The 57671-nt window shown below is 33.7% G+C and carries 59 protein-coding genes and 2 tRNA genes (2 of these 61 only partly in view); 14 read left to right on the top strand and 47 right to left on the bottom strand.

Going from position 1 to position 57671, the window contains the following annotated elements; translation table 11 throughout:
- The 11 genes from ANASTE_RS02065 to ANASTE_RS02015 all read right to left on the bottom strand — a co-directional run.
- Positions 1 to 1171: the 5' portion of a BaiN/RdsA family NAD(P)/FAD-dependent oxidoreductase gene (locus ANASTE_RS02065; protein WP_007049239.1), read on the bottom strand. The gene continues 71 nt to the left of window position 1, outside the view; the window shows 1171 of its 1242 coding nt (coding positions 1–1171); the start codon lies at positions 1169 to 1171; its stop codon lies beyond the left edge, outside the window.
- Complete coding sequence (locus ANASTE_RS02060; RefSeq protein ID WP_007049238.1) at positions 1161 to 2333, bottom strand: phosphoglycerate dehydrogenase; 1173 nt, start codon at positions 2331 to 2333, stop codon at positions 1161 to 1163. The genes ANASTE_RS02065 and ANASTE_RS02060 overlap by 11 nt, the downstream gene beginning before the upstream one ends.
- Before the next feature lie 15 nt (positions 2334 to 2348).
- Complete coding sequence (gene serC / locus ANASTE_RS02055) at positions 2349 to 3422, bottom strand: 3-phosphoserine/phosphohydroxythreonine transaminase (protein ID WP_007049237.1); 1074 nt, start codon at positions 3420 to 3422, stop codon at positions 2349 to 2351.
- Positions 3406 to 3633 carry a hypothetical protein gene (locus ANASTE_RS02050; protein ID WP_007049236.1) on the bottom strand — a complete coding sequence of 76 codons (228 nt, stop codon included), beginning with the start codon at positions 3631 to 3633 and terminating at the stop codon, positions 3406 to 3408. The genes serC and ANASTE_RS02050 overlap by 17 nt, the downstream gene beginning before the upstream one ends.
- Positions 3634 to 3648: 15 nt before the next feature.
- Positions 3649 to 4209: a hypothetical protein gene (locus ANASTE_RS02045; RefSeq protein ID WP_007049235.1), complete on the bottom strand. Its 561-nt coding sequence runs from the start codon at positions 4207 to 4209 to the stop codon at positions 3649 to 3651.
- An 18-nt stretch (positions 4210 to 4227) separates the two neighbouring features.
- The gene (locus tag ANASTE_RS02040) at positions 4228 to 5673 is read right to left on the bottom strand and encodes a UDP-N-acetylmuramoyl-L-alanyl-D-glutamate--2,6-diaminopimelate ligase (RefSeq protein WP_007049234.1); all 1446 of its coding nucleotides are present in this window, start codon (positions 5671 to 5673) and stop codon (positions 4228 to 4230) included.
- 113 nt (positions 5674 to 5786) lie between these two features.
- A complete protein-coding gene (gene sigE / locus ANASTE_RS02035) occupies positions 5787 to 6488 on the bottom strand; it encodes an RNA polymerase sporulation sigma factor SigE (protein WP_007049233.1) in 702 nt (233 codons plus the stop codon).
- Positions 6489 to 6501: 13 nt separating this feature from the next.
- Complete coding sequence (locus ANASTE_RS02030; protein WP_039944612.1) at positions 6502 to 6987, bottom strand: sigma-E processing peptidase SpoIIGA; 486 nt, start codon at positions 6985 to 6987, stop codon at positions 6502 to 6504.
- A 303-nt stretch (positions 6988 to 7290) separates the two neighbouring features.
- Positions 7291 to 8268 carry a biotin--[acetyl-CoA-carboxylase] ligase gene (locus ANASTE_RS02025; protein ID WP_007049230.1) on the bottom strand — a complete coding sequence of 326 codons (978 nt, stop codon included), beginning with the start codon at positions 8266 to 8268 and terminating at the stop codon, positions 7291 to 7293.
- Between the two features lie 84 nt (positions 8269 to 8352).
- Positions 8353 to 11985: a PAS domain-containing hybrid sensor histidine kinase/response regulator gene (locus tag ANASTE_RS02020; protein WP_007049229.1), complete on the bottom strand. Its 3633-nt coding sequence runs from the start codon at positions 11983 to 11985 to the stop codon at positions 8353 to 8355.
- A gap of 24 nt (positions 11986 to 12009) precedes the next feature.
- Positions 12010 to 13098 (bottom strand): response regulator, encoded by a 1089-nt coding sequence (locus ANASTE_RS02015; RefSeq protein WP_007049228.1) that lies wholly within the window; start codon positions 13096 to 13098, stop codon positions 12010 to 12012.
- 303 nt (positions 13099 to 13401) lie between these two features.
- Here ANASTE_RS02015 and ANASTE_RS02010 point away from each other — a divergent pair.
- A tRNA-Trp gene (locus ANASTE_RS02010) sits at positions 13402 to 13477 on the top strand.
- A gap of 77 nt (positions 13478 to 13554) precedes the next feature.
- Here the strand turns inward: ANASTE_RS02010 and ANASTE_RS11210 are convergent.
- From ANASTE_RS11210 to lgt, 4 genes are all read right to left on the bottom strand, one after another.
- Complete coding sequence (locus ANASTE_RS11210) at positions 13555 to 14373, bottom strand: DUF6179 domain-containing protein (protein ID WP_007049227.1); 819 nt, start codon at positions 14371 to 14373, stop codon at positions 13555 to 13557.
- Positions 14364 to 14906, bottom strand: coding sequence for a DUF6323 family protein (locus tag ANASTE_RS02000; protein ID WP_007049226.1), 543 nt, complete (start codon positions 14904 to 14906; stop codon positions 14364 to 14366). Before ANASTE_RS02000 ends, ANASTE_RS11210 begins: the two co-directional genes overlap by 10 nt.
- A 187-nt stretch (positions 14907 to 15093) precedes the next feature.
- Positions 15094 to 15945, bottom strand: a complete 852-nt coding sequence (locus tag ANASTE_RS01995) for a class II fructose-bisphosphate aldolase (protein WP_007049225.1) — start codon at positions 15943 to 15945, stop codon at positions 15094 to 15096.
- A gap of 23 nt (positions 15946 to 15968) precedes the next feature.
- Entirely contained in the window at positions 15969 to 16844 is an 876-nt protein-coding gene (gene lgt / locus ANASTE_RS01990) for a prolipoprotein diacylglyceryl transferase (RefSeq protein ID WP_007049224.1), read from the bottom strand.
- A 135-nt stretch (positions 16845 to 16979) separates the two neighbouring features.
- Here lgt and ANASTE_RS01985 point away from each other — a divergent pair, with 135 nt between their 5' ends.
- Positions 16980 to 20627 carry a DNA polymerase III subunit alpha gene (locus tag ANASTE_RS01985; RefSeq protein WP_007049223.1) on the top strand — a complete coding sequence of 1216 codons (3648 nt, stop codon included), beginning with the start codon at positions 16980 to 16982 and terminating at the stop codon, positions 20625 to 20627.
- 298 nt (positions 20628 to 20925) lie between these two features.
- Here ANASTE_RS01985 and pduL read toward each other — a convergent pair whose 3' ends face one another.
- The 12 genes from pduL to ANASTE_RS12170 all read right to left on the bottom strand — a co-directional run bounded on the left by pduL (position 20926) and on the right by ANASTE_RS12170 (position 31852).
- Positions 20926 to 21498, bottom strand: a complete 573-nt coding sequence (gene pduL, locus ANASTE_RS01980; protein ID WP_007049222.1) for a phosphate propanoyltransferase — start codon at positions 21496 to 21498, stop codon at positions 20926 to 20928.
- A gap of 91 nt (positions 21499 to 21589) precedes the next feature.
- Positions 21590 to 22810 (bottom strand): peptidase U32 family protein, encoded by a 1221-nt coding sequence (locus tag ANASTE_RS01975; RefSeq protein WP_007049221.1) that lies wholly within the window; start codon positions 22808 to 22810, stop codon positions 21590 to 21592.
- 19 nt (positions 22811 to 22829) lie between these two features.
- Complete coding sequence (locus ANASTE_RS01970) at positions 22830 to 23897, bottom strand: branched-chain amino acid aminotransferase (RefSeq protein ID WP_039944609.1); 1068 nt, start codon at positions 23895 to 23897, stop codon at positions 22830 to 22832.
- Positions 23898 to 23913: 16 nt separating this feature from the next.
- On the bottom strand, positions 23914 to 24078 hold the full coding sequence (locus ANASTE_RS11870; protein WP_198004094.1) for a hypothetical protein: 165 nt from the start codon (positions 24076 to 24078) through the stop codon (positions 23914 to 23916).
- Positions 24079 to 24089: 11 nt separating this feature from the next.
- Positions 24090 to 24929: a BMP family ABC transporter substrate-binding protein gene (locus ANASTE_RS01960; protein ID WP_039944607.1), complete on the bottom strand. Its 840-nt coding sequence runs from the start codon at positions 24927 to 24929 to the stop codon at positions 24090 to 24092.
- Positions 24930 to 25068: 139 nt separating this feature from the next.
- On the bottom strand, positions 25069 to 25989 hold the full coding sequence (gene trxB, locus ANASTE_RS01955; protein ID WP_007049217.1) for a thioredoxin-disulfide reductase: 921 nt from the start codon (positions 25987 to 25989) through the stop codon (positions 25069 to 25071).
- A gap of 10 nt (positions 25990 to 25999) precedes the next feature.
- Positions 26000 to 27700: a Na/Pi cotransporter family protein gene (locus ANASTE_RS01950; RefSeq protein ID WP_007049216.1), complete on the bottom strand. Its 1701-nt coding sequence runs from the start codon at positions 27698 to 27700 to the stop codon at positions 26000 to 26002.
- 47 nt (positions 27701 to 27747) lie between these two features.
- Positions 27748 to 28215 carry a tRNA (uridine(34)/cytosine(34)/5-carboxymethylaminomethyluridine(34)-2'-O)-methyltransferase TrmL gene (trmL, locus tag ANASTE_RS01945; protein ID WP_007049215.1) on the bottom strand — a complete coding sequence of 156 codons (468 nt, stop codon included), beginning with the start codon at positions 28213 to 28215 and terminating at the stop codon, positions 27748 to 27750.
- Between the two features lie 166 nt (positions 28216 to 28381).
- On the bottom strand, positions 28382 to 29035 hold the full coding sequence (locus ANASTE_RS01940; RefSeq protein WP_007049214.1) for a tetratricopeptide repeat protein: 654 nt from the start codon (positions 29033 to 29035) through the stop codon (positions 28382 to 28384).
- A gap of 272 nt (positions 29036 to 29307) precedes the next feature.
- Positions 29308 to 30030 carry a deoxyribose-phosphate aldolase gene (deoC, locus tag ANASTE_RS01935; protein ID WP_007049213.1) on the bottom strand — a complete coding sequence of 241 codons (723 nt, stop codon included), beginning with the start codon at positions 30028 to 30030 and terminating at the stop codon, positions 29308 to 29310.
- Positions 30031 to 30042: 12 nt separating this feature from the next.
- Positions 30043 to 30993, bottom strand: a complete 951-nt coding sequence (locus ANASTE_RS12175; protein WP_007049212.1) for a PHP domain-containing protein — start codon at positions 30991 to 30993, stop codon at positions 30043 to 30045.
- Complete coding sequence (locus tag ANASTE_RS12170; protein ID WP_007049211.1) at positions 30986 to 31852, bottom strand: class II fructose-bisphosphate aldolase; 867 nt, start codon at positions 31850 to 31852, stop codon at positions 30986 to 30988. Before ANASTE_RS12170 ends, ANASTE_RS12175 begins: the two co-directional genes overlap by 8 nt.
- 267 nt (positions 31853 to 32119) lie before the next feature.
- Here ANASTE_RS12170 and ANASTE_RS01920 point away from each other — a divergent pair, with 267 nt between their 5' ends.
- Positions 32120 to 32545, top strand: coding sequence for a hypothetical protein (locus ANASTE_RS01920; protein WP_007049210.1), 426 nt, complete (start codon positions 32120 to 32122; stop codon positions 32543 to 32545).
- Between the two features lie 83 nt (positions 32546 to 32628).
- Here ANASTE_RS01920 and ANASTE_RS11205 read toward each other — a convergent pair whose 3' ends face one another.
- Both ANASTE_RS11205 and ANASTE_RS11200 read right to left on the bottom strand, forming a co-directional pair.
- Entirely contained in the window at positions 32629 to 33111 is a 483-nt protein-coding gene (locus ANASTE_RS11205) for a GntR family transcriptional regulator (RefSeq protein ID WP_083781732.1), read from the bottom strand.
- On the bottom strand, positions 33005 to 33364 hold the full coding sequence (locus ANASTE_RS11200; protein WP_052294577.1) for a GntR family transcriptional regulator: 360 nt from the start codon (positions 33362 to 33364) through the stop codon (positions 33005 to 33007). The genes ANASTE_RS11205 and ANASTE_RS11200 overlap by 107 nt, the downstream gene beginning before the upstream one ends.
- A 499-nt stretch (positions 33365 to 33863) precedes the next feature.
- Here ANASTE_RS11200 and ANASTE_RS01910 point away from each other — a divergent pair, with 499 nt between their 5' ends.
- Positions 33864 to 34601, top strand: a complete 738-nt coding sequence (locus ANASTE_RS01910) for an SDR family oxidoreductase (RefSeq protein WP_007049207.1) — start codon at positions 33864 to 33866, stop codon at positions 34599 to 34601.
- Positions 34602 to 34805: 204 nt separating this feature from the next.
- Here ANASTE_RS01910 and ANASTE_RS01905 read toward each other — a convergent pair whose 3' ends face one another.
- A complete protein-coding gene (locus ANASTE_RS01905; RefSeq protein WP_007049206.1) occupies positions 34806 to 35282 on the bottom strand; it encodes a VOC family protein in 477 nt (158 codons plus the stop codon).
- 100 nt (positions 35283 to 35382) lie between these two features.
- Positions 35383 to 36405: a bifunctional glycosyltransferase family 2/GtrA family protein gene (locus tag ANASTE_RS01900; protein WP_007049205.1), complete on the bottom strand. Its 1023-nt coding sequence runs from the start codon at positions 36403 to 36405 to the stop codon at positions 35383 to 35385.
- A gap of 136 nt (positions 36406 to 36541) precedes the next feature.
- Here ANASTE_RS01900 and ANASTE_RS01895 point away from each other — a divergent pair, with 136 nt between their 5' ends.
- Positions 36542 to 37402 carry a DMT family transporter gene (locus ANASTE_RS01895; protein WP_007049204.1) on the top strand — a complete coding sequence of 287 codons (861 nt, stop codon included), beginning with the start codon at positions 36542 to 36544 and terminating at the stop codon, positions 37400 to 37402.
- 24 nt (positions 37403 to 37426) lie between these two features.
- Positions 37427 to 37511, top strand: a tRNA-Leu gene (locus ANASTE_RS01890).
- 146 nt (positions 37512 to 37657) lie between these two features.
- Here ANASTE_RS01890 and ANASTE_RS01885 read toward each other — a convergent pair.
- The 4 genes from ANASTE_RS01885 to ANASTE_RS01870 all read right to left on the bottom strand — a co-directional run bounded on the left by ANASTE_RS01885 (position 37658) and on the right by ANASTE_RS01870 (position 40342).
- Positions 37658 to 37819 carry a hypothetical protein gene (locus ANASTE_RS01885; protein WP_198004093.1) on the bottom strand — a complete coding sequence of 54 codons (162 nt, stop codon included), beginning with the start codon at positions 37817 to 37819 and terminating at the stop codon, positions 37658 to 37660.
- Positions 37820 to 38092: 273 nt separating this feature from the next.
- On the bottom strand, positions 38093 to 38563 hold the full coding sequence (locus ANASTE_RS01880) for a hypothetical protein (protein WP_007049201.1): 471 nt from the start codon (positions 38561 to 38563) through the stop codon (positions 38093 to 38095).
- 3 nt (positions 38564 to 38566) lie between these two features.
- Positions 38567 to 39427: an AraC family transcriptional regulator gene (locus ANASTE_RS01875; protein WP_007049200.1), complete on the bottom strand. Its 861-nt coding sequence runs from the start codon at positions 39425 to 39427 to the stop codon at positions 38567 to 38569.
- 543 nt (positions 39428 to 39970) lie between these two features.
- A complete protein-coding gene (locus tag ANASTE_RS01870; RefSeq protein ID WP_007049199.1) occupies positions 39971 to 40342 on the bottom strand; it encodes a carboxymuconolactone decarboxylase family protein in 372 nt (123 codons plus the stop codon).
- Positions 40343 to 40429: 87 nt separating this feature from the next.
- On the opposite strand from ANASTE_RS01870, the gene ANASTE_RS01865 reads away from it, so the two are divergent.
- The 3 genes from ANASTE_RS01865 to ANASTE_RS01855 all read left to right on the top strand — a co-directional run bounded on the left by ANASTE_RS01865 (position 40430) and on the right by ANASTE_RS01855 (position 42007).
- The gene (locus ANASTE_RS01865) at positions 40430 to 40786 is read left to right on the top strand and encodes a MerR family transcriptional regulator (protein ID WP_052294576.1); all 357 of its coding nucleotides are present in this window, start codon (positions 40430 to 40432) and stop codon (positions 40784 to 40786) included.
- Positions 40787 to 40794: 8 nt separating this feature from the next.
- Positions 40795 to 41061 (top strand): glutaredoxin domain-containing protein, encoded by a 267-nt coding sequence (locus tag ANASTE_RS01860; protein WP_007049197.1) that lies wholly within the window; start codon positions 40795 to 40797, stop codon positions 41059 to 41061.
- A 154-nt stretch (positions 41062 to 41215) separates the two neighbouring features.
- Positions 41216 to 42007: a GGDEF domain-containing protein gene (locus tag ANASTE_RS01855; protein ID WP_007049196.1), complete on the top strand. Its 792-nt coding sequence runs from the start codon at positions 41216 to 41218 to the stop codon at positions 42005 to 42007.
- 256 nt (positions 42008 to 42263) lie between these two features.
- Here the strand turns inward: ANASTE_RS01855 and ANASTE_RS01850 are convergent, their stop codons facing one another.
- Positions 42264 to 42977, bottom strand: a complete 714-nt coding sequence (locus ANASTE_RS01850) for a potassium channel family protein (protein WP_007049195.1) — start codon at positions 42975 to 42977, stop codon at positions 42264 to 42266.
- Positions 42978 to 43245: 268 nt separating this feature from the next.
- Here ANASTE_RS01850 and ANASTE_RS01845 point away from each other — a divergent pair, with 268 nt between their 5' ends.
- On the top strand, positions 43246 to 43800 hold the full coding sequence (locus ANASTE_RS01845) for an NADPH-dependent FMN reductase (protein WP_007049193.1): 555 nt from the start codon (positions 43246 to 43248) through the stop codon (positions 43798 to 43800).
- Positions 43801 to 43842: 42 nt separating this feature from the next.
- On the opposite strand, the gene ANASTE_RS01840 is transcribed toward ANASTE_RS01845, so the two are convergent.
- From ANASTE_RS01840 to ANASTE_RS01830, 3 genes are all read right to left on the bottom strand, one after another.
- Complete coding sequence (locus tag ANASTE_RS01840; protein WP_007049192.1) at positions 43843 to 44205, bottom strand: hypothetical protein; 363 nt, start codon at positions 44203 to 44205, stop codon at positions 43843 to 43845.
- A 64-nt stretch (positions 44206 to 44269) separates the two neighbouring features.
- Positions 44270 to 44686, bottom strand: a complete 417-nt coding sequence (locus tag ANASTE_RS01835; RefSeq protein WP_007049191.1) for a hypothetical protein — start codon at positions 44684 to 44686, stop codon at positions 44270 to 44272.
- 289 nt (positions 44687 to 44975) lie between these two features.
- A complete protein-coding gene (locus ANASTE_RS01830; RefSeq protein WP_007049190.1) occupies positions 44976 to 46085 on the bottom strand; it encodes a D-alanyl-D-alanine carboxypeptidase family protein in 1110 nt (369 codons plus the stop codon).
- A gap of 691 nt (positions 46086 to 46776) precedes the next feature.
- On the opposite strand from ANASTE_RS01830, the gene ANASTE_RS01825 reads away from it, so the two are divergent.
- From ANASTE_RS01825 to ANASTE_RS01815, 3 genes are all read left to right on the top strand, one after another.
- On the top strand, positions 46777 to 47046 hold the full coding sequence (locus ANASTE_RS01825; RefSeq protein ID WP_039944603.1) for a sporulation transcriptional regulator SpoIIID: 270 nt from the start codon (positions 46777 to 46779) through the stop codon (positions 47044 to 47046).
- Positions 47027 to 48205: an extracellular solute-binding protein gene (locus tag ANASTE_RS01820; protein ID WP_007049188.1), complete on the top strand. Its 1179-nt coding sequence runs from the start codon at positions 47027 to 47029 to the stop codon at positions 48203 to 48205. The genes ANASTE_RS01825 and ANASTE_RS01820 overlap by 20 nt, the downstream gene beginning before the upstream one ends.
- A gap of 62 nt (positions 48206 to 48267) precedes the next feature.
- Entirely contained in the window at positions 48268 to 49425 is a 1158-nt protein-coding gene (locus ANASTE_RS01815; RefSeq protein WP_007049187.1) for an iron-containing alcohol dehydrogenase, read from the top strand.
- 116 nt (positions 49426 to 49541) lie between these two features.
- Here ANASTE_RS01815 and ANASTE_RS01810 read toward each other — a convergent pair whose 3' ends face one another.
- On the bottom strand, positions 49542 to 49892 hold the full coding sequence (locus ANASTE_RS01810) for a sigma factor-like helix-turn-helix DNA-binding protein (protein WP_007049186.1): 351 nt from the start codon (positions 49890 to 49892) through the stop codon (positions 49542 to 49544).
- A gap of 486 nt (positions 49893 to 50378) precedes the next feature.
- Here ANASTE_RS01810 and ANASTE_RS11865 point away from each other — a divergent pair, with 486 nt between their 5' ends.
- The gene (locus tag ANASTE_RS11865; protein WP_007049184.1) at positions 50379 to 50552 is read left to right on the top strand and encodes a hypothetical protein; all 174 of its coding nucleotides are present in this window, start codon (positions 50379 to 50381) and stop codon (positions 50550 to 50552) included.
- 34 nt (positions 50553 to 50586) lie between these two features.
- Here ANASTE_RS11865 and ANASTE_RS11665 read toward each other — a convergent pair whose 3' ends face one another.
- From ANASTE_RS11665 to ANASTE_RS01775, 7 genes are all read right to left on the bottom strand, one after another.
- Positions 50587 to 50952: a phage holin gene (locus tag ANASTE_RS11665; RefSeq protein WP_007049183.1), complete on the bottom strand. Its 366-nt coding sequence runs from the start codon at positions 50950 to 50952 to the stop codon at positions 50587 to 50589.
- 11 nt (positions 50953 to 50963) lie between these two features.
- Positions 50964 to 51866 carry an N-acetylmuramoyl-L-alanine amidase family protein gene (locus ANASTE_RS11195; protein WP_007049182.1) on the bottom strand — a complete coding sequence of 301 codons (903 nt, stop codon included), beginning with the start codon at positions 51864 to 51866 and terminating at the stop codon, positions 50964 to 50966.
- On the bottom strand, positions 51856 to 52203 hold the full coding sequence (locus ANASTE_RS01795; protein ID WP_007049181.1) for a hypothetical protein: 348 nt from the start codon (positions 52201 to 52203) through the stop codon (positions 51856 to 51858). The genes ANASTE_RS11195 and ANASTE_RS01795 overlap by 11 nt, the downstream gene beginning before the upstream one ends.
- Positions 52204 to 52350: 147 nt before the next feature.
- Positions 52351 to 52743: a DUF2977 domain-containing protein gene (locus ANASTE_RS01790; RefSeq protein WP_007049180.1), complete on the bottom strand. Its 393-nt coding sequence runs from the start codon at positions 52741 to 52743 to the stop codon at positions 52351 to 52353.
- A gap of 5 nt (positions 52744 to 52748) precedes the next feature.
- Positions 52749 to 53867, bottom strand: coding sequence for a hypothetical protein (locus tag ANASTE_RS01785; RefSeq protein ID WP_007049179.1), 1119 nt, complete (start codon positions 53865 to 53867; stop codon positions 52749 to 52751).
- Positions 53868 to 53882: 15 nt separating this feature from the next.
- Entirely contained in the window at positions 53883 to 54209 is a 327-nt protein-coding gene (locus tag ANASTE_RS01780) for a hypothetical protein (protein WP_007049178.1), read from the bottom strand.
- A gap of 16 nt (positions 54210 to 54225) precedes the next feature.
- Positions 54226 to 57671, bottom strand: the end of a protein-coding gene (locus ANASTE_RS01775; protein WP_007049177.1) for an LPD38 domain-containing protein. 4888 nt of this gene lie beyond the right edge of the window; the window shows 3446 of its 8334 coding nt (coding positions 4889–8334); its start codon lies beyond the right edge, outside the window — the gene reads right to left on this strand; the stop codon is at positions 54226 to 54228.

Below are 57671 nucleotides of genomic sequence, written 5' to 3'. Positions count from 1 at the left end.
CGTGAACATCTATAACTTCTCCCGCAAAGAAAAGATTTTTTATAATTCTCGATTCCATAGTGGAAGGATTGATTTCCTTTACGTTTATCCCTCCGTTTGTAATGATTGCTTCCTTAAAACTTCCAATTCCCGTTATATTCACTTCGAGGTTCTTGATTAGATTTAATAATAGCTTTCTTTCTTCTTTTGTTATCTGATTTATTTGTTTTTCTTTATCTATTTTACTGAGTTCTATGATTTTTATTGCAAGTGATTTCGGAAGGAGCAAATCAAGAGAGCTTTTGACCATTTTGTTATTATTCTTTTCAAAATCTTTGATCAATCTTTTTTCAAGTGTTTTAACGTCCAGAGCCGGCTTTAAATCGATTTTCACCTTGGTATCGTGTATTTTATTCATATCTATAAAATTACTTAAATAAAGTACTGTAGGTCCCGAAATGCCCTTATGCGTAAACAACAGTTCTCCGAACTGAGAATTTTTTACTTTACCGCCTATCGTTAAGCTGACATCCACGTTTTTAAGTGTAAGACCCATCAACTCATGCACCCAGTTATCATTTGATAACATCTGAACTAGTGCGGGAACTGGATTTATGACTTTATGACCCAGCTTTTTTGACAGTGTATATCCGTATCCGTCACTTCCCGTCAAAGGATAACTCTTTCCTCCCGTTGCAAGGATTACGTTATCGGCATATAACTTTTTACTGTCATCAAGTATGACGCCTTGTGCTTCATTGTTTTCGTTTACGATTATATCTTTTACAGTGGTATTATATAGTATCTCGCTGTTTTTATCGGTATTTATTATATTTAGTAAAGTCTTTGTTACATCACTGGCTTTGTCGCTTACGGGAAAGACCCTGTCTCCCCTTTCAACTTTTGTCTTAAGTCCATTAGAATGAAGAAGTTCAAGAAGCCTTGTATTGTCAAAGGTATACAGTGCACTGTAAAGGAATTCTTTGTTCTTCATGATATGGTCGAAAAACTCCGATATATCTTTATTATTGGTTACATTGCATCTGCCTTTTCCCGTTATGTAAATCTTCTTTCCTGCTTTTTCGTTCTTTTCTATAAGTGTTACTTTTTTGCCACATTCTAAAGAGGAGATAGCAGCCATTAAGCCGCTAGCTCCCCCGCCTATTATTATTACATCTTTCTTATTTGTCATTCTTTAAAATTCTTACAGAAGTAACTCCTTCTACCTCTTTCAATGTTTTTTCGATATAGTCATTTACATCATTATCTACATCTATCATAGTATAAGCATTTTCTCCTCTTGATTTGTTGATCATGTTTGCTATATTTACATCGTTGCTTGCTAAAAGAGAAGATATCTGACCTACCATATTAGGTACGTTTTTATGTATGATACAGATCCTTGCGTTTGAAACCATAGCACCCAAATCGCATTCAGGGAAGTTTACACTGTTTTTGATATTTCCGTTTTCAAGGAAATCTCTTATTTCTTTTCCTGCCATTACCGCACAGTTTGCTTCCGATTCAACCGTTGAAGCACCGAGATGAGGGATACAAATAACATTTTCTTTGCCTAAAACTTTTTCATTTGGGATATCCGTTACGTAGTAAGATACACTTCCGTCTTCTACCGCTTTTAATATTGCGTCTTCATCTACCAGACCGCCTCTTGCTAAGTTAAGTACTTTGATACCGTCTTTTGCATTTCTTAAAACTTGTTCGTTTACAAGGTTTTTGGTAGATTCAAGTAGCGGAACATGTATAGTAACGAAGTCACATCTTTGGAAAATTCTTTCTATATCATAACTTCTGTTGATGTTTTTGTTTATGCTCCAAGCGTGTTCTATTGATAAATATGGGTCATAACCGTAAACTTCCATACCGAGTTCATATAAAGCATTGGCAACCAAAACACCTATGGCTCCAAGCCCAATTACACCGACTCTCTTGCCTTGAAGTTCGTTGCCTTTAAAGTTTGATTTTTCTTTTTCAACTGTCTTTGCTACATCTACGTTTTTATCTTTTAAAGTTTGAACCCAGTCGGTTGCTTTATCAAGGTTTCTCGCAGTCATAATCAAACTTGCTATAACAAGCTCTTTAACTGCGTTTGCATTTGCACCCGGTGTATTCATTACTACTATGCCTTTTTCGGTGCAGCTGTCTACGGGTACGTTGTTTACACCCGCTCCGGCTCTTACTACTACTTTACAGTTGTCAGAAAGTTTTTCTTCATGTAAGTTATAGCTTCTTAAAATCACACCGTCGTAATCTTCACCTTTGTCAACTCTGATGTTTTCACCTAATTGAGTCAAACCTTCTTTTGCAATTTTGTTAAATGTTTTAATTTTGTACATTTCCCTTTACTCTCCTTAAATATTGTTTTTTTGATATTTATACATAAAATCGATTAAGTCAACTACATTGGATAAGCTTACACCATTGTATAAACCTACTCTTACTGCCCCATTCATAGAGGTACTGATATTTATTATATCATTTTCTTTGGCTTTTTGAATAAAGTCTTCATTGTTTTTTACATTAAATATTAAAGATGTGACAGATCTGTCTTCTTTTATAATATCGTTGGAGTAAAAATTACTTTCATCAATAAAGTCATATAATAAATTTGATTTTTTTATATTTACTTTTTCTATTTCTTCCACTCCCCCAAATTCATCTAGGTATTTAAGCATTTCATAAATTATATATACCGCGAATGTATTAGGAGTCGTAAAAGAGTTACCCGAGTAATAATAATCCCTGTAGGATAGGATCTTTGGAACACCCTTAGGTATTTCCTTTTCAATCATATTTTTATTTAATATTACAACGCTTATCCCGCTCGTTCCCATATTCTTTGCGGAGCTTGCAAAAGATAATGCGAATTTATTTATATCATATGTTTCACTGAGTAAATTAGACGTCATATCCGCTATTAACGGTATATTTCCTATTTCCGGGATTTTAACTTTACTGAATTTTGACCCCGAGGATGTGTTATTGGTACACATGAAAAGATATTTGGAAGCTTTATTTATATCATTTAAAGTTATCTTTGGAAGGGGCTTTTCATATCCTATAAGATTTATTTCGTCTATGTTTGTATGTTTTTTCCCCTCTGTCACTGCATTATTTGTCCATAAATCGCTGTTTATGACAGTTGCGGTTTCATCCTTGGAAGAAAAGTTAAGAGGTACCATAGCAAAATGCATACTTCCTCCGCCGTTGATGAATAAAACTTCCATATCATCATTCAAATGAAGAAGTTTTCTTATTAGCTTTGTCGTATCTTCCATGAGAGAAATAAAAAATTCATTCTTATAATTTAGTTCCAGAGCCGAAAATCCCTGAGAATGAAAATTTAATACATTTTTATTTATCCTTTTGATTACTTCTTTCGGCATTACCGGTGAAGACGCAGAAAAATTAATTTTGTTTCCCATATTTTCTTCTCCTGTCCTCTCTTATTTTCATTCTTATTACCTTTTCTTCTTCTTTTTCGCCGATTTTTTTAAGATGGTCATAATTTCTGTAACCGTAATGTTTTGCTACGTTGTCTATTCTTCTCTTATATTTATCCGTAAAAGCTTTAGCATATAAAAAAACTAAGAATATAAATATAAGTCCGGCAAAAACTGCTAAAACCAATTTCATTATTTGTTCCTCGAATTATAGTATGATTTGTTTGACTTCACTTTGTTCTTTATAATCGTTTATATATCCGTCGTAAATGAGCTTACTGTTTAAAAAACCGCTGAAGTCCATGGGTCTTCTTCTTGTATGAGCTTCGTTAAAGGAATAAAGTCCGCTTTCTTCGAATAAGTAAGACAAGAACTCCGCACAGTAATAATGTTTTTCTCTTTTGATGTCAAACCCTACCGCATTACCTATAAGCCCTATTATATTGAATTTATATTTTAAATGATCCATATAGAATTCATCGATTATTTCTTTTATATTATCATATATCTTTGCGTCTATCTCGCATTCGTATACGAGACATGGGATATTATTGAATGTTGCATGAAATCCCGTTTCCCAGTCTTCTTTGATAAAACCAGCTATAAAAGGGTTCCTGGGTCTTCGTCTTCCGAAGCAGTACATTTCATTCAGTTCTCTGTCAAGAGATATCGAAACGTGATTATAAGGCTTTTTTACCCACAATCTTATTATTCTTGCTAAAATCGTTCTTGTACTTGTAAGAACTATATAAATCTTTTTTGTCTCCATTGTCTTTCTCTTTTTAAATTATTTTAATGAATTTAAAATTTCTTCTCTATCGGAAAAATAAATCTTTTTATCTCCGAGTTCCTGATATGTCTCATGTCCTTTACCCAAGACCAAGACTATTTCATCATCTTTTTTATTTCTTACAGCCTTATTTATAGCTTCTTTTCTGTCATATATTATCTCGGTTTTATCTTTGTTTTTTATCCCGTTTAAAATATCCTTTATGATATCTTCGTTTTTTTCTTTTCTCGGGTTATCCATTGTAAGGATGATATTGTCGGCATACTTTTCGGAAACACTTCCCATAATAGGTCTTTTGCCATGGTCTCTGTTTCCCCCACAGCCAAAAACAAGAGTTATCTTTTTACTGCTGACTTCTCTTATAAGCTTCAGTATCTTTTCCATAGCGTCGGGAGTATGAGCATAATCAATAAAAATATCTTCTGCCACCCTCTCTATCCTTCCGTTGGTTCCGTGATACCTGAGTATAGCTTCTTTTATTTTTTCATATCCTATTCCCTCTTCAAGGGCTATTATTATAGCCGGGGTTACATTATATATATTGAATTTTCCTATGGAATTAATGACGAAATCATATTTATTGTTTCCTTTTGTAAGAGTAAAAGAAGATTTACTCAAGGAGAGTTCTTTTATGGTGATTTTATAATCACTTTGTTCCTTTTCTCCGAATGAGATGACATCTTTTTTATCTTCCTTAAGTTCATTATAGAGTCTGTGTCCGTAATCATCATCGATATTTATCACAGAAAATCTATCTACCATGTAATAAAGTTTCTTCTTTGCCTGATAGTATTCTTCCATCGTCTTATGAAAATCCAAATGGTCCATTGAAAGATTGGAAAAAACACCTATGTAAAAGTTAAGAAAACTTACTCTGTCAAGTACGAGACCGTGTGAAGAAACTTCGAGGAAGCAATAATCCACGTCATTCTTTACCATATCGCTGAAATCTTTTGTAAGTTCGGTTATTTCAGGAGTTGTTCTTATTATCTGTCCTTCCAGTTTTGTGTTCTTTCTTCCCAAAGTACCGATGTAGTCGGTTTTAAAACCAAGGTTTTCAAAAAGCGTATGTGCTATATCACAAAAAGAAGTCTTACCGTTGGTACCGCTTACTCCGATCAATTTGAGATTTTTGCTAGGGAATGAGTAAAATCTGTTAGCGAAATATGCAAGAGCATTTCTCGTGTTTTCGCATTTTATATATGTAATATCGTCTTTGTATCCTTCTAATTCTTCACTGTGACAAATCACCTTTACCCCAAGTTTAAGTGCGCTGTCTATATATTTATGTCCGTCTGTTTCATAACCTACGATACAAACGAACATAGAACCTTCTTCGCATTTTCTGGAATCAAAAACAATACTATTTATATCTATATTTTCTATATCTTTATTTCCGTTTAAAGAATGAGGATATCCCTCTAAAATATCTTTTAATTTCAAATCAAAACTCCTTAGAATTCATCCTTAAAATAATAACACTATTTTATAATAAAATAAATACCTTTAAATAAACTTAATTCAATATTAATAAAAAAAAGAAGGCATAAACCTTCTTATGTACACATTTTATTTACTTCTTTTTTCAAATTTGATATTATCCTCTTCTCTAACCTTGAAATGTAAGACTGCGAAATGTTTAACATGTTTGCAAGTTCTTTTTGAGTTTTCTTTTCTTTTCCGTTGAGTCCGAATCGGTAATTGATTATTTCCTTTTCGCTTTCCTTTAATCTGTCTACCGCAAGAAGCATTATCTCTTTGTTTACGTCTTTATCTATTTTATCTTTTACCGGGTCGCCATTCGTACCGAGGATATCCGACAGTAACAGTTCATTGCCGTCGTAGTCTACGTTCAAAGGTTCGTCAAGCGAAATCTCTCCTCTTATCCTGTTTACCTTTCTAAGGTGCATGAGTATCTCGTTTTCTATACATTTTGAAGCATATGTAGCCAGCTTTATGTTCTTTTCGACCTTAAAAGTCTTGACCGCTTTTATAAGTCCTATGGTACCTATGGATATAAGGTCTTCCACACTGGCGGAAGATGTATCGAACTTCTTTGCAATGTAGACCACAAGTCTTAGATTACGCTCGATCAATATGGTCTTTGTAGTGTTTGTCTCGTCCGATTCCAAATTTTTAAGAACTTCCTGCTCCTCTTCTTTTGTAAGCGGAGGCGGGAGCATATACGAGCCGGAAATATAAAATAATTTATTCTTTTTATGCTTCTTTCTTTTTAGAATATTAAATAAATTAATCATGTAAACCTCCGAATTATTTTAATGTGGATATAGGTATCAAGGCACCTGAAGAGTCTATCCCAAGGATACCTATATATGGGTTATAAACCGTCTTTTCTTTTCTTTTGTTCGTAATCACGATCTTATCAAATCTGAGTATGGGAAGGATCTGTTTTTCTTTTGTCGTATTATAAAAGGTATATGAAAGTGAATCTTTTATGGTTATGGGAATATTGTTATAGATATGTAAGTAGTCGTTATAATCTTCTATTTCATATGAAAGATTTGTATTTAAGATTTTATTTATTATGCTGTTATGAACTATTATTACCCCTTCTCCGTTTATACCTCTTACCAAATTCCCCGTATCGAGGTATCCTTTAAAAGAAATGCTCTTATCTTTTATATAGAGAGTGCAGATATATTCGAGTCCTAACTTTAAATCGTTGATTTTCCTAAGTAATTTATATGCTATAAACGCAGAAATAATGCTAACAAAAATATTCTTTTTCTTAATCATTTCCTTCACCTCTTAATGAGTATTTTATATATAAACTCATACTCAATTTGTCATAAAGAAATTATATGAATATGTTATAAAAGAATATAATTATTTCTCATTTCTAATTATTTACTTCCTATGTGTTACAATAAATTTTTGTTTTGTAATGACATATATTATTTATATTATCTTTTCATGAAAATATGACCAAACTTAAAATATTGAATGCAATTTATATTTTTAAAAATATATATGGATTACTATCAAATAAAGATAGTTTAAATGTAAAAAATAAGCCCGTAGGGGCTTATTTAAATCGAATCATATACTTCTGATACTTATTTCTCCGCTGTTAAAATTTTTTATCTCTCCGTCGCTTGTTTTTATTTTTATTGAAAAGTCTTTGTTTAAATCGAGAAGAGTCGCTTTTATTTTTTCATTTCCCTGAATATATGTTATATCCTCATTTATATATAACATCTTCTCTTTGTATTCTTTGTAAAGAGAATCCTTGTCAAAATTGAGATATTTATTTTCGAATACATTTAAGAATTCGCTTATTATTTTATTTCGGTTTTCCGCTTTTCCCGTAAAATCCTGAACAAACCCAATAATATCTTTAAACTCTTCGGGAACTTCTTCATTTTCGGACCTGTTTATATTTATACCCACGCCTAAAACTACATTTTCCATGCTCCCGCTTTCAAAGCTTATTATACCTTCCGTAAGTATCCCGCATAGTTTTAGTCCGTCTTTATAAATATCATTTACCCATTTTATATCGCTGTCAATCCCAAATGTATTTTTAAGGGCTTCAACGACGCTCAAACCGCAGATTATCGTTATAAGATTTACTTCTTCAATAGGAAGTTTGGGCTTTAACAATAAGCTTAAATACATACTGCTGTCCTTTGGAGAAAAGAAGGGTCTTCCTCTCCTGCCCTTACCTCTTGTCTGAGAATTTGCTATAATGACTCTGCCTTCAATTTTCTCTTCATCTTTTAAATTTTTAAGATAATTTATGGTTGAGTCAACTTCTTCGATTATTTCTATGATATTTCCTATAAATTTAGTGTTAAGTCCTTTTTCTATTTCTTTCTTATTTAAATAGCTGATATTACTGTCAAGCATATATCCTTTGTTTTTGACAGAAACGATATTATAACCTTCCTCTTTTAACAGGTTGATGTTCTTCCAAACGGCATTTCTGGATATATTCAGCCTAAGCGCTATATATCCCCCCGAAATCACTTTACCGCTGTTTACCTTCAATATTTCAAGTATATTATCTTTATTCATTTCAAACTCCTTAATACTGATAGTTTAAGATAAAAAAAAGAGGCTGTCAACCTTTTTGATGCTTATAGTTGACAGTCTTATTGCTTATTTTTTCAAATAAGTATTTAACACTTTATTTAATTTTTTTACGTCGATAGGCTTTGAGAGATGTTCGTTCATACCGCTGTCAAATGCTTTCTTTACATCGGTATCGAAAGCATTTGCGGTCATTGCAACAATAGGGATATTTTTGTAATATTCATTATCTGCTTTTCTTATTTGCTTAGTGGCTTCATATCCGTTTAATATAGGCATTTGTATATCCATGAGTATCAAATCGTAATATCCGTCTTCATGAACAGCAAGCTTATCGAGTACCTCTTTACCGTTTTCAACGGTATCAATATTCCCGGTTATCCCTTTTATAAGTTCTACCGCTATTTCCCTGTTTAATTCATTATCTTCAGCTATCAATATCCTTTTGCCGGTCAATGATGATTTATTATTTTTGTGTGTTTCGCTTTGTATGTTTTTATCAAATAAACCGTTAAACAATTTAATGATATCCGATTTGAATATAGGTCTGTTTGCCACTATATCAAATCCCGCTTTATCTGCATCTATATAGCCACGGGAACCGGCAACGGCGGATAAAATAAGAGTAGGAACATTTTTACTGCTTAGAGCATTCCTGATATTCTTACAAACTTCGAAACCATTCATGTCTTTCATGGTCAAATCGATTAAAACAACATCATAGGGCATGGAATGTTCGTATGCTTTTACTGACATTTCCAAGGCTTTGCCTCCCGACGTTGTAAAATCATTTTTGATACCAAGTGAATTTAGTATCAAATTGAGCCTTTTAGCGTTTTTTTGACTGCTGTCGGCTATAAGTACTCGAAGGTCTTTAACCGAATCATTGATTTTAGGTTCTTTTATATGATTTAATTTATAAGAAGCACACACCGTAAAACAAGTTCCTTTTCCCAGTTCACTTCTAACTAAGATTTTTCCTCCCATCATATCGAGTATACGTTTTGTTATAGTCATTCCCAGCCCCGTACCTTGGATTTTCCCCGACATTTCTTTATTTTCTCTTTCAAAAGGTTCAAATATATTATCAATGAATTCTTTTGATATTCCGATACCGTCATCAATAAATTCAAATTTATAATCTGCATATCCTTGTTTTGTCTGAGGAAGTTCGTATATATTTATATCGATATTCCCATTATACTCAGTGAATTTGATGGCATTTGACAATATATTTATAAATACCTGCTGAAGTCTCAGTGAATCGACTATTATATTTTCATGTTCCACATCTATATCAAATCTTATATTCTGATTCTTTTCCTTAGCCTGAGACAAGATGATCGTTAAAGTGTCATGGAACAAATCCGAAATATTGACGTTTTCTTCTTTTAAAATCAAATTCCCGCTTTCTATCCTTGACATATCCAATATATCGTTTATAAGACTTAATAAATGCTTTGAAGAAACATCTATTTTATCGAGACAGTCCTTTATCCTGTCTTCGTTTTTGATACTTTCTTTTGCAACTGTAGTCATCCCCACTATACCGTTCATAGGCGTTCTTATATCGTGCGACATACTCGATAAGAACAACGATTTTGCTTCGTTTGCGGCATTTGCTTTTTTAAGTGCTTTTTCAAGTGCTCTGTTTTGAGCTTCAATCAATTCTTCCTGTTTTATCTGGTCGGTTATATCTCTGATGATCAGATTTATCCTGTTTCTGTTTTGACCGGAGTTAAATATGGCAGTAGCTTCTATCCACTTGTTTTCATCTTCTCTGAGCCTGTATTTACATGATAATTTTCTCACGTCCTGTTTATTTTCTGCTATATGTCTTAAATTTTTTATCCCTAACGTATTCGCTATATATTTTGTATCTCTGTGATCTATATCATGCCTCAACATTTGTAAGAATGACCTTTTATAATTTCCGTAATTCTTTTTAAAATAACTCATTTCAGAAAAATCATTCTCAATATATTCCCCGGTCTTTAAATCTATATCAACCACAACATCGTAAGCGGTACGTATTATACCGCTGAGTCTTTCTTCTATTTCAAGTTTTTTTCTGTCGGTTATGTCCATCATTACCCTTTGATTAAGGATATTGCCCTTGGCGTCTTTTACCATTTCGCTTGTGGCATAGACCCAGCGTATTTCGCCGTTTGGTCTTTTTATCCTATATTCTTCGCTGAAATTCTCTCCGACGTCTCTTAAAGAGTTTATTTTGCTTAATATGTAATCTCTGTCTTCATAATAAACCCTGTTTAAAAACTCTTCCCTTCCGAGTTTCAAACATTCTTCTTCCGTCTCATATCCGAAAATTTTAAGCGCTTCATTATTCATCATGATAAAAGCAAATTCACCGCCTACATTATGATAACGAAGTATACCGCACATGACTGAGTTATATATACTGTCAAGAAAATCTTTCTGTTCCGTTACTTTTAAAGTAGACTGCTGAAGTTCGTCTATATCCAAAAACAAGCAGTTGATTATATCTTTTCCCTCATCGGATTTGGATTTATAGCCGCTGTCTAATATCCATTTTAGCGAACCGTCTTTACAAACGACCCTGTATTTGACCGCATAATTTTTTTCATTCTCCAAAAAAGATTTATGATAATCTTTAACGGCTTTTACTTTATCGATATAATAAATCAAATTCAGCACATTGCCCTTTGTTACACTTAGAAATTCCTCTTTTGAATATCCCAGCATTTTGCATAATTCATCGCTTACATAAAGAAAATCATATGTATCACACTCATAAGAAGCAAGACCTCCGTTGATTGAAGAGAGTATCAATTCTATCTGTTGATTTTTCTTTCTTAACTCTTCAAATGTTTTTCTTTTTGCTTCTTCAGATTTTATTAAAGCTTTCTCTGCTCTTCTTTGTTCCGTTACATCGGTCACAAGAGCAAAGATCACAGGGTTATTGGTACCGGGATAATCATCTATCCTGTGTGCTTTCGCATTTATCCAATGATACTTGCCTTTGATATCTATTACCCTGAGTTTAAACTCCATAAGTTTCCCTGACATCAAGCATTCTTTGATTGCTAATGAAAGAGCGTTCAAATCATCGGGATGAACCTTATCTTTTATGGATGAGTTCGTATCATAATTGTTTCTGTCATAGCCGATTATATTTAAATATCCGTCATTTACATATAAAGGAAATAACTCTCCGCTTTTTACTTCATAAAAACAAAGTCCGTCACTGATACTATCGGCAATATTTTTTATGTGATATTCTATTTGGTCTATAGACTTTTCCAAATGGTTAATGGTATTCATATTATAATAATATACTTGAATGAAAGTTGAACCGTCAGGATTTTCTATCAAGGAAGTCCTTCCGAGAAAGTGAACGATATTATTTCCGATATTAGTAAAAGTCCTATTCCAATTTATTATCTTCTTACCATTTTTTATTTTCTTTATATCATTTAATATATAGTCGTTTTCTTCCGGGCTTACCAAATCTTTTAAAGTCATATCAGTTATATTTTTATCATTTTCTATACAAAAAAAAGAAAGAGCTTCTTTACTTATAAATAAAACACGATATGGATAATGATCTTCTACGGCAAACAAATGCCCCGGCATTGAATCATATAATGTTTTTATCATATCATTTTGGCTATAAGCTCTTTCTTTTATTTTAAAGACTTCTTTAATCCCATAGTTTTTCATACTTAACTCCCTGTGAAACAGAATTTAAGCTATAGCATCGCTGTCTTTGGTTACAAAATTTATAAGAGTATCAGAAACTTTCTTAAAACAGTCAAGCAGTATAGGATTAAACTGTCCGCATTCTCCGTTTAAAATCATTTCGACCGCAACTACGGGTTCATAAGGCGGTTTATATACTCTCGGGGATATAAGTGCATCAAAGCAATCAGCTATGGATACTACCTGCGCCCAAATAGGTATATCATTTCCTTTTAAACCGTCGGGATATCCTCTTCCGTCCCATTTCTCATGATGCCATCTGCATATGCCGTAGTAATATTCGTAATTTTCATTGTCGAAAATATCTTTAAAGCTATCAAGCATTTCACATTCTTTGACCGTATGGGTCTTCATTATTTCAAATTCCTCATCGGTCAGTTTTCCCGGTTTATTAAGGATATTATCGGGGATAGCTATTTTACCTATGTCATGCATAACGGCGGCGATTGATATGGTTTCGATAAGTGCGGGAGTAAAGCCGTATTCCGGTTTTACTTTTGAGATCTCGGTCAAAAGCAGCTGAGTTATCTGACGAAGTCTTTTAACGTGCTCTCCGGATTCCAAATCCCTAAACTCTACCACAGTACTCAAAGAGTCGATTATAGATAAGCTTTGTTCTTTTAATTTTTCGTCTTGAAGTTTGATTTCTTCCGATTGTTTGAAAATCGTATCTTCCATTCTGAAACGACGGTTATAAAGCTCTATGGCATTCTTGACACGGCGTTTTATTATATTCGGATTGAATGGTTTTTGAACGATATCCTGAACTCCCATATCATAACCTTTATTTATCATGTCCGCAGCATCTGCGGCGGTTACCAAAAAGACAGGGATCTTATCCATCAATCCCGAAGAGTTAAGTTCTTCCAAAACTTCAAAACCATCTACCTTTGGCATGATTATATCAAGAAGTATTATATCAATACTTTCTTTTAACTTATTAATTAAACCTAAAGCTTCTTCACCGTCACAAGCTTCATAGACGATATATTCATCTTTAAATAATTCTTTTAAAATCACTCTGTTCATTTCAATATCATCTACAATTAAAATAACATTTTTATTATTTTTCATAATTTTTCCTCGATAATAAATTAAATACGATAAATTATATCACAATTAAAGAGTCATTACCAATAATAAAGTTACTTTTTATGTTTTTAATCAATATTTTTATGTTTTGATATAACATGTGATGCGTAAAATATTATCACCGATAATGTGATTTAATATGACGAAATTTGTCATATAGGTTATATTTTATCATTATTATATTCCTTTAATGTTACTTTTGTAACCTTTGAATAAATAAAAAGGATATATAAAATTATATTGACATTTTTCTAAAATTTGTTATAATGTAAAAGTGTCAAAAATAGGGGTATAGCTCAGTTGGTAGAGCAGTGGTCTCCAAAACCACGTGCCGAGGGTTCAAGTCCTTCTGCCCCTGCCATATGTGAATTCAAGCTGCCGATAAGGCAGCTTTTTTATATTTATTTATAGTGAATGGTTCAAGTGATATCGGTGGTATTAAAATCCATACCTTTTATTATAAAAACAGAACGCATAATCATCACTTAAAGGCATAAAATAATCCGACATTTCATTACTTAAAACAGTATTTATTATATTTCTTACTTTGTTTTTTATTTCCATTCTTGAATTATTTCTAAAAAAACTATTTACATTCATCATATCCTTCTCAGATAAAATAAGACTATTTATGTCGTTTCCTGAAATAAAGCGGCAAATCGTATTAAACAGGACGGGAAAACATATATTATCTAAGTATAAGTTCCTATAATCGTTAAATTGATATTCCATAAAGTCTATGATTACATCTCTGTTAAACAATCTTAAAAATTCATTTTCAGTCTTTATGGATTTTAAATAGTATAAAATCAGCTCTATACCGCATTTACTGCTTGGAATTCCTTTGATAAGCGGATAATCAAGAGTCAGGATATTATTTTGAGGAAAATACTTTGGTGTATATTTTATGAAGAACATAGGTATACCCTTAAGTATGGTGTCTTTATAATTCCTAACATCATAATCTTCAAAATCAATTATCAAATCTTCATATATCCCTTTTGCTTCGTACACTTTGTTATTTACTATATTAAGTCCATTCTCGTATAAAAATCCCACATTTACATTTCTATCTATGATAGCGTTATCTTTAAAATTTTCTTCAATGCAATATGATATGCCTTGAATCAGCATTTCAGCTGTTTCGTAAGGTACGGACGAACTATCCTTTGAAGTGTATTTCTCCATTAAATCGATCAATATAGGAAGGATTTTTTCATAATCATATCTTATGTTCAATTCTCCCTTTATTCCCAAAACAATTCTTTCATTATACTTTGATATAAATCTTTATCCCACCTTTGTTCTTCACTTAAATTTTCATAGATATTTTTTCCTTGGGTATAAATATAATCTAGACTCTCATCTCTTACCGCTTTTGAAAATCTTTCCAAACAAGTATCTCTAAGGTATCCCAAATCTCCGTAACATACATCGTCAAACTGCTCTCTCATAAAATTCAAAAGTTCGTCATCCGTTAGCTTATCTTCGGTCTCGTTTTTAAAGTTGTAAAATATATCCACGAGGTCTTTTATGGTGTCTATATAATTATTTCTGTCTATATATGCACTGTCCGAGAATATATAGATTATTTTTTCCGTCACACCGGATGAAAATTCTATCCTCTTATATTTCTTTAGCATTTCATTTTTGCTGATTATTATTTCTTTTGCTTCTTCTCTTGTAATAGTTAAACCAAACTTATTTATATTCACATTTGACTTTTCTATTAAATCAAGTTCTTTCCTTGTGATTTTACCGAGTATCAGACCTATATTTTCATTATCCATAAACTCCCCCCTTTTCCTTTAAGGAGGCTATTATACTCTTAGGTACACAACATAACAAGACTTGAATTTTTTACTGTTTTATGGTATTATAAGTACATAAAAAGGAGATAAATTTGATTATTTATCTCCTTTTTATATTTAAGTCAGTAAAATTTTATCGATTTAACTCAATATATTCAAATAAGTATTAAGCTTTGTTTTCAGAACCACATACGCCTATCAGACGTTTTACTTTGTCTTTCATTGTTTTTATCCCTTTAGTGTTATATTCTTTAGGGTCGTAAATATTTCTGTTTTCAAGTCTCATCCTTACTCCGTTCGTAAAAGACATCCTAAGGTCGGTTGCATAATTTACTTTGCATATCCCAAGGCTTATTGCCTTTTTAACGTCTTCGTCATTGATTCCGCTGGTTCCGTGAAGTACGAGAGGTACATCTACCAATTTCGCTATTTCTTTCAGTCTTTCAAAATCAAGCTTAGGCTCTTCTTTATATGGTCCGTGAGCGGTCCCTATTGCAACTGCAAGGGAGCTGCATCCCGTATTTTCAACGAACTCTTTGGCTTTTATAGGAGAAGTAAATACAGCGTCCTTATCAAATACTTCATTTTCGTCTTCTTTCCCACCTACTCTTCCAAGCTCACATTCGACAGGTATATCATACTCAAAAGCATAATCCACAACCTCTTTTGATACATTTATATTATTCTCAAAATCCATTTTTGAACCGTCTATCATTACCGATGTATATCCTGCTTTTATACATCTTTTACTTAGCTCAAAGCTTGCTCCGTGATCTAAATGAAGTACGATTGGTATACTTGTATCTTTTGCATAGTATTTAACTATGCTAGCCGCTATTTCCGGAGGGATATAATTAAGTGTGGAAGTCGTCGTCTGCATTATAACAGGAGATTTTGCTTCCTCGCATGCTTCTATTATCCCTTTTGCCATCTCCATATTTTCAAAATTGAATGCGGGAACGGCATAATTTTCCGATTTTGCTTTTAGCAGTATTTCTTTTGATGTAACCAGTGGCATGACTTTCTCCTTGAAATTTTATTTTAGTTTTTTATATCAATATTATCTTTTATTATATTTTCTTCGTTATTATCTATATCTTCTATTCTATTGTTTTCACTCTTTAAGTTCTCTAATATATCATTATCTTTATCTTTGATTTTATGTTTCTTTCTTATTACATATATACCTATAATTCCGGCAAGTATCAAACCGAGACTGACAAACTGGGCTATCCTAAGCCCTAAAAACATTAAAGAGTCCGTTCTGAGCCCCTCAATAAAAAATCTTCCTATGGAATAATATATAAAATATGAACAAATAAGCTCTCCATCGAACTTCTTAAATTTCTTATCTATTATGAAATAAAGAAGGAAAAATCCGATCAAGTCCCAAATGGACTCGTAGAGAAATGTAGGATGAACCATTATGGAGCCGAGTGTCGGATCTATTACATTTATAGCCCATGGCACATTCGTAATGCTTCCGTGAGCTTCCATGTTGAAGTAATTTCCCCATCTGCCCACAGCCTGTGCTAAAAGTATACAGGGAGCCGCGACATCAAGCATTTTTAAAAAATCGAGTTTGTGATGTCTGCATACCAAATATACCCCGAGGAATGCTCCTATAAGCCCACCGTGTATGGCAAGTCCTCCGTTCCAAGTCCTGTATATCATATTGAGATGTTCACTGTAGTATTCCCATTCGAACGCTACATAATAAAGTCTCGCACATATTATTCCCAGAGGCAGGCATACGATTATAAAATCATAGAGTATATCGGGATCTATCCCAAGCTTTTTAAGTCTTTTTGCTATAAAGAACAGTGCAAGAAGTATTCCCGTTAAAATACATATTGCATACCATCTTACTTCTATGGAGCCTATAGTAAAAGCTATAGGATTTGGTGTCATTAACATAATTTTCCTCCTCGGTAAATTAAAAGAATTATACCATATATTGTATTTAGAATAAATAATTTTATCAATATATTATTCCCTTTTTTGACCAAATATTATATAATAAAATTTAGTTTTAAGATAGGGAGATAAAAAATGTCTATACCATTTACACATTTACATGTACATACAGAATATTCATTACTGGACGGATTTTGTAAAATAAAAGAACTGCCTAAGCTCGTAAAAGATATGGGCATGGACAGCATTGCCATAACCGACCATGGAAATATGTTTGGTGTTATAGAATTTTACAGAGCATGCAGAAAGGAAGGTATAAAACCTGTCCTTGGATGTGAAATATATATGACCATGGGAGACAGAAAAGGCAGAGATCCGATGAATGACAAGCAAAGCTTCCACTTTATACTGTTTGCGGAAAATGAAATCGGATATAAAAACCTTATGAAAGTCGTATCCATAGCTTATACCGAAGGATTTTACTATAAACCCAGAGCCGACTTCGATTTACTTGAAAAATACTCGGAAGGGATCATTGCGACCAGTGCCTGTATCGGGGGTATAATCCCGAGAAAGATAAACAGCGGAGAAATAGAAGAAGCAAAGAAATATCTTGAAAGATTTATCAATATATACGGGAAAGATAACTTTTTCCTTGAGATACAAGACCATGGACTTGAAGAAGAAAAAACCGCAAACGAAGAATTGATAAAAATGGCAAAGGAATACGGAGTGGGACTCATTGCTACAAACGACTCCCATTATTTAAGGAAATCCGATTCCGAAGCTCATGACGTCCTTCTTTGCGTACAGACTGCAAGTAACTTAAGCGATGAAAACAGGATGCGTTTCCCCAACGATGAGTTTTATATAAAAACTCCCGAGGAAATGAGCGACCTTTTTAAATATTGTCCCGAAGCTATAGAAAATACACATAAGATTGCCGAAAGATGTAATGTGGAGATAGAATTCGGACATTATCATTTGCCTGTATTTCCTCTTCCTGAAGGAATGACTTCTCAGCAGTATCTTAAAAAGCTTTGTATGGACGGCTTATATAAGAAATATGATAATGTTACAAAAGAATTAACGGAAAGACTTGAATATGAACTCGGCGTAATAAACGATATGGGCTTTAATGATTATTTCCTTATCGTTTGGGATTTCATCAATTATTCAAGGACTCACGATATCCCCGTAGGTCCGGGAAGAGGAAGTGCTGCGGGAAGTATAGTAAGTTATACGCTGGATATAACTCAAATCGACCCGATCAAATATGCACTTATCTTTGAAAGGTTCCTAAATAACGAAAGAGTATCTATGCCCGATATCGATATCGACTTCTGCTACGAAAAAAGGCATGAAGCAATAGAATACGTTATCGAAAAATACGGATTTGACAACGTTAGTCAGATAGTTACATTCGGAACGCTAAAACCGAAAGCGGCGGTTAAAGATATAGCAAGAAGTATGGGCATAAGTTTCGACCAATCCAATAAAATTGCTAAGTTAATCCCCGACGAAGCAAAGATAACGATAGAAAAAGCCATTGCAATGAACCCGGAACTTCATCAGATGTACGACGAAGACCCTACGATAAAGAAACTTCTCGATACCGCTAAAGCGGTGGAAGGTATGCCAAGGCATTCATCTACTCATGCGGCGGGAGTTATCATCTCCGACAGAGCCGTTAGTGACTATGTACCGTTATACTTGAATAAAGACAGTATAGCCGCACAGTTCAACATGACCACGGTAGAAGAACTCGGGCTTCTTAAAATGGACTTTTTGGGTCTTAAGAACTTGACCGTAATCAAACATACTTTGGATAATATAAAACTCTCAAAGGGCATTGATGTAGATATAGATAATATAAGCCTTACTGATCAGAATGTTTTCGACACTATAAGCAGAGGCGATACCATAGGTGTATTCCAGCTTGCAAGCCCCGGAATGCAGAGTTTCATGCAGAGACTTAAACCGAATACATTTGAAGATATCATAGCGGGTATCTCACTTTATCGTCCGGGCCCTATGGACATGATACCTACCTATATAGATAACAAACATAACCCTGCTAATATAAGCTATCTTCACCCTTCACTGGAACCTATCCTTAACGTAACCTACGGTATCATCATTTACCAGGAACAGGTTATGCAGATAGTTAGGGACTTGGCAGGCTATTCAATGGGACGTAGTGACCTTATCAGAAGAGCCATGGGTAAGAAAAAACATGAAGTTATCGCAAAAGAAAGAGAAATCTTTCTCCACGGTAACGAAGAAGCCTTTAATAAAGGTGAAGACAAGGAAAAAGTTCACGGCTGTGTAGCGATAGGTATAGATGAAAAGACGGGTAATGAAATCTATGACTTGATGGAAAAATTTGCGTCATATGGTTTTAATAAATCTCATGCGGCGGCATACGGAGTTATCTCATATCAGACCGCATATTTAAAGACTTATTATCCCGCTGAATTCATGGCTGCCCTTATAACCGTTTATATAGGTTCAGACGACAGGATGTTATACATGAACCATTTAAAGGAAAAAGGTATCAAACTCCTTCCTCCCGATGTAAACAAGAGTTATTCTCGTTTTACCGTTGATAACGGGAGCGTAAGATTTGGTTTACTGGCATTAAAAGGACTCGGAGAATCAGCCATTGAAGAAATAATCCAGGCAAGAGAAGAAAAAGGAGATTTTACTTCATTCCCTGATTTTGTAAATAAAATAGAATTCAATTCCTTAAATAAAAAAGGAGTTGAAAGCTTGATTTTATCGGGAGCCTTTGACAGCCTAGGAAACAACAGAAGAGAGCTTTACTGTGTATATGAAGACTTCTTAAACGATACTTTAAGACAGCGTAAACAAAATATTGCGGGACAGACTACTCTTCTTGAAATGCTTTCACAGGAGGAAAACGAACAAATCGAAATGACTATACCTACTATGGCGGAATTCGAAACAAAAGAAAAGCTTAAATTCGAAAAAGAGGTAATGGGAATGTACATAAGCGGACATCCCCTTGCGGAACACGAAGAAGACCTCAATAAATATACGAGCATGCAGCTATATGAAGTATATGACAGGTATGGCAATAAAAATTCCGAAGAAGAGGAAGAAGCGGAACCTCAGCCCCCTGTAAACAATAAATATAATAAGTTCAATAAAAACAAGAGAGAACTTATCACGATTGGCGGACTTGTAACTTATGTAAAAGTGATTTATACAAAAAAAGACAATAAGCAAATGGCTTTTATGACAGTTGAAGATTTGACTTCGGATATGGAAATAGTCGTATTCCCGAGGACATTCGAGGAATATAAGGACATATTGAAAGAAGACAATAAGCTAATAATAAAAGGTCAGGTAAGCGTCAAAGAAGAAGACGAGGAAAAAAGCGTATCCATAATCGCAGATAAGATATGGGATATGGAAGACAAAAGGAGCAGACCGCCTGCAATAAGGAAAAAAGACGTTATTCAGCCAAGGATAAAAAAAGTACAGGAAAAAGCTGTATCTCCCGAAATAAAGAAAGCAAATTCAAAGAAAATAATCGGCAATTCTCTTACATTGGTACTAAACAGGATAAATGAAAGAACGATGAGCGATATCAGAAAACTTTTCGTCAAATACAAAGGAGATAAAAAAGTCGTACTTTTCTCCCCTGTTTCAAAGAAATCCTATGTTGCGGACAAGAGTATGTGGGTACAGCTTGAAATAGGGCTTATAGATGAGCTTGCGGAGCTTATAGGAAAGAATAATATTATTATTAAATAATTAACATAGCAGGGGCTCCGCCCCTTTAACCCTTTTGTAGGGCTCTGCCCTACTACCCGCCAATATTTTTCCAAAGATAAAAATATTGGATAAAAATCTTTCACTCAATTGCCGTGAAGGCTCTTAACGCGGTCGGATTTTCTAAAAATCTCTACCCGAGATTTTTGAAACGACCGCTACCCCAACCTAATAATAAATAAAAAAGCATTCATAAACTTACGAGTGCTTTTTTATTATTTATTTATATATCTATATAAAACAACAGACCGCATATGCGGTCTGTTTAATAAGTATTAAATTAGTCTTTAATTATTTCAAGCATGTCGCCGTTTTTACATCCTGCGGCATTTCCTTCTTCCAAGTCTATATGCATTTCAAGTCCGCATCTTTCGTTGGATCTTATAAGTACATTTTCAAATATAAGTCCTCTTTCTCCCGGAACTCTGACTTTAACGATATCACCGTCTTTAACTCCGTATTCTTTTGCCTGAGAAATAGTCATATGAATATGTCTGCTTGCTACTATAACACCTTTATCTATTTCTACTTCACCTTTAGGTCCTCTTAAGATACATCCGGGTGTTCCGTCCAAATCCCAAGAATCTCTGATAACTTTAGGTACACCAAGCTTAAAAGTATCACTTGCCAAAATTTCGATTTGAGCATGTGGTCTTGCCGGACCTAAAACCCTCATTTTTATTGTACCTTTTGGTCCTACTACATCGACAAATTCTTCCGCAGCAAATTGTCCCGGTTGTGAAATAGGTTTTTTGATCTTTAATTCGTAGCCTTCACCAAATAATGCATCAATATCTTTTCTGCTAAGATGCACGTGTTTATTTGAAAGCCCTACAGGTACTCTAGTTTTCATCTATTTAAATTCTCCTTCAATAATTAAATTAATATGTTTACCACGATTATTTTAACACAAATCATATAATTTGTATACAATTTTTAGAAAGTTATACTCTTTTTCTTATCAGCTCAAACTCGCTGAGTTCGGTGCCGTCGGTTTGAATAAATAACCTTTCTTTAGGGTGCGGAGTACTTTCGACTTCTTCTCCTTTTTCGTTAAACATTTTTTTGATTTTAAAGGTGATACTTTTTTCTCTCGGTCTAACAAGTTCCAATTCGTCGGATACAAAGAATTTATTTCTCTGCTCTATTTCGTACATACCTTTTTCTTTATTATATCCGATTACCTGAGCTACAAAATCGTAATTTCTGGTATAAGAACTTGTTCCATAGTTTTGAGTGGACGAATCGGCATTACCAAAGAAAAACCCTTCGGTATATTGTCTGTGACTTACTTTTGTAAGTTCTTCAAATAAGCTTTCATCTATTTTATAATTTTCCTTGTCTCTTTCATATGCATCAATAGCATTTCTGTATGCATTAACAACGGTAGAAACGTAGAATATGCTCTTCATCCTGCCTTCAATCTTAAAACTGTCTACTCCCGCTTCCATAAGCTCGTGAATATGATTTATAAGGCATAGGTCTTTTGAGTTAAAGATAAAACTGCCTTCTTTATGCTCTTCTATAGGGAAGTATTCTCCTTCTCTCGTACTCTCCATAAGAGAATATTTCCACCTGCAAGGCTGTGCACAGTCTCCCCTGTTTGCATCTCTGCCTGTAAGGTAATTACTTAGTAAACACCTTCCGGAATAAGAAATACACATAGCTCCGTGAACGAACGTTTCTATTTCCATTCCCTCGGGTTTATTTTCACATATCCCTTTGATATCCTCAAAAGAAAGTTCTCTGGCAAGGACTATCCTGTTTACTCCGTTACGTTTCCAAAATTCAACGCTTTTATAATTCGTTGTGCTGGACTGTGTGGAAAGAGATATCTTCATATCAGGAAGAGTATCTCTTACGGTCATGATAATACCGGGGTCGGCGGCTATTATCCCGTCAACTCCGGCATTATCTAAGTCTTTTACATACTTTGCAAGCTCGCTAAAATCATTATTCCTTCCGGAAATATTGATAGTAACATAAACTTTCCCATTTTTGCTGTGAGCAAAATCGGCTCCTTCTCGTATTTCATCTATAGTAAAGTTTCCCGCATTCGCTCTCATGGAAAACTTTTTACCTCCAAGGTAACAAGCGTCCGCACCGTAAGTAAACGCATATTTTAACTTTTCCAAATCTCCGGCAGGAGCAAGTAATTCACTCATTTTATATATTCCTTTTCTTTTATAAATCTATTTTTCTTGTCCATCCGAACTTATCTTCTATTTTACCCCATTGGATACCTGTTAAAGTGTCATATAGTTTTTGAGTAAGTTCGCCTGTTTTAAAACCATTGATTTCTACGGCTTCGCCTTTATAGCATAGCTCTCCGATAGGAGATATTACCGCTGCGGTACCGGTACCGAATGCTTCGGTCAATTTTCCGCTTCTTGCCGCATCCATAAGTTCGTCTATACTTAAATCTCTTTCTTCTACTTCCATTCCCCAGTCTTTTAGTATATGGATTATGGAATCTCTCGTAACTCCCGGAAGTACGGAACCGTCAAGAGCCGCCGTAACGACTTTTCCGTCGATAACGAACATTGCATTCATCGTACCTACTTCTTCAACGTATTTTCTGTGTACACCGTCTAACCAAAGTACTTGAGTATATCCGTTTTCTTCCGCTTTTACCTGAGCTGCGATACTTGCCGCATAATTACCGCCGCATTTTGTAAATCCCGTACCGCCTTTTACTGCTCTTACATATTCATCTTCAACCCAAATCTTAACAGGGTTTACTCCTTCGGGATAATAAGCTCCTACAGGAGATAAGATGATTATAAATTTATATGTCTTTGCTGGATGAACTCCTACACTGCTCTCTGAAGCAAATACAAAAGGTCTGATGTATAATGATGTTTCTTCTTTTGCAGGTACCCAGTCTTTTTCGCATTTAACGAGTTTTTCAACCGCTTCCACGAACATATCTTCAGGCACTCCCGGCATACATATACGCTTATTTGAGTTAATCATACGTTTTGCATTCATTTCAGGTCTGAATAATAAGATTTCACCTTTTTCGTTTCTGTAAGCTTTAAGTCCTTCAAAAGTTTCCTGTGCATAGTGAAGAACCATCATTGCGGGATCTATGGATAAAGGTCCGTAAGGAACTATTCTTGCGTCATGCCATCCTTTCCCTTCGGTATAATCCATTATAAACATATGGTCGGTAAAATAATTACCGAACCCTAAATTATTTTCATCCGGTTTTTCTTTTCTTTTTTCTACTAATTCATATTTTATATCCATTTTGGTCGTCTCCTTATTATTTTGTTTTATATTTGAAAGTCTCAAACGACTTATTGTCTTTTGGTACTTTTAGAGCACCTGTAGCAATATCTTTTTTACACTCTTCCAATTCTAATGTTACACTGTCGCCTTCTTTATAGAAATTTGGATTCAATTTCAAATTAACTACTGAATCACCCACACCTAAATTATTTACATTTTTATTGAATGATTCGAATATAACCGAATCACATATAGACATAGCGGCATTTTTATAATTTTATAAATTTCACCAAGCTTTATTTCATTATCGGATTTATTATAAAGGTCGGAATCTATTACTTTAAGACCTTTTTCTCTTATAACGTTATCGACCCCTATAGCTCCCGCACCGCAAACCGTAAAGAAAACATCAGCTTTCTTTGAAACGAGTTCCTCGGCTATCTTACTTCCTGCCTGTGCGTCGATATAGGAATTTGTAAATGCCTTTTCAACTTTTACATTTGCATTTGCAGCTTTTGCACCGCTCATAAATCCATATTCATAGTCTTGGTTTTTATTTTCATAAGCACCTATATATCCCAAAACATTGGTCTTTGTAGACTTAGCGGCCAAATAACCCGAGAGGAAAGCCCCTTCTTCATTTTTGAAGGTAATGCTCATTGAGTTGTTCGTTTCATCTCCGTACCCTATAAATCCAAGATTACTTGTCGGGTAATCGCTATGGACTGCGAGAAGGGATGAACATACCGCCGGCGAATTGGCAAGGACCAAATCATATTTTGTGGATGATAATAATCCGTTAGCAACTGTTTCATAATTCTCAGAAGATTTAGGTACTTTTATATCGAAAGAGAAATCATAATTTTTAAATGATTCATTTACACCATCGATGATTTCTTTATTCTTAACATCTTCTTCTCCGTATGTATCCGAAATATATGCTATTTTAAATTTTTTATTGTTGGGATCGGTACTATCTGCTTTACTCGTGCACCCGACGACTGTCAGGAGAAAAAAGAAAGCTATTAATATACTGAATATCTTCTTCATATCAAACCTCATAAATTTTATACCTCTATACTGTATAATATATTTATTTTATGCTTTTTTCATGTTTTTTTCAAGTTTTTTGTAAAGAAAAAAGCGCTAAAAGTAATTTAACGCTTTTAAGTATTCATATAACTATAATCTAAATCAATTCATCTATATATTCTTCGGCACCTGTTGCGCATATAGCGCCGTCAGAAGCCGCTGTAACGACTTGTCTTAAATTCTTCTGTCTTACATCTCCGGCAACGAAAAGTCCTTTTACCGACGTTTGAAGAGCGTTATCGGTTACTATATAACCTTTTTCATCAACTTCGACCAAGTTTTTAACAAGAGTACTGTTCGGATTATGACCTACGAACATGAAAACGCCGTCTGTCTTATAATCATATACTTCCCCTGTCTTCTTGTTTTTGACTTTTATTCCCGTCACCATACCGTTTTCACCGAGGATTTCCACCGGTTCATGACTTAGTAAGAAATGTACTTTATCATTGGCTCTGGCTTTCTTTTCCCAGCTCTTTCCGCCTCTGAACTGGTCACGCCTATGAATGATAGTTACTTTTTTTGCAAATTTGGTTAAGTATATCGCTTCTTTCAAAGCGGTATCACCGCCTCCTACCACACACACTTCAAAGCCCGTAAAGAAACCGGCGTCACAAGTGGCACAGTAAGATACTCCCATCCCCCTGAATTCTCTCTCTCCTTTTATACCAAGTTCTTTAGGTGTAGAACCTGAGGCGATAATACAAGTTTTTCCTATATATTCTTCTTTGCTGCCTTTAACATAAAACATCCCGTCGTCTTTTTTCTCAACACTTATTACTTCGTCACTTACTATATTCGCTCCGAAACTAAGGCATTGTTCTTTCATTTTTTCTACGAGTTCCGGTCCCGTAACTTCACTGGCTCCGGGATAATTTTCGATTTCGGTTGTAGTGGTAATCTGTCCGCCTACGACTGCCTTTTCGATGATCAAAGTATTTAGTGTAGACCTTGATGCATAAAGCCCTGCGCTTAAACCTGCGGGACCCGCACCGATAATAATTACATCATAATTCATTTTTTACCTCCTATGGAAGCATGTCAAATTGTCTGCGTGATAATAATTCCACGTATTCCTTTACAAAACCTCCGATATGTGCACTGTAATCGCCGATTCTTTCCAAATCGGCTACTATATCAAAGTATACAACACCGGCTTCGGGAGTGCAAGACTTTCTGTTAAGTCTGTCTATGTGTGCTTTTCTGAGTTCATCTTCTTTTTTATCTATTTCTTCTTCCATAAGGTCCGTTTTAACGGCCTTTGTTAAATCTTTTTCTTTAAATGCGTCTATAGCAAGTCTTAAATTCTTTCTTACCATTTCATACATTTCACTTAACTCTCTCGTTGCATTTTCACTGAAGACCACGCCGTCGTCTCTTTTATTCTGCGCAATTCTCACCATACTCATACAGTAATCACCTATCCTTTCGATATCGTGTATTACCTGATGAAGATGGACGGTAAAATCCGCACTTTGAATGCTTGCGTCCAAAGCGGAAATCTTTATAACGAATTCTGCGATTCCCGTTTCGTACTTATTGATTAGATTTTCCAAAAGCTCGACCTCTTCGATATTTTCAAATTCATTGTTTATGCATGCATTCGAGGCGAGATTTACCGATTTATAAGCGATTTCCGACATTGTTTCGACTTCGTTTAACGCTTCCGAAACAGCAAATGCGGGATTTTCCAACAAAATATCATTCAATTTGAGTGTAAAATCGCTTTCCTCGTCTTTTTTTTTCACCGGCAGAACTTTCTCTATAAACTTAATAATAGGTTTACTTAAGAATAATAACAACGATGCGTTGATTACGTTGAACATAGTATGGAAGTTTGCGATCTGCTGAGTAGGATCACTTCCCGATATTGATAATATAAAATTAAAAACAAAACTATGCCCGTCTTTAGCAAACGCTCCTGTTAAGAATAATAAAGACATCATCCATATTACCCCAACTGTTTTGGTAATAAGATGAAATACCGCCGCCTGTTTAGCCTCTCTTTCAACACCTATCATTGCTATCATAGCCGTTGCACATGTTCCGATATTCATACCTAAAACTATAGGAACGACCACACCAAGAGCTTCATATCCCTCAACTCCGGCAAAAGCACCGCCGATTGCGAGAGCCTGAAGCAAGCCGATAGATGCGGAAGAAGACTGTATCACTGCCGTTACAAAGACGCCTGCAAGAAGACCGAGGATCGGGTAATGTCCCAAACTTACAAGCATATTGGTAAAGAATGGATTGTCTGCAAGAGGTTTTAAAACCGTAGACATAACGCTTATGCCGAAAAATAAAATACCAAAACCCAAAATACATTCCGCAACGTGTTTTAGTTTATCCTTGTTCGCAAACATAAGTATGGCTGCACCTATACCTATGAATAAAGGTGCGTAGTCCGATAGGTTAAGAGCGATTATCTGTCCCGTTATGGTAGTACCGATATCCGCCCCCAAAATCACCCCTGCCGCCTGAGCAAGGGTCATAAGGTTTGCATTTACAAGACCTACCACAAGCACAGTCGTCGCAGAAGAACTTTGAATTATCATAGTTACTATCGTACCCAAAGCAAGTGCCTTTATAGGATTACTGGTAACCTTGTTTAGTATGTCCTTGAGTTTGTTCCCTGCAGCTTTCTTTAGCCCTTCACCCATAAGATCCATTCCGTAAAGGAATAAACCCAGGCCTCCGAAGAGCTGAATCAACATCATAATATCCATATTCTTTCCTCCCCTTTACACCAAAAAAAGGTCAGGCTTAATATAGTTTATTTCATAGATTCGAAATTATGCTGTCTAAGTGCCTCATATAATAGTACCGCTACGCTGTTCGATAAATTTAAACACCTTGCATTCTCTTTCGGTATCATGGGAATCCTAAGCCTTGTACTCGGATATTTTTGGTGAATATAATCCGGAAGCCCTTTCGTTTCGGCTCCGAACATAAAATAATCATTTTCTTCAAATTTAAAATCAGTGTAATTCTTATCTCCTTTTGTCGTGAGTAAATAAAGATTTTTTACATCATTTTTATCAAGGAAATCTTCAAAATTTTCATATACACTTATTGTTGCCTCATCCCAGTAATCTAAACCCGCTCTTTTTAAGTATTTATCCTTTATACTAAAGCCGAGTGGTTTTATAAGATGAAGTTTTGTATCTGTTACTGCACAAGTTCTTACAATGTTTCCGGTATTCTGCGGAATTTCAGGATTAAATAAAACAATATTAAACATTTTTCTGCTCCGTTTCTTATTTTTCCTAAATAAAATATAAGAACCGAGATAAATATAACACATATTACATTTGCTTTTCTTATATTTTACTTATTGTTTATTTTGATTTTACATAAATTTTACATTACTTTACAATATTATACAAATCGATATTGTAATAAATATACTATTCTTTATTTTTTATATCTCTTATGGCAGGTAGATTATTGTACCCGAGACTCTTTGCCTTCTTTAAGTAATAATTTGTCATTTCTTTATCATTTAACATATCATAGGCTATAGCCATATTCCCGTAGGCATTTGCATACTCAGGGTAAATATCTACGGCTTTTTTTAAATATGCAATAGCTTTTTTAGGTTGATTTTTCTTTATATATATTGAACCTAGACTTTCATATGCTTTTTCGTTTTTATCATTTACCTTAGTTACCTTTGAATAATATTCCTCCGCTTTATCAATATTATCGTTTATATTATATACTCTGGCTAAAGTTATCATGTATTCTTCATTCTCTGGCTCCAACTTATCGGCTTTTTCAAGCGGTTCGACTGCGGTATCAAATCTCTTTAACTGCCAGTATGAATATCCTATCATATAATACCTATTTGCTTCTTTTTCCTTTTTAAGCTTATTTTCTTCCACTTTATTTAAGGTTTCTATGGAATTATAAAAATCCTGTGCTTTGAAATATTTTTCGCCTGAAGCATATAACTCCTCGGCACTCTCTTCTCTTTGACAACCGAAAAAAGAAAATATAATAGCAATCAATGTAATAAGTAAAACTGTTTTTTTATAAAAATGTTGTTTCTTAAATGTCATCTTACTGCCTCTTTATACAAATTTTTTATATTATATCATAAAACAGGATATATAAATTTTTCGGTTACAATATTAATCATTTTTTAATTATAAAGAAGGATATATATTATATCTTTAATTTTAAATTCATAAATACTCCTATGACTAAAACCAAAATAAATAAGCATATATAATTATCATCTTACATAAATAAAATAAAAGAACGCAGTTTCCCGCGTCCTTTTGTTAAAGATAAGTTATATTGGAGGAATTATATTATATTCATTATCTGTTTATCCTTGATACTTGGGAACTATCCCGACTTCTCTCATTAAATCCAGAGAATCTATTATCATAGGTGCGTCCTGTGTTCCTATGAGTTCCGCACCTGCCATTAAGTATGCATAAGCATTTTGAGGTTTCGGAGCCTTTACTCCCGATACCTTAAGTTTCGTTTTTGTTCCTTTTAAGCAGTCCCTCATTAAAACTGTCTGTTCCATCGTAGGTCCCGCATAATGTCCCGTAGACGATTTTACATAATCAATCCCCGCTTCGACACATAGTTCACATGCGATTTTTATTTCTTCATCCGTAAGCATACAGCACTCGATTATCATCTTGGTAAGGACTCCGCCCGCAGCACTTACATAGTCTTTAAATTCCGCTTTTATGGCGTCGTATTTCTTTTCTTTCATATTCCCTACGTTCATACAGTTATCCAATACCGTAGCCCCCATTTTAACGGCTTCCTCTGCTTCGAAAGCCTTTACCGCACTCGTCTGCTGACCGAGAGGGAACCCTATCCCAGCACCGATAAGAAGATCCGTACCTTCAAGCTCTTCTTTAACTACAGGTGTCCAGTATGAAGAGGAATAACAAAAAGCTTTGCAATTATATTTTATAGCTTCCTTACATCCATTTCTTACTTGTTCTTCAGTCAAGTCCTTTGCAAGACTTGCGTAATCAAAAAGCTTTCCTACATCTTTTTTTGTCATTTTAGTGAAATCTACAGACATTTCATATCTCCTTTAAATAAGTTTTTTTAACAGCTCATTATTTATAAAGTAATCGTAGTCTATCCCGCATTCTCCGATAAATCTTGGATTATCGGGGTCTTTCTTATGATCCCCGTGAAAATCGGAACCTCCCGAAATTATCTTTACTCTGTCACTGTACTTTTCTTTTACTTCTCTTATTATATCTTCTTTTTTCATGTTTCCGTTATAACTTGTTTTATCGTAAGTATAACTTGCTTCTATACCGTCGAGTCCGTTTTCGATAAGATTATCTATGTATTCGCTTCTTGAAACAGTTTCTCCTTTTAAGCTTACTTCGTCCGCTATCAAATATGGATGAGCAAGAACGATTATACCTCCCGCTTCGTGTACTATTTTTATAATATCTGCGGGGTTCGGTTTTCGTCTTCTCACATTGAGCCTTTTATCTTTTTTTGACATTTTCTTTGCGTCCGACCAAGTCCTCGTATACCCTTTATCAGCCATAAGGTTGAATATGAGCTTCTTCTGCATTTCCTTTTCGCTTCTCTTCTGTCCGCCGTAATTAAGTACTTCTTCAAGAGTGATATCGTATCCGAGAGAATTAAGTCTGTTTAAAAACTCTTTATAGCTTTCTATCTTGCTGTCTGCGATATCTTCCATGACAGCTTTGATTTTTTCATTTTCAAAGTCACATCCGTAAGCTACCATATGTACATCATCGACATCGGTATCACATGAAAATTCACAGGCTTTAAGAAGATTGACACCTATTGATTTTGCATATTCCACACTGTCGACTTCTTTACCGTCAACCTCAACAGTATTCGGAGGTATCATATCATGGTCGGAAATGGTAAGTACGTTCATTCCTTCCCCTGCTGCAAGGTCTATAAGTTCTTTGGGAGTGCAAAGTCCGTCGGAACGAGTTGTATGACAGTGCATATCACATAAATAATTCGGTTTGAAATTATAATCACTCATCGTTTATGCTCCCCTTTCTTAGAGTAAAGAAATTTATATGCTTAAATGCAAGGGCATATATTCTCTTATATACGTAATCATCAAGTTTAAGAGGATCGTTTTCATCTCTGTTTGCCGATGAATAAGCGTACATTCCCTGACAGTAGGCTATTTTTATCGCCGTTGAAATATTTACTTTACTAGCCCTTAAATCAATAAGCTTTCCAAACATCTCATCACTCAGTCCCGTACCGCCGTGAAGAACCAGAGGGATCGGAGAAATATCATCTATTTCTTTAAACAAATCGTAATTGAGCTTAATCTCTCCTTTATATACTCCGTGAGCCGTTCCTATAGCAGGAGCGAGACAATCCACACCTGTTTCTTTTAAATACTTTTCGCAGTCTTCTCTGCTTGCATAAGCTGCGTCATCTTTATGTACCACGATATCATCTTCCACACCTACTATACTTCCGACTTCTCCTTCGAGAGATATATCTCTTCCGCTGATGTAATCCTTGACTTCAAGAGTATCTTTTATATTTTGTTCCAAAGGTGTCTTTGAACCGTCGAACATTATCGAACTCCAACCTGCGTCCATACATCTCTTCGCATATTCTTTATCCGTACAATGGTCTAAATGAACCGCCACATCTACGCTTGCATTCTCGCATATCGGTCTTAAGAATGACATAAATTCTTCTATACCAAACTGTTTTACGGTCTTTACCGAAGTTTGAAGTATTACCGGGACTTTTAAATCACAAGCCGCATCGACCACAGCCTTTGCAGTAAGATAATTTACAATATTAAATGCTCCTACGGCATAATGACCGGCTCTGGCATCTTTTAACATCTTCTTCATTGAAACATAAGCCATTTTATTAACGCCTCCTTTAAATATTATAACTGGATATATCTAGTTATAACCACTTAATACCAGTATATTTATATATACTGATTTTGTCAATAGAATATTTTAAATATAATAAATTTTTCCTCCTTTGATTTCTATAAATATACTCTCAGCCCTTTCAAAATCATATTAGACGTATAATTAATGAAAAATTAATCTAACATTAATATCCGATTTAGATATCTGATATAAGATAAAATATAATTAAACATATTATATAAGAGGGATATAATGAGAAAACTCATATACATAATATTGATATTGTTATGTTTATCGGCATTGACTGCATGTACAAACGATAAAAACACAAAAGACACTTTTAGCATTTCCATCAAAAATAAAAGCGTTAAAGAGATTTACGGACTGCACTATGAATATTTTATTGACGGAAATCAAATCGGCGGAGGTAATGTAGAAAATGCAGATAACAGCATATTGGATAAAAACGAAATTTTGACAAATGAATTTTATCCCGAGGACTTTCAAGAAAACACCGACCTATCGAAATTTTCCATAAAATATTATTTGAAATTAAAAGATAAAAGAGAAATACCATGTAACAACATTATCAAACTGAATGTAAAATACAATGAAACATATAAATTGATATTACTGGATAGCGGTAAGAATGGATTTAAAATGATAAAAAGACATTAATAAAGACTTAAAGACAATACCCTAAAGTATTGTCTTTTTATTATAAATTTAATTTTATTAAATCTGATATCACTAACCGACTTCTAATTATTGAATTCGTATTTAAGCTTTACCTTATCTCCCCTGAAAATAACTTTTGAATATTCATAAGGCTTCGCTTCTTCCTCGTACATTATATCTTCAAGGATAAGAAGCGGATATCCTTTTTCCGTTTCGAATATTTGAGATACTTCCTCTGTGGTGGTCATAGACTCCAATGTTTCAAGAACTTTCTTCGGGGTTATTCCGTATTCATCTTCTATAAGTACACATAACTGTTCGCTTTCAAGCCTGTCCGAACTATATATTTCTTTGAATTTATCGTAGCTTAAATAAGTATGGTGAAGGCTTATAGGTTCGTTATCTACAAGTCTGAGCCTTTTGATGAACATGACATCGCTGTTTTCTTCTATATTTAAATTAAAACTTATTAAAGGAGTAGATTTTATTATACTTTTTTCGTATAAGCTTCGTTGTCGTTTCGTATCCCATTCTTTCGAGCTGTTCTCTAAATCCCATATATGCAAGAGAAGATGTCATTATTTTGGGAGATGATACGAATGTACCCTTACCCGCTACTCTGTAAAGTATCCCCTCTTTGACAAGATGATTGCAGGCATTCCTGACGGTTATCCTGCTTAAATCATATTTATTCATAAGCTCCGATTCCGAAGGTATTTTTTCGTCTCTTTTATAAATCCCCTTCTCTATACTCTCTCTTATAAGCTCTTCAAGCTGGAGATATAAAGGTTTTGAGTTGTTTCTGTCAATATTATACATAACATTAGCCTTTCCGATCATAACTGGTTATAACTAGATATTACCACACAAAATATATTTTTGTAAAGGTGTAAATTTATGTAATATTTTTTATCTGTTATAATAAAATATGATATAAATACAGCTAAATAGTTTCAAATCATTTAAAATACATGCTTTAACTTTAAAATATATTCTAAAAAAAAGTAAAGTTTTCGTTTTAATTGGTTATATAACCGCTTTTTTCGAGAAGTTCTTTTCCTTCGTCACTTTTAATAAACTTAAGCATTTTTTGTATTTTATTATTTATTTGTATGCTTCTTTTTATGATTTTTTAGCTCTTAATAAAAATTAACTGATATCCTTTACACCATATTGTGGTATAATTTATATAATATTAAAATGCATGATAAAACAGGAGGTGCATTAAAATGGACAATATATGTGTAGTAACAGGCGGCGGAAGCGGAATGGGGCTGGAAACGGCTAAAATTCTCGGTAAAATCATAAAATAATCTTGGTGGGAAGGACCGTATCAAAACTTGATAATGCAATAAAAGAATTAAAAGATCTTGGTATCGATGCAGAAGCATTCCCGGGTGATGCTTCTGATAGGGAATCGGTAAAGAAATTAGTTGAATATGCAAAATCAAAAGGAAACGTAAAAACTGTAATACATGCGGCGGGTGTTTCCCCTCACATGGCAGACGCAGAAAAAATATTTACCATAAATGCGGTAGGAACTATCAATATAGACGAAGAATTTGCAGAGGTAATGAATGAAGGAAGCTGTATACTCAACGTATCATCCATGTCGGCATATATGCTTCCCGAAGCAAATGTTCCAAAGGAAGTCTATAAACTTAGCCTTAAAGATGTAGACGCCTTTAAAGCGGCGGCAAATCAAATGCTTCAATCCGTACCTCAAGAACAAGCGACGGGTATGGCTTATACGATTTCCAAGAACTTCGTTACATGGTTTACATCGAGAATGGCTGTACGCTGCGGAAAGAAAGGTATTCGTGTTGTTTCTATATCTCCGGGAACATTCAAAACACCTATGGGAGAAGTTGAAGGCGAAGAAGCTGCTTCTTTTGCTCTCAGAGGAGCGATGGGACGTCTCGGTGAACCTGAAGAAATCGCAAAGATGATGGCTTTCATGGTAAGCGACGAATGCAGTTATTTATGCGGAGTGGATATTTTATACGACGGCGGTTCGGTTTCGGCAATGAGAGCTATGCAGGAAGATATGCAGTAAAAATGAAAAAACAGCACTTATCATACAGTGCTGTTTTTTTATTTACCAATGTGAAACAATTTATCAGTAAATATGATTTTTTGGTTTTATTAAATGTTATTTAAGATGTTAATTCTAATTAGCCGAGTTATTTGGAATTTATTTTTATATATCATTTTTTTTACGATGATTAATCTAAAAATTATCAGATAAATAAATCATATTCTATTTAAGTAAATTATTTACAAATTTGACGGGAACATCCATCCTCACAGCGATTTCTTCCTTATTCATACCGCTGTCGGCAAATCTTTTGCATACGTTCTTCATATCTTCCCCAATTTCGATTATATGATAATCGGGGTCGTATATACGAACAACTCTTTGTCCCCATGAGTGTTCTTTTGATTTATGAACATATTTAATATCCTTCATACTCTCCAGTTTATCTATAAACTTATCGAATTCCCCTACCTTACTTTCTTCAAAGTAAATTTCAAAATCATTGCCGGCAAATTTAATATCATCATTTGAAACTTCAATAAACTCTTCGTAACTTTCTCTAGTTTGTAGGCATAGTCCCCCTGTTAAGGTAATATTTGCTCCAAAATCAAGGATAACTCTAAGGCCCAAAACGTCCTTATAAAATTTCTTTGACTTTTCCATATCCGATACGACCAGCATGGGGTTTTTAAATTTCATATTATTCTATTCCTTCCGATTATTTTTTATTTCCTGCCATAAAATATTAGCGAGCAAACAAAGCCCGCTAAATATTTATATTATAATTAATAATGCCAAATTATTTAAAAACAAAGTATTTCTGACCGTTATATGTTACTACGTATAAACACATATCCACTACAGCTTTTGCAATATAGACATTTATACCTATGTAATTATGTACCACATTTGTGAAGAAGTAACTTAAAAATGCAACTATGACGACCAGTATGTAATATTTAAACATGGTCTTGCCTATATGACCGTCATTTTTAAATACATATTTCCTGTTTAAAGTATAATTAAACAGCGAAGAAATAAGCCTTGCAGTATATGTAGCTACGAGCAAAGGGAGCCCGAAGAAAGTAAATAAACAAAAACTTAAATAATCTACAAGAGCAGAGGAAGTCGAAGAGATTATATATTTGATTATCCTCTTATATACTCTGAGTGAATCTCTCAAAGTATCATAATGAGATGATTCGTTGTCATCTATATAAACTACCGCAATCGGCTCTTGAATTACTTCTATATTTCGCTCCTTTAGTTCCAGGAGCATATTCATTTCAAATTCATATCTCTCCCCTTCTATATCGATGATATCTTTTATCATATCAAGAGAAAAACCTCTAAGCCCCGTTTGAGTATCTACTATTTCATCTCCGTCGTTTATTACTTTGAATACTTTTCTGGTTATAGTATTTCCAAGCATACTTCTCATAGGAGTGGTTTCATCAAAATCCCTTACGCCTAATATCATTTTATCCGGATTTTCATCGAGGACTCTTTCGATATTCATTATATCTTTTGGCAAATGCTGACCGTCTGCATCTGCGGTTACCGCACTGTAATTATTTTCAATACAGTATTTAAACCCTGTCTTTAAAGCCCTTCCCTTTCCCTTGTTGACATCATGCTCCAAAACCACACATCCGAGTTTTTTTGCTTCTTCAAATATATTATCAAAGTCGGGACCGCTTCCGTCGTTGACTATCAATATCTTTTCATCATTTTTTATTAATTCCTTTACTACATTGATGAGTTTTTCATCAGGCATATAAGCAGGAATTAAAACTATAGGATCGATATTTTTATATTTCATCCATTTTCCACCTTTTTTTCACATGTTTCCACATTATATATTACCAAAAAAATTATAAAAAGAAAATGAAAAAAAAATTATATTTTTCTAAACAATTTTGCTATAATAAAAAAGTATTGTTTATTAGGAGAATTATATGGAAAAAAGCAGAAAAAACGGAGCGATATACATAGTAATAGCGGCATTTTTATGGAGCCTCAACGGAGTACTTATAAAATATATTCCATGGCAGCCTATGGCAATAAGCGGGGTAAGAGCATTTTTATCTACCATAACTCTGATCCTTATAAAAGGTGCCTTTGATTTCAAATTCAATAAGCATGTGATTTTTGCAAGTCTTTCTTATGTATCTATGGGGATACTGTTCGTATACGCGACAAAGCTTACAACAGCGGCAAATGCGATAATACTTCAGTACACTGCCCCCATTTTCGTGATAATACTTAGTATATTCTTCTTTAAAAAGTTCCCTACCAAGAAGCAGCTTATAACAGTATCAATAGCATTCATAGGCGTAGTTCTTTTCTTTATGGATAAAGTGGGCTCGGGAGCGATGATGGGTAATATACTTGCAATACTTGCGGGAGTCGGCTATTCGGGAATGTTTATATTCAATTCTTACGAAGATTCAAGCGCACTGGACGCGAGCATAATAGGAAATGCACTGATATTCCTTATTTCTGTTCCTGTACTGCTTCAGGGAAATGAGGCTGCACTCGATATAGCGGGAGTCTTCGGTATAATAATACTGGGTATATTCCAAATGGGTGTATCTTACGCGTTTTTCTCAAAGGGTATCGAAACTACCCCAAGCGTTGACGCCTCACTCATTTCAATGCTTGAAGCGATACTAAATCCTATATGGGTAGCCCTTGTTATAGGAGAAATACCAAGTTTTATATCCTTGATAGGAAGCGGACTTGTACTTACCTCAGTAGTATTTAATATAATAAGTTCAAAAAATGAAAAAGTCATACTTGAAAATAATGAAAGTTAATGATATAATCATTTAGTACTTCAAGCCGATGTGGCGAAATTGGCAGACGCACATGACTCAAAATCATGCGGAGAAATCCATGCCGGTTCGAGTCCGGCCATCGGCACCATTTTGCAGACTTAGCTGTTTCAAAGGATTATATCCTTTTGAAATGGCTTTTTTATTTCAATTATAAAAAAGAAAGCTACATACACTTTCTTTTTAGACTTTTACTAATTTAGATATTATCTACGATTAAATAAATTTTTATTGAATTTATTTTTCAACTAATTTTTCTAAATCACTTATTCCTTTTATTACATCTGTTAAATTATTTAACATACCAGGATTTAGTATAACATCCTTTAAAATATCGCTGGCGAGATTTTGTTCATCTTCTTTTATCTTTAATTCTAATTTTTTTTCTAATGTTTTCATTTCTTGAATATGGTTATTTTCCATTATCTTTAAGTCCTGTTCATATTTAACTTTAAAAGCCTCAACTTGATTTTCAGAGTTTTTGATAGCTTGTCTGTATCCTAAATACGCAGTACTAATCTATACGATATATGGTAATAAATCTAAAATATTAATATTCATCATTACCCTCCTTATAAAAAAATTAAATAATACTTTTATAAATTTTTCAAGGATGATTTTATCCTACTAAAAAAGCACCAATCAGGTGCTTTTTATTTTTATAAGTCAGACTTACTTCTTAAATCTGCTTTTTTCATAATTGTAAGGAATGCTTGTCCCTACGACCACATCTTCTATTTTTTCTATTATTAGCCAATCATCCATATTTCCTTGATGATCGAATTCCAGCGGTTCTATTTCTTCCAAATTTTCAAACTCAACGAGACATAGACATTTTTTATGCCATCTTGTTTTTTGCTTATCAGATAAGTTTAACTTCGGCTGATTTTCCTCAAGAACTTTTGTTATTTCTTCATCTTCAAGTTTTAAATAATTTTTTACTTCTTTAACCGTAGCTTTTGCACAAATATCAGTAGTACCCTTTTGCATGAAATAAAGAGTCTCCCCTTCAAATACTCTGCTGTGAGGTATTTTTCTTCCAGCTGCACCTCTGACGACCATTGTTTTACTTCCATTTAAAATCTTATCTAAAACCTTTTCTCCTTTTTTGCCTATGTTGTCACAGTAAACCAAATGTACCATTTTCTATTCCTCCTCTATAATCGGTATCCATATCTGACTCAGATAATCTTCATCAAAAACATTCCCGTCGCTGTACCATTCCAACTCCGGACAGTTGGCATGTTTAAACGGATAATTCAAAATCCATTCTTCATTCAAATATTTCCAGCATTCCTGAACCGACTTTGGAGGAGCCCCTCTTAAGTCAAATATAGCCCACGAAGCTTCCGGAACCATAATCTCTGTAAATCCATCGGGAAGTTCTTTATCTGATATCACCATGACAGAATACTCCATTTCATTTTTTTCTTTATCGTATCCTCTCATAACACCAAACATTCCCTTATTATCGGCAGTATCCGCCAGAACAAGATTATGGAACGTTCCGTCCTTTTGAGAATTACTCCAAATCTCGGGGATTTTCTTATCTGCATTCTCGTTACAAAGGACCTTAATGCTTTTCCCGATCAGCCTAAACGGTTTTGTGTGCTCGATTTTCCATGAATATTTTTGTTTGACGGATATCCTCATTTTGGGATATACATTAAGCTTGATATCCCCTTTTCTCGCCTCACTGGGAGATACTCCGTGAAACTGCTGAAATGCTTTTGTAAATGAAGTGGGAGAATCATATCCGTACTTGTAACTTAAATCAACGACTTTTATATCGCTGCTTTTAAGGTCGTAACCTGCCAGAGTAAGTTTTCTTAAACGAATATACTCAGAAAAGCTTATATCATTCATATATGAAAATACCTTTTGAAAGAAACCATATGAACATCCCGCTATTTTTTCTATTTCGGATCTGTCAATGCTTTCTTCTTTTCTCTGGAGATGATCTTCCACATAATCAATTATAATCTGCAATTTTTCATTCCACTGCATACTCTGCTCCTTAAATATTTTGACTTGTTTATTTTATCATCTATTAAAATTTATTTCAGCTTATTTTGCGTACTGTTAGGATAGCATAAATATTTATATTTTGAGTAATCCAATTACTGGGATTTTATCAATATTATAATTATTTATTTAAAAGTTTTAATTAAATAAAATATAGTTTATGATAAAAATATATAATAATAAAACACGGAAGATGAGCTTATAAAAGAGATGTTAAAACAACTTCTAAAAGTAAATTAAGGATTTTTGATTAAAAGTATAGAAATATTTATTAATAAATAAATACAAGGATTTTACCGAATACATTAATAAACATAATTTATAGATCAAGCCGTACCGCAATAATGTTAAAATATCAAAATAAATAAACATACCATATATCAGACTGAATAAATTTGTCTTATATAAAAATTGGTTTTCATACTTAATATACTGATAATTAAAGAATAAGACCTGATACATTCTTGTTTATTATTAAATAAAATTAAATGTGACTAATATAATAAATACATATTACAACTATATTTATTTCTTTTCAAACACCTCTCTTGCAGTATTAACTCCGTTGAGTACCCTTGGGAAACCTGCGTAAGGGATACATTGGATAAAGGCTTCGATTATACTTTCTTTCGAAATACCTACATTTAAAGCTGCATGGATATGCACTTTAAGCTGAGGTTCCGCCCCTCCCATAGATAAAAGAGAAACTATCGTAATCATTTCCCTCTCTTTTAAAGTCAATCCGCCTCTGGTATAAATATCACCGAAAGCAAATTCAATTATATATTTACCCAAATCAGGAGCAATATCCTTTAAAGAATTTATTACTTCTTCTCCTCCTTTCCCGTCTACTTTATAAAGCATCTTTTTTCCTTTTTCAAATCGTAAATTATCCATTTGAATTATCCTCCTTTTTATTTTATAATAAGCCTAATACTTAAACTATGGTTTAAGTCAAGTAAAATATTGAGGAAAAATCAAATTATGAAAATCTCACAAATATCAAAGGAAACAAATATCCCGGCTTCAACCATAAGGTATTATGAAAACAAAGGGCTTATAAAAATAAAGAGAGATAATAACAATATAAGGATATTCGATGAAAGTGATATCGAGTGGATAAAGTTCATAGAAAGACTTAAGAGTACCGGAATGCCGCTGAAAGATATAAGGGAGTACTCCAAACTTAGATATTTGGGAGAATGTACTACAAAAGAAAGAATGGATATCCTTTTAAAACATAGAAGTCACGTATTGAATGAGCAGAAAAAATGGAAAGAATATCTAAATAACCTTGATAATAAAATAAAAATATATAAAGATATATTAAATGAAAAGTGAGGTAAGAAATGAAAGTAACTATATATGGAATGCACAAGTGTATAAACTGCAGAGAAACGATGGAATTATTTGACAGTAAAAAAATTTCATATGACTTTATAGAAATAACAGATTCAACAACAACAATGAAAGAGTTTTTAAAATACAGAGATAATGAAAAATTATTTGAAGAAGTAAAGAAAGAAAATAAGATCGGAATACCTTTTTTTGTTTTTGAAGACGGTTTTAAAACTTTGGATATTGATAAAGCTATAAATGTTATAGAAAACAATTAAGAACTATTCTTATTATAATTATGGATTTAAATCACGATATATGATAAAATAAATACATTATTTATAATTGGAGAAAAAAATGTTCGATATATTAGATATAGATAAAGATTAAAAAAAATACGCAGATAATTTAAAAATATTCGATTTTTACAGATTGATAGATATCAATAAATTTAAAGTATATGATTATCACGATAAAGAACTTATAAATACTGATATAAACTGTTATGACATATGGGAAAAAGGAAACCCGTGTAAGAATTGTTCATCAAGGAATGCATGCAAAAATAACGGAGAAATCATAAAACTGGAATATTTGAACGGCAAGATATACCTTATCAATTCGAAGCCTATTACAATTAACAATAAAAAAATGGTGATAGAATTTATAAAAGATATAACAAATAACCTTTTGGTGAGCGATAAAAGCTGCAATAACAATCTTGATATCTCGGATTTGATCGAGCAGATGAATGAGCTTGTTTTATTTGATAGTCTGACAGGTCTATATAACAGACGTTCTTTCGATCAGGAAATAAACAAATATATGATTGAATACGATAAAGAAATAAAGAGTCTGTATCTCGCAGTATTTGATATCGATTTTTTAAAAGATATAAACGATACTTACGGTCATGTTGTGGGTGATAACGCCATTAAATACATATCCGAAGCAATGAAGGAAGTATTCCACAGCGAAAAAATAAAAACGTTCAGAATAGGCGGAGATGAATTTTATACTTTATTTATTGATTTAACAGCTAAAGAAGTAAATGAATATTTAGAAAAATTAAATAAATATATTGAAAATATAAAAACCGAATATAAACTATCGGTAAGCATGGGATACAGTGAATATCAATCTGAAATGAGTATAAATAAATTCATAGAAATTGCAGATAAAAATATGTATAAAATGAAAAGCATAAAAAAATCACTTATTTAAAAAGGAGCAGCATTATAGGCTCCTTTTTTATTATATATTAAAATTCTATATAATAAATTTCAAAAATCATTTACTATATAGTTCCTTCGTTAAAAGCAATATAAGAAAACAAAATTCACACTATGCGGCACTACGCCTGCCTTCGGCAGAATCCGCGCCGCCCGACGACTAAAACCAAATCACAACCGCATCATATAATCTCTTATTTTGATTAATGCTTTGTACGAAAATGAAGAATAAAATTTCAATATATGTTTTATTCCACTTCATCTTTTCTTCTCTCGATCTCACTCATAAATCCCGCAGTCAATATCCCCGAAGGAAGAGCTATTATGGCAATACCCAGACAAGACGAAAGCATACTTACTATTTTTCCTGCCTCGGTAACCGGATATATATCACCGTAACCTACCGTGGTCAAAGCTGTGGTCGCCCAATAAAATGCGTCAAAGAAATTCTTAAAATTTCCCGGCTCGACATTAAACATTATAAGAGCGGATATAAAAGTATACACGACAGCAAATACCAGAATTGAAATAAGAGGTTCTTTTTCATTTTTAATAACGGTAGAAATAAATTCAAAGTTCCTGGAATATCTAAGACTCTTAAACAATCTAAAGGTTTTAAATACCCTAAATAATCTAAAGAGCTTAAAGCTATGACTTATTATGCTTATAGTCGGAAGTATAGAAATAAGGTCTATTACGGCAAAAGGAGTAAACGGATATAGTATGAAAGACATTTTTCCTTGATTAAGTTTATAATCTGAGGTAGATATCCTAAAAATATAATCGACGATAAAAATAGTACATGTCGTATAATCTATAAAATTGAATAATCGGTTATTGAATTTAAAACATAAAGGTATTATGCTTATTATTATTACTATAAGCATAAAAATATCATACATCCTACTTAATGAATCCTCTTCGACAGGCTTTTCAACCATTTCATATATTCGCTCTCGCATACAAATCCCCTTTTGATTTTAAAATATATTATAAAAAGTTACATTTAAATATCATAATTTTACTGTTCATCATTAAATATCCTTATACTTTAATAAATTATAACTAAAAAAATTTATGATATAATTATTATTTAAAACAATATTTTAATATTATACCACAAAACAAGGAACATTATAAAAGCAAGTTTTTCAACTTATTTTATTTTATATTTATAAATAAAACTATATTACATATCCTATTATCAAAATAAAATCACGGAGGATAGATATGTCACAATATAAAATAATAGGTATAGTTGGTTCTTTTAAAAAAAGTTCACTGAATTTAAAATTAGCACAAACAATAAAAGAATATTTAAAAGATAAGGCTGAATTTGAAATACTTGATTATACGAAAGTTCCTTTTTTCAATGAAGATATAGAAAACCCCACTCCCGAAGCAGTAACGAATGTAAGAAATAAAATTAAAGAAGCGGACGCAATTTGGTTCTTTACGCCGGAATACAATCATTACTTTCCCGGAATACTAAAAAATCTTTTAGATTGGCTTTCAAGACCTATCAGTAAAGATATACCTCAAGTCCTTAAAGATAAACCGATTTGTGTAAGCGGTATAACCCCTGGTATGACGGGAACGGTTGTTGCTCAGGATCATTTAATAAGTGTTCTTAACTTTTTAAATGCTAAAGTCATGATGACTTCAAGGCTTACATTCCCAAATGCACTAAAAAGTATGGATGATATAGGGAATATCATTAAAGGACTTGAATTTATCCATGCACAGGCTGATGACTTTATAAAATTTATCGAACTGAACAAATAAAAAAAAGAGATAAACTCTCTTTTTTTATTATTTAAAATAACATTACTCAGCAGCTGATTTTTTATAATTTATTATTGCAATCAAATACAAAACGGGAAATAGTAAACCTATAAGCGAATAAATATTAAATCCAAAAGCCGCCATTCCTATAAGAAAGCTTGCGATATCCCCTACAAGCAGTAATATCCCGCATAACATACAATTCTTTAATATTTCCTTACTTGGGTTTTTGATACTCTTTAATCCGTAGATACCTGCTCCAAGCTGAAAAACGCCAAGTAAAGCAGCCAATGTAACGGAAGTACCCAGCTGTGTAAAATTAAAAGTATTTGAAGCAGCATTTCCTCCGACTGCAACTACTATACACATTATAAGAGACAGCACCGCACCGACAATAAGGAGCATCCTTACTACTAAGTAAACCTGTAATTTTTGTGTGATTTTTTATTTATCTTGTTACCTATTTTGATTATTCTTCTATAGATTGCTTGTTCATATTTACTCCTACCATAAATAAAATAGGAAGAAGCAAACTAAACAATGTTGTTATTGAAAATTGATTTATTACCAAAGTAATAGCTATATTGATAACAGCAATAACTAAAATAACAATACCCCATGTTTGACATTTCTTAATAGATACTTTATCAGTATTCCCTGCATTTTTTACTCCCACGATACCTGTTATAAGCTGAAGAACCCCTAAAATTATACTTATTACACCAAGTATAATTATTAGTCCGCCCGCAAATTCATCTGCACCTGCAGCAACTAATCCTCCGCCCAAAATAGAAATTAAACTTAATATAAATGTAACTACCGCACCTATTATAAGTAAAATACTAACGACTTTTAATAAAGTCTTTCCCTTTGGTTGATTTTCCATATTCTTACTCTCCTTTAAAATTAATATTGTTTATACTTTTATTCTACATTTTTTTGAGCGAATGTTCAACACTAAATCTATACATTAAGTAACAGATAAATTATGTATCATATTTATTATTTTATTTCTCATTATGTTTTATTTTTAAATACATATGATACAAATTATAATAAAATATAAAATATATCAAAATGTTACAAAAACTATACTTTAACTATATAATATCCTATATTATTTATAATTTATAAGAATAAAAATAAAAAAAGACATATTTAAATGTCTCTTTTTATCAAGGGATAAGGTTCGTAAACTTCTTGAAAAGATTTTTAAAGTTATAAAATGTCCCTTTATCTTCTTTTTTTACACTTAATTCTTCCGAGTAATTATAAGTCTCATCTCCTGCTTTTATACTATAATCGGCTATGTAGTTATCACTTCCGGAGTTGTATACTTTTTTATACTTTACATCCGCAATTTCATCACTCTTTAAAGGAAAATAAACATCGCTGCCAGCTGACAATTTGATGATACCGTTCTTACTGCCTTTCATCGGTACGGTCTTTACATAATCTCCTTTTTCAATCACCTTTTTTAAAGTAAAGTTATTGAATGCCATATCCAAAAACATCTTACTTTCCTCGTAGTGGTTCTCTGTATGTAAAAGAACACCCACGACCTGCATATTATTTCTCTTTGCCGCAAGAACGAAACACTTCCTTGCTTTCTTGGTAAATCCGGTCTTTACTCCGTTTGCACCTTCGTAACTCTTCAATAGCTTGTTTTTATTATATAATGTCCTCTGATTTGCTTTGCCCTCATAAGGCATGCTCCACTTTTCATCGTTAATTATTTTTACAAAGTTTTCATTTTTCATCGCATAAGAAGCAAGAAGAGTAAAATCATAGGCAGTTGTATAGTGATCATCATCGGGAAGTCCGTTGGGATTGGTAAAATGAGTATTTTTCATTCCAAGCTCTTTTGCCTTCTTATTCATCATTTTGGCAAAATTATCAATAGAACCTCCGATATAACATGCAATGGAAACCGCCGCATCATTTCCCGAAACCAACATCATTCCATGAAGCAAATCTTCCAAGGTAAGCTTTTCTCCTTCTTTTAAATATATGCTTGTGCCTTCTATTCCCGTCCACTCTTTCTTTATCTCTATTACATCATTTAAGCTCCCCTTTTCCAAAGCCAGTACTGCGGTCATTACTTTGGTGGTCGATGCCATCGGAAGTTTTTCATTCATATTGGAGCTGTATAATACTCTGTTACTCCCCGCTTCCATAATGCAGTACGCCTGTGCACTGACATTTGCCGCTTTGACACCGCCAAAATTAGGCAGATTTATTAATATCATCATTACAATAATAATAGCTATACTTTTTTTCTTCATTATCCATTCTACTCCCGTTTTTCTACTTATAAAATATATGAAGATATTTATAAAGTATGCAGTGTATAAAAACAGAATTAACTTAAGTAACCTTTAGGATTATTTCGCAGATTTGTATGTTTATGAAATTAAAACATCAAAACACATATGGTACCATTAGAAAATGACATTAGTTTATTTTTGAGTTATTTAATCAAAGTTACATACTTAAAATTTCATAGAATTGAAAGTTAGTCAAAAAAAGTATAATTCTTTCATAGGAAGGAAGTAACTACTATTAAATTTTATTGCAAGGAATGGTGTTTCCTTTTATTGAATTGAAAATAGACCTAAACTTTTAAGGTATAGGTCTATCATTTATTAAAAGTAATAACTTTTAGATAAACAGCGTTAAATAACTTCGATAAATTAAAACCTCTCCTAACAAAGCAGTTATCACTGTGATTAAAAAAGCGTTAGATTTTAACAACATTAAGCTATACCTATACCTTGTTACATTAAAAGTCACGATTTAACGGTTTATTATATATCAGATTTCCATAAGGAATATTTGAAAATTTTCTTAAGTTATTTTTTCCGTTTAAAACTTTACAAATCGCAATACGGAACTTACTTTATAAGTTTATTTATTAATTTTCCATTCATAACTTTACTTAAAACACATATCTTTAAATTAAGTGAGGAAATGAATATGTTAGAAAATATTAAACAAAGAGTTATTAGAGAAGCCGAGTATATAGTTAAAGAGGAGTCCACCATACGAAAGTGTGCGAGTGTATTTAAAGTAAGCAAAAGCACCGTACATAACGACTTATCAAAAAGGCTTGAAAAAGTAGACCATGAGCTATATTTAAAAGTTAGGGATATAATCGAAACCAACAAAAAATTAAGACATATCAGAGGCGGGATAGCTACTAAGGAAAAGTATAAGGAATTAAGACATGAAAAGGAAGAAAGTTAGGTTTATATCTGCTTTATTATTGATTGCCTTTTTACTTTCTTATAAATTTTTTATAAGAGATTTCTACATAAGCAGATTTATAAACAAAGAAACTACAAAAGCATATCAGGGAATGATAACACTTTGGGATAATCCCTCAAGAACAGTCATAGGAAGCAACTTTGGATTTATCAAGAACGTAGTGGAGAAATTCGAAGACGATAATTCACTGCTTCAGATAGAGCTTAGAGAACTTAGTTTTGACGGAGCAAGCAAACTCGCAAACGAAAAAGCGGTAAGCAAAAACCACCCGGACATAATGAGCAAATACATCGAAAACAATATAACAAAGACAGATAATATAATGTACGATAAAGAATTCGTAAATAAAATGAAAACCACCTACACAATACCTAAGATAGCGGAAGACGAAGAAAGATGTATATTCCCTGTCTACGGTTCTTTTAACGTTATAATAGTTAATAAAACAGCTTTTAAAGAAATGGGCATAAACCTTCCGGAAGAAAACTGGAGCTATAATTCCCTTATAAAAACAATCAAAGAAATAAAAAAGAAAGATACAAAGAAAGAAAAAATACCTTTCGATATGGTGGTAAATAAAGACAGCTATGCTTATATGAACTTCATATTGGACAGCGGTTATTCAAACATGAATTATTCTAAGCTTGAGAACTTAAAAAAGGAATTAAAAGGATATAAGTGCTTAAGCAAGAAAAAAAGCGAAGAAAGCGTACATTATGATTTATACAACAGCAAAACTATGATATATGCAGGAGACTTGACCGATGTAAACTATCTTATCAGGACTAAAAACAAAGAAAACAGCTTTGACTATGCAGTGTACCCTTATCCATACAATGAACAACAGGTAAATTTTGTAAGCGGAGTAAAAAGTTATTACTTAATGAACACAAAAGACGATTCAAAAAAGGCAGTTCTTCAGGATTTTATTGAATCCATTTATCAAAATGAAGGAATGAATATATTAAATATTCAAGGAAAAGTGCCCTTGTTTCATGTAAACTACATAAAAAAGGATTTAAAATACCCTCATTTAAATAAGTTTATAAATTTAACAAGCTATTATTCTACCGAGGATAACGGTTTTGTCATGAACAGGAAAGATATTTGGGGAAAAGTAAAAGATATATTTAAGTAAAGTTTGATTTAAACGTTTATATGAGTTAAAATATATATAAATAAACTTTAAGGAGAACGTATATGAATAATTTTAATTTCTACTTACCTACCAACGTATATTTCGGGAAAGGTCAAATCAAACATCTGCCCGAAGTATTAAAAGACTGCGGAAATAAAGTACTTCTCGTTTACGGAGGCGGAAGCATTAAAAGAAGCGGACTTTATGATGAAATCATGAGCTTATGTAAAACAAATGACATTGAGGTATTCGAACTTTCCGGAGTAGACCCAAACCCTAGGATAGAATCGGTAAGAAACGGAAGTAAAATATGCAAAGAAAATGATATAGACGTAGTTCTAGCAGCGGGCGGAGGAAGCAGTATAGACTGTGCAAAGATGATCGCGGCAGCCGCAAAAAGCGACCTAGATGCATGGGAACTCGTGATCGACCCAAGTAAAATAAAAGAACCTTTACCTATAGTATCTATCCTAACACTTGCAGCTACAGGCTCGGAAATGGACCCATTCGCAGTTATAAGCGATATGAAGACGAATATGAAAGTCGGAGTAGGCTGTGATTTATTAAAGCCGAAGGCTTCTATAATGGATCCGAGCTATACTTTCTCCGTACCTAAAAAACAAACAGCCGCAGGTACAGCTGATATAATGTCACATATATTCGAAAGCTATTTTTCAAATGTAAAAGAAGGATTTATGCAGTCAAGGATTGCGGAAGCACTTCTAAAGACTTGTATCAAATACGGACCTATCGCATATAACGACCCTGAAAACTATGAAGCGAGAGCAAATTTGATGTGGGCTTCTTCATGGGCAATAAATGGACTTTTAAAAGCGGGAAATGAAGTTGAATGGTGTGTTCACCCTATGGAACACGAACTTAGTGCTTATTATGATATAACTCACGGTGTCGGGCTTGCAATACTTACTCCGAGATGGATGGAATATGTATTAAACGAAGATACCTTGGACAGATTTGTGGAATATGGAATGAACGTTTGGGGGATTTCTCCTCATAAGGAAAAAGAAGAAATTGCAAAAGAAGCTATAGAAAATACATATAAATTCTTTGAAAGTCTGGATATACCTATGACTCTTAAAGAAGTTGGTATAGACGAAACTCATCTTGAAGAAATGACATCTAAGATAGATAAAATAGAAACCGCATATAAACCTTTATATAAAGAAGATATGTTGAAAATTTATAAGATGTCTTTATAAAAAAAAGAAGACTTAGGTCTTCTTTTTTTACCCTATCAACAACCGCTTTCCCTTTATTCAAAGGCTTTTCAGTACTTTTAAGTACCGCTTAAAATACTTTAAAATCTAACAAATATCTAACAAAAATAATGACCGGAACCATCTTTTTCTTTTGTGTTATCAATATCCATGATATTCATTAATTTTTTTACCGCATTTACTTTTAACCTTGAACAGTAAGAAGCACTGTATCCTAATTTTAAAGACATATCCGAAAGCGACCTATCTTCAAAATATATACCCTTTATTATTTCCTGTTCTGATTTATTCAAATGTGTCAATGCAAATTCTAAAAATTCAATTTCACTTTTAGCTTTTTTTATTTCATTATTATTTTCATTTCTTAAAGATAAATAATCGATCCTTGATCTTAATGAACACACCTCTCTCAATTTTTTTTCAAATAGTCTATAATCTTTTTCTTTCATGTTTACCCTCCTAAAGGGTTAAACATAAAGCCAATATACAACTATATTATACTACTTTTCTTAATATTTTTCCATATTTTGGCAAGTTTTTTCTATTTTTTCATAAAAAAAATGAGTTTAAATCCTTATTTTTCTTCAATTTTTAAATTATTATGATAAAAATATTGACATACTCATATGAGTATGATATACTATAATCATAGAAAGGAGGAAATAATAAAAGGAAAGGAGAAGAAAAATGATTGAATACATAATAATAGCCACAGCAATAATTAATCTCGTAACCGCGATAATCAATTACTCAGTGGCTAAAAACAAGGGGAAGTAATTCCCCTCCCCTAACGGGGATTAAATTGTATAATTATTATAAATCAATCATTTTAAAAAGTCAAATGAAAACATTAATAACAATAATATCTGTTATAGCATTAATAATCGCCATTCTTGCACTGATAAAGGCGATTAAAAGTAGAAAGGGTGAATAATATGTCAAACACATCATGGCAAGTAAAAGCAAAGTATAACAAAAAAGCATATAAACAATTTGCGTGCAGAGTTAAACCTGATTTATTTGAAGAAATAAACGCTTATTGTGAAGATAATAATTTATCTAAATCGCAGTTCTTACAAATCGCGATAGATACATTAAAAAACAAATAAACATCAAAAAGAGAGGAGCCTCAGCTCCTCCTTTCTATATTAAATCTTTATCATTATAAACAAATTCAGCCGTATCTTTTTCATTATCATCCATGACATCAACATCTATATCATCTTCATACAAATCATTCTCAACCTCTGCTTTAATACCATTATTTGCAAATTCTACCGTCGCCTCCGTAGGATCGTTCATTGTTTGATATACACTGACAACTACCAAGCAAAGGACATAAGGATTTCCCAGCGCCATTAATATCAAATCTCCGAGTGATTTCCAGCTCGTAAGACTTTCTGCCGTAATTCCCGCATATGCAAGTATTGGTGTAAACACAGCTAAAATAAGCTGAAACACTACTGTTAAATTTAATCTCTCTTTTAATTTTTCTATTATAATATTCATTTATGTTCTCCTTAATCAAAATATTTTTTTATCCCGTCACAATATGATTTAGCCAGTTTCTTTCTCTTTTCGGCAGTGGAAATCAAACTGAAATCTTTTGTATTATCCATAAATGCGCCTTCTATGATCACAGCGGGCATATTTGTTCCCCTTACGTCATAATCACCCCTTTTTATGTATCTTCTGAAATTCTGTCCCGTTCCCTTTGTAATTGAAGCTTTAAGACATTTTGCAAGCTTATATCCTTTATCCGACCCCGGATTTACTATAAGTTCCAGTCCGTCTCCTCCGCCTGCGTTAAAATGAATTGATATATATAACGTAGCTTTTGCTTTATTTGCCTTGTTTGCCCTTTGAACAAGAGTTATTTCACTGTCCCCCGTTCTGGTCATCATCGTTTTGAAACCCGCGTCTTTTAAATATCCGTTTAAATATTTTGCCGTAGACAAAGCCATATCTTTTTCTTTTGCTACTAATTTTTTCTTCTCATATCTGCAAGCCCCAGGGTCACTGGCCCCATGTCCGGGATTTATACATATTAGGTATTTACTGTATTTATTGCTTTTAGAAGATGTACCGGGTTTTGAAGAAGAGGTGCCAAACTTCTTTTTATATTCGCTGTCTGTTTTAGCTCTTGTTTTTTTTCCGCAAATCCCGTCTACCGTAAGTTTATACATCTTTTGAGCTTTCTTTGTCGCATTCTTTGTTCCCTTACCCACTAAAGCATTGTTATCTACCTTAATGCCTGTTAATTTACTTAATTTCTTTTTATAACTCTTAACTACTTCTTGTAACTTTGCGTCTGTCTTCTTTCCATATATCTTGTCTGCTACAAGTCCATATTCTTTTTGAAATCCGCCCACACTGAAATCCAGCCATTTTAGTGAAGCGGTGTATTGTTTCTTACTTAACATTCTTGCAATTCTCCTTTTCCAATTTAATTATCTTGTCTTCATGTTCACTAAGTTTCTCCGAATGTTCGTCCACCCGTCTCCACATGGTCTTAAGTTCCTGCCCCTGCAGTATCTGAGTTTCCATCAAATCCGTAAGCTGCTTATTTATACTCTTTATATCGCTTCTTGTCTCATTCGTCGTATTACAGATAGTATCCAGTTTTACACTTACTTTCATCTGCTCTTTTAAATCCGCAGATGTATCTTTTTTGGAATTTCTGTAATATGTAAGCCCGACGAATATTATTGTAAACAGCGACAGCAAAAGCGATAGATCTATCGTACTTTGCGGTGTCATCTCATATATGTACCCCCTTTCTTAAATATTAAAAAAAGAGCCGAAACCCTTTAAATAAAGGAAAAACACTAAAAAAACGCCTCCTCAGAGCCGTTTTAAGCGGTTTTTTATTTCCTCATTAGTATTTATACACCATAAATCAACATATTAATTTAACGATTTTAGCTGATTTTTTAATCCATTACACTGATTTTGTTTTTCCGCTGCTTGTGCATTCAAAGTTTCTATATCTCCGTCATAGATAATACCCAAGCGTTTACATCTTTCATATGCAGCATACTCCTTATCGTAATTCTTAAGCCATTCTTCAACCTCTTCTATCTGTATCTGAAGCTCTTCTTTCTGTCTTTGTTTTTCTTCGTTTTCTATACACTGATTATATTTATCTTCGTCAAATATGATTTTTCCATTTTCATATTTATAAAATGCAAAACCATATTCAAAAACCGCTTCATCGTATTCAACATCTATACCCTCTGTTATTTCACCGACAGTGGCATATCCCATAATGTAATTATTTTCATCAATTTGTATTTTCATTTATTTTATACCCCCAGTACCGCACGTAACACATATTTATTGTTATAATATTTTATTCCCGACACAGATGTCCCTGTTGATGTGTTTAAAACACTGCCTGTAAGTGCGGTATTTGTTATAAGTAATCTTTTCCCTGCCGGTGTTGAAAATGTCGCATTACTCAAAAACATATCTATACTATGTCCGCTTTGCTGATTTCCCTCATAATTTTTTTTCGGAATGTAGAAATAATGAAATCCGCTGTTTTGAGGTTCGCTGTCGTATTCCGACCATATCAGAACTATTCCGTTCTTCTGTTCGTTTATCTTTTCAGAAAATCCAACAACTACGCCGTCACCCATATATGAACCGCCCGACCATAATATTTTTTGTTCGCTTTCAAGGATAGAAATATGGTTATTAATATTATTAATATCTGACTTTAAAACTTTTCCCTGTTTGGCAGACAATGCTTTATTAACATCAATACTATCAAGACCGTCTATTACTTCTACTCTCGTAGCCCCTCTTGCTACCCCGTCAAGCTTCATCTTATCGTAAGAGCTCATAAGCCCCGCTTCTGTTATGCTTACTTCATTATATGTAGTATCGGTAAATACCGCATTTTCCGGTACCGCAGTTTCTACAGTAAGGTTGTTTACCGTATCCGCATTATCTGCCTGTTTTGCTATATCGACTATATTGTCTCCGTCGGGATCATAAACACTTCTTCTCATATCACCGCTTTTTGATAATTCCAGTTCGCCGTCTAATTTATTCTTTAGTTCCGTTTCCAATACTTCGAACTTAATATTTAATTTGTCATCATCAACTTTCGTTTCTAAAACATTTACCAAGTTCTTTTCTTTTGTTTCGTTTTTACCTTCTTCGTTCGTTATGATTACGGTATTACCTATCCAGCCTTCAAGCCCTGCTAAACCGGTGATAATATCCTTATCTACAAGGTCTTTATCATTGTCTATATCTACCTTTAAAGCCAAATCAGCGTCTACATCGCTGAACCTGCCATCAAGATGTTCTATTACGATATCTTCCAAATGTCCGTAATCAAAACTCCCGGTATCTCCCTTATCTCCTTTTTCTCCTTTTAATACAGGAGTATCCACAGTAATTTCTATTGCCACTTTTTTCCTCTCCTTTTATACTTCATAAGTCTTTTTGTTTACCACTTCTTCTATTTCCACTTCCCCTATTTCGGAAGAAACGACATCCCCCGTCTTAAATATAAACTTCACATCATACTCTATACTGTCTCCTTCCTTGAACCTGTAAGTATCCTCCTGAGAAAATCTGACGAGAAAACTTCTCCCGTTATATAACTCGACTTCTGTCGGATACTCTTTTATTATCTGCTTACTTCCTTCTCCGAAAGTAAAAAGCACTTTATCGACTAGACTTAGGTCGAAAGTGCTTTTATCACTCACGGTAAATACCAAATACCCCGTATTACCATATTTAATTGACATTTTGTTCTACGCCTCCTTACCAGCACGCATAATACTTCCCGTTTTCTTTTACTACCTCATATCCCATATACTCAAACATCTTTATCTTTTCTTTTTTGCTTAAGCTTTTGTTTTCAATAAGGTAATTATAAACTTTATTCCTTGATTCATCTCTTCCGTATCCGAATTCGTTTCTTATACTATAATTACTCCCAAATCCCGTAGCAGTCGAATATATCAGCATCATCTGTGCTGAAACAGGGATATCCAGTGTCTTTGCCTTTTTTATTAGCTGTTCTTTTTTCCACCCTGTATACTTGCTTTTTTTGTACTTTATATCATTGTAATAAATATAATACTTCGCCTGCTTTTTATAACTTACTCCCGACTTCTTCATCTTGACGCTGTGTTTCGTCGCCTCGTCATCTTTATAGTTAAGTACTCTTATAGCCTCCTTACCCCCTTTTTCTCCGCCTACAGTCTTATAAAGTGCCTTTGCAAGGTCCGTGGAATAAAGTCTTGCCTCTTTATCTTTCTTAACTTTTTTCTTGTATATTTTGTTCAGTTCTTCTTCTACCTTTAATATGTTTTGTGTGCTTTCCTCCTGAAGCTTGTTTATCTTAAGCTGTATTTTCCTCTGCTTCATTACCTTTTCAGCATTAGTCAAGTCTTCTTCGAGTACTGCTTTCTTTTTCCCGTATAAAGCATTTAAATCCTCGCTTACATTGCTTACATACCATTTCACGACTTTAGCCGGAGTATAAGTCTTGTTTCCTTTGTCATACTCTGCGGATATCCTCTGATCCAAATCGTTAAGTACATCGTAATACTTAGAGCTTATATTATTGCTGTATGCGGTATCGCTTATAAATGACTTGGTAAGGTTTTTGAAAGTCCCTTCTACCGCATTGTCTTTTCCCACCAAACCGCTCGGAGTGGCAAAAGGAAGAAGTAACCTACCTCCCACTCCGGAATACTGCTTTAATACGTAATTTATCTTCTTCGGAGATATATTCGTTATTTGACCTATTTTTTTTGAAATCACATCCGTGTTTTCGTCGTACTGCTCGCTCGGTTTTCTCTTTTGCATAGAGTCGGAAACTAACTGTCCGCCGTAATAATTCTTGTTGTTCATTGCGTCTGTTATAGGCGAAATCAAAGTACCGCTCGGAAGCGGGCTTATTTGTTCCCACATCTGTCCAAAGGTCCCTTCGGAAGAAAGGAAGCTTACATCTTCGCCCTTTGCAGCTTTTCTGTAAATATCGTTCGTCAGTATCCCTATGGCCGACACCGCTCTTCCCTTCGGTATCCTTAAATATTTTCCGTCACCCATATAGAATAAATAATAACTGTTCTTTACATAGTCGTTAAGCTGAGAATAAGCCTTGTCTCTCTTTTTCTTTTCTTCCTCGTCCTCATCTCTGTCCTGTATGAATTTGATAAGTCCGTTCATTGCCATTACGCTTATCCCTAGGCTTATCCCTTTAAACATAAATCCGGCTAACGCTTTTCCGTTAGGCTGTTCCAAAAGCGACCTTATAAGCTTGTCTCCCCCCTGTACGGCAGGGTTGAAGAAAGGAACGAAATATCTGTTGGCTATTTTAACAACCTTTCCGCCTCTGTTGAAATTGACGGTTATATCATCCGCCCTGTACATCGCTTTTGTAAGATTTTCATAGCTCGTCCCGCCTTTTCTTACTTGGTCGATGAACTCCGTAAATCTCGGAGCCTGTTCTATAAGTACATTCGCCTGTTCTACAAGATCGAATACCTTAAGCCCCGCTTTGATACCTTTTCTGTCTTTTATATCAAAACTGTCGTCTCCCCAGTATGTCTCCTGAAGTCCGCCCTGAGACTGATATAAGTCCCATAATTCACTTCCGCCTCCCCATATCCCTTTCACGATCTCTTTCACAGCAGTAGGATACTGCTTGACGAATGCCTTAAAATCGGGAGCATAAAGGAGTGCGTCTCCTATATCTTTAAAGAAGTTCCTTATGGCAAAGGTAGGGTCCCATGCCGTTACCGACTTTTTAAATACATTCATTGCTTTATTAAGTCCGTCCGCAAATATATTGTCGAATACCGAGCTATTTTTATAAGAGTTTAGTCTTGTGAGAGACTCGAACAACATCGGATTGTTTACTCCCAAAGTCACTTTCTTACCATTATCGTAAAAGACGACTTCTCCCGGGTCTAAAACGGTAAGGTTATCGTCGTACATATCCGACAGGTCTTCTATACTTATATCTTCCACCTTCCTTATGTCTACTTCCCCTTTTGTAAGTCCCTTTTTGGCTTCCTTATAAAATTCGCTCAGAAGCATATTTATTTTTGCATTCTTTGTCGTTCCCATTGTCATTCTTACAAGAGCTTTATCTATATCCGTTATGTTCTCAAACCCGCTGAAACCTTCCGCCTCTTTTATAGGCTTGTTTATGCTCAGCCTGTGTCTTGTCTTGGTGCCTCTGAACCCGTAAGGGTCTATTTGCTCCACAGGGATATAATTCGGATAAAGTTCTTCCAAATAGTCTTTAGTAGCCTTATCTATAAGCCCGCTGTCGACTTTATACTGCATTTCATTTTTTATATAATTATATACTTCTTTGGCTGCCTTTATATATTCCGGGTGAGAAGCTTCGTATCTTTTTATCATCATCTCGGATTTTTCTCTGCTCGTCTTTTCGTCTATAGGCTTATTCGTCTTCCACCTGTCTATATTGAGTCTGTGAAGCATATAATACGTAAAATCCGAACTGTCTCTTATAGGTTCGAATATCTCTCTTAAGCTCTTTCCTACCCTTTTGCCTTCATGATTTACTTGATATTTACCTATATTAAATTCCGCTGCCTTGCCCGCATGTAAAACGGAATTATAATAATTCTTCATCCTTTCGTTACGCAGGCTCTTCCCGAGCTTTTCCACTGCGTATCCGTCGTTTATAAGGTTCTGCTTTAATGCTGCTATCTGATGCTTGGCTCCCTTTTGCTTGCTTAATATCTTGTCCGCGCCCATTACGCTCTGCTTGGTCGCCATATTGTCAAGATCCTTCTTTAAAGGAAGCTTCTTAAATGTTACCTTCCCGGCTCTAGACTTCGCTATTTCGAATGAGTTTGGTATCTCTTCTGCCAAAGCTTCATTTGCATAGGAAAGTTTATGCTTTTCCGTATCATTTTTTTTGTTTTGTGGTATAATGTTATTGGAAGAGTTGCTATTGACAACAATCTGCGAACCCTTTGATGGCTCGGTTTGTTTCGTTGATACAACTCTTTCTTTTTTTATTGGTTTTTGTGATATAATATCTTTGGAAGAGTTGCTATTAGGGTCAACAAGCGGGGCATTGACCACCGGTGTTGAATTTCCGGTAGTAACTCTTTCTTTATTATTGATTTTTTCAACATATCCTTTATTTATTAATGTATTAATAAATGTTGAAAAATTATTTTTCCCGTATGCACTGGTTATCATATTATAATCATCGA

The sequence above is a fragment of the Anaerofustis stercorihominis DSM 17244 genome (assembly GCF_000154825.1).
GTDB lineage: Bacteria > Bacillota > Clostridia > Eubacteriales > Anaerofustaceae > Anaerofustis > Anaerofustis stercorihominis.
Note: the sequence above shows the minus strand (reverse complement) of the source record. Positions and strands in the feature narration are given on the sequence as shown.

What these genes read in the sequence shown, in the direction of transcription:
- ANASTE_RS02060 (WP_007049238.1), bottom strand. Translation starts at nt 2,333, where the DNA reads ATGTACAAAATTAAAACATTTAACAAAATTGCAAAAGAAGGTTTGACT.
- serC (WP_007049237.1), bottom strand. Translation starts at nt 3,422, where the DNA reads ATGGGAAACAAAATTAATTTTTCTGCGTCTTCACCGGTAATGCCGAAA.
- ANASTE_RS02050 (WP_007049236.1), bottom strand. Translation starts at nt 3,633, where the DNA reads ATGAAATTGGTTTTAGCAGTTTTTGCCGGACTTATATTTATATTCTTA.
- ANASTE_RS02045 (WP_007049235.1), bottom strand. Translation starts at nt 4,209, where the DNA reads ATGGAGACAAAAAAGATTTATATAGTTCTTACAAGTACAAGAACGATT.
- sigE (WP_007049233.1), bottom strand. Translation starts at nt 6,488, where the DNA reads ATGATTAATTTATTTAATATTCTAAAAAGAAAGAAGCATAAAAAGAAT.
- ANASTE_RS02030 (WP_039944612.1), bottom strand. Translation starts at nt 6,987, where the DNA reads ATGATTAAGAAAAAGAATATTTTTGTTAGCATTATTTCTGCGTTTATA.
- ANASTE_RS02025 (WP_007049230.1), bottom strand. Translation starts at nt 8,268, where the DNA reads ATGAATAAAGATAATATACTTGAAATATTGAAGGTAAACAGCGGTAAA.
- ANASTE_RS02020 (WP_007049229.1), bottom strand. Translation starts at nt 11,985, where the DNA reads ATGAAAAACTATGGGATTAAAGAAGTCTTTAAAATAAAAGAAAGAGCT.
- ANASTE_RS02015 (WP_007049228.1), bottom strand. Translation starts at nt 13,098, where the DNA reads ATGAAAAATAATAAAAATGTTATTTTAATTGTAGATGATATTGAAATG.
- ANASTE_RS02000 (WP_007049226.1), bottom strand. Translation starts at nt 14,906, where the DNA reads ATGGATAATGAAAATATAGGTCTGATACTCGGTAAAATCACAAGGAAA.
- ANASTE_RS01995 (WP_007049225.1), bottom strand. Translation starts at nt 15,945, where the DNA reads ATGCCACTGGTTACATCAAAAGAAATACTGCTAAAAGCAAAATCGGAA.
- lgt (WP_007049224.1), bottom strand. Translation starts at nt 16,844, where the DNA reads ATGTTAATGACACCAAATCCTATAGCTTTTACTATAGGCTCCATAGAA.
- ANASTE_RS01985 (WP_007049223.1), top strand. Translation starts at nt 16,980, where the DNA reads ATGTCTATACCATTTACACATTTACATGTACATACAGAATATTCATTA.
- pduL (WP_007049222.1), bottom strand. Translation starts at nt 21,498, where the DNA reads ATGAAAACTAGAGTACCTGTAGGGCTTTCAAATAAACACGTGCATCTT.
- ANASTE_RS01975 (WP_007049221.1), bottom strand. Translation starts at nt 22,810, where the DNA reads ATGAGTGAATTACTTGCTCCTGCCGGAGATTTGGAAAAGTTAAAATAT.
- ANASTE_RS01970 (WP_039944609.1), bottom strand. Translation starts at nt 23,897, where the DNA reads ATGGATATAAAATATGAATTAGTAGAAAAAAGAAAAGAAAAACCGGAT.
- ANASTE_RS01960 (WP_039944607.1), bottom strand. Translation starts at nt 24,929, where the DNA reads ATGAAGAAGATATTCAGTATATTAATAGCTTTCTTTTTTCTCCTGACA.
- trxB (WP_007049217.1), bottom strand. Translation starts at nt 25,989, where the DNA reads ATGAATTATGATGTAATTATTATCGGTGCGGGTCCCGCAGGTTTAAGC.
- ANASTE_RS01950 (WP_007049216.1), bottom strand. Translation starts at nt 27,700, where the DNA reads ATGGATATTATGATGTTGATTCAGCTCTTCGGAGGCCTGGGTTTATTC.
- trmL (WP_007049215.1), bottom strand. Translation starts at nt 28,215, where the DNA reads ATGTTTAATATTGTTTTATTTAATCCTGAAATTCCGCAGAATACCGGA.
- ANASTE_RS01940 (WP_007049214.1), bottom strand. Translation starts at nt 29,035, where the DNA reads ATGACATTTAAGAAACAACATTTTTATAAAAAAACAGTTTTACTTATT.
- deoC (WP_007049213.1), bottom strand. Translation starts at nt 30,030, where the DNA reads ATGTCTGTAGATTTCACTAAAATGACAAAAAAAGATGTAGGAAAGCTT.
- ANASTE_RS12175 (WP_007049212.1), bottom strand. Translation starts at nt 30,993, where the DNA reads ATGAGTGATTATAATTTCAAACCGAATTATTTATGTGATATGCACTGT.
- ANASTE_RS12170 (WP_007049211.1), bottom strand. Translation starts at nt 31,852, where the DNA reads ATGGCTTATGTTTCAATGAAGAAGATGTTAAAAGATGCCAGAGCCGGT.
- ANASTE_RS01920 (WP_007049210.1), top strand. Translation starts at nt 32,120, where the DNA reads ATGAGAAAACTCATATACATAATATTGATATTGTTATGTTTATCGGCA.
- ANASTE_RS11200 (WP_052294577.1), bottom strand. Translation starts at nt 33,364, where the DNA reads ATGTATAATATTGACAGAAACAACTCAAAACCTTTATATCTCCAGCTT.
- ANASTE_RS01905 (WP_007049206.1), bottom strand. Translation starts at nt 35,282, where the DNA reads ATGAAATTTAAAAACCCCATGCTGGTCGTATCGGATATGGAAAAGTCA.
- ANASTE_RS01900 (WP_007049205.1), bottom strand. Translation starts at nt 36,405, where the DNA reads ATGAAATATAAAAATATCGATCCTATAGTTTTAATTCCTGCTTATATG.
- ANASTE_RS01895 (WP_007049204.1), top strand. Translation starts at nt 36,542, where the DNA reads ATGGAAAAAAGCAGAAAAAACGGAGCGATATACATAGTAATAGCGGCA.
- ANASTE_RS01885 (WP_198004093.1), bottom strand. Translation starts at nt 37,819, where the DNA reads ATGAAAACATTAGAAAAAAAATTAGAATTAAAGATAAAAGAAGATGAA.
- ANASTE_RS01880 (WP_007049201.1), bottom strand. Translation starts at nt 38,563, where the DNA reads ATGGTACATTTGGTTTACTGTGACAACATAGGCAAAAAAGGAGAAAAG.
- ANASTE_RS01875 (WP_007049200.1), bottom strand. Translation starts at nt 39,427, where the DNA reads ATGCAGTGGAATGAAAAATTGCAGATTATAATTGATTATGTGGAAGAT.
- ANASTE_RS01870 (WP_007049199.1), bottom strand. Translation starts at nt 40,342, where the DNA reads ATGGATAATTTACGATTTGAAAAAGGAAAAAAGATGCTTTATAAAGTA.
- ANASTE_RS01865 (WP_052294576.1), top strand. Translation starts at nt 40,430, where the DNA reads ATGAAAATCTCACAAATATCAAAGGAAACAAATATCCCGGCTTCAACC.
- ANASTE_RS01860 (WP_007049197.1), top strand. Translation starts at nt 40,795, where the DNA reads ATGAAAGTAACTATATATGGAATGCACAAGTGTATAAACTGCAGAGAA.
- ANASTE_RS01850 (WP_007049195.1), bottom strand. Translation starts at nt 42,977, where the DNA reads ATGCGAGAGCGAATATATGAAATGGTTGAAAAGCCTGTCGAAGAGGAT.
- ANASTE_RS01845 (WP_007049193.1), top strand. Translation starts at nt 43,246, where the DNA reads ATGTCACAATATAAAATAATAGGTATAGTTGGTTCTTTTAAAAAAAGT.
- ANASTE_RS01840 (WP_007049192.1), bottom strand. Translation starts at nt 44,205, where the DNA reads ATGCTCCTTATTGTCGGTGCGGTGCTGTCTCTTATAATGTGTATAGTA.
- ANASTE_RS01835 (WP_007049191.1), bottom strand. Translation starts at nt 44,686, where the DNA reads ATGGAAAATCAACCAAAGGGAAAGACTTTATTAAAAGTCGTTAGTATT.
- ANASTE_RS01830 (WP_007049190.1), bottom strand. Translation starts at nt 46,085, where the DNA reads ATGAAGAAAAAAAGTATAGCTATTATTATTGTAATGATGATATTAATA.
- ANASTE_RS01825 (WP_039944603.1), top strand. Translation starts at nt 46,777, where the DNA reads ATGTTAGAAAATATTAAACAAAGAGTTATTAGAGAAGCCGAGTATATA.
- ANASTE_RS01820 (WP_007049188.1), top strand. Translation starts at nt 47,027, where the DNA reads ATGAAAAGGAAGAAAGTTAGGTTTATATCTGCTTTATTATTGATTGCC.
- ANASTE_RS01815 (WP_007049187.1), top strand. Translation starts at nt 48,268, where the DNA reads ATGAATAATTTTAATTTCTACTTACCTACCAACGTATATTTCGGGAAA.
- ANASTE_RS01810 (WP_007049186.1), bottom strand. Translation starts at nt 49,892, where the DNA reads ATGAAAGAAAAAGATTATAGACTATTTGAAAAAAAATTGAGAGAGGTG.
- ANASTE_RS11865 (WP_007049184.1), top strand. Translation starts at nt 50,379, where the DNA reads ATGTCAAACACATCATGGCAAGTAAAAGCAAAGTATAACAAAAAAGCA.
- ANASTE_RS11665 (WP_007049183.1), bottom strand. Translation starts at nt 50,952, where the DNA reads ATGAATATTATAATAGAAAAATTAAAAGAGAGATTAAATTTAACAGTA.
- ANASTE_RS11195 (WP_007049182.1), bottom strand. Translation starts at nt 51,866, where the DNA reads ATGTTAAGTAAGAAACAATACACCGCTTCACTAAAATGGCTGGATTTC.
- ANASTE_RS01795 (WP_007049181.1), bottom strand. Translation starts at nt 52,203, where the DNA reads ATGACACCGCAAAGTACGATAGATCTATCGCTTTTGCTGTCGCTGTTT.
- ANASTE_RS01790 (WP_007049180.1), bottom strand. Translation starts at nt 52,743, where the DNA reads ATGAAAATACAAATTGATGAAAATAATTACATTATGGGATATGCCACT.
- ANASTE_RS01780 (WP_007049178.1), bottom strand. Translation starts at nt 54,209, where the DNA reads ATGTCAATTAAATATGGTAATACGGGGTATTTGGTATTTACCGTGAGT.